This window comes from Aeromicrobium sp. CnD17-E, assembly GCF_024124745.1.
Classification (GTDB): domain Bacteria; phylum Actinomycetota; class Actinomycetes; order Propionibacteriales; family Nocardioidaceae; genus Aeromicrobium.
In genome coordinates, this window is sequence record NZ_JAMXRU010000012.1 from 1 (window position 1) to 54,257 (window position 54,257).

The 54,257-nt window shown below is 71.6% G+C and carries 48 protein-coding genes and 4 tRNA genes; 33 read left to right on the forward strand and 19 right to left on the reverse strand.

Annotation, left to right across the window (positions count from 1 at the left end; translation table 11 throughout):
* Positions 1 to 208 precede the first annotated feature (208 nt).
* From NH339_RS04465 to NH339_RS04475, 3 genes are all read left to right on the forward strand, one after another.
* Positions 209 to 1,084, forward strand: a complete 876-nt coding sequence (locus NH339_RS04465) for a YihY/virulence factor BrkB family protein (protein WP_067858014.1) — start codon at positions 209 to 211, stop codon at positions 1,082 to 1,084.
* A gap of 20 nt (positions 1,085 to 1,104) precedes the next feature.
* On the forward strand, positions 1,105 to 1,497 hold the full coding sequence (locus NH339_RS04470) for a DUF4333 domain-containing protein (RefSeq protein WP_253023027.1): 393 nt from the start codon (positions 1,105 to 1,107) through the stop codon (positions 1,495 to 1,497).
* A gap of 358 nt (positions 1,498 to 1,855) precedes the next feature.
* On the forward strand, positions 1,856 to 2,062 hold the full coding sequence (locus NH339_RS04475; protein ID WP_253022959.1) for a hypothetical protein: 207 nt from the start codon (positions 1,856 to 1,858) through the stop codon (positions 2,060 to 2,062).
* Between the two features lie 100 nt (positions 2,063 to 2,162).
* Here NH339_RS04475 and NH339_RS04480 read toward each other — a convergent pair whose 3' ends face one another.
* A complete protein-coding gene (locus tag NH339_RS04480) occupies positions 2,163 to 2,432 on the reverse strand; it encodes a hypothetical protein (RefSeq protein ID WP_253022961.1) in 270 nt (89 codons plus the stop codon).
* A 261-nt stretch (positions 2,433 to 2,693) separates the two neighbouring features.
* Between NH339_RS04480 and NH339_RS04485 the strand changes: the two genes are divergently transcribed.
* Positions 2,694 to 3,119 (forward strand): hypothetical protein, encoded by a 426-nt coding sequence (locus NH339_RS04485; protein ID WP_253022963.1) that lies wholly within the window; start codon positions 2,694 to 2,696, stop codon positions 3,117 to 3,119.
* A 598-nt stretch (positions 3,120 to 3,717) separates the two neighbouring features.
* Here the strand turns inward: NH339_RS04485 and NH339_RS04490 are convergent.
* From NH339_RS04490 to NH339_RS04505, 4 genes are all read right to left on the reverse strand, one after another.
* Positions 3,718 to 4,146 (reverse strand): GNAT family N-acetyltransferase, encoded by a 429-nt coding sequence (locus tag NH339_RS04490; protein ID WP_253022965.1) that lies wholly within the window; start codon positions 4,144 to 4,146, stop codon positions 3,718 to 3,720.
* 418 nt (positions 4,147 to 4,564) lie between these two features.
* Positions 4,565 to 4,639 (reverse strand) — tRNA-Val (locus NH339_RS04495).
* A 29-nt stretch (positions 4,640 to 4,668) separates the two neighbouring features.
* Positions 4,669 to 4,739, reverse strand: a tRNA-Cys gene (locus NH339_RS04500).
* A 27-nt stretch (positions 4,740 to 4,766) separates the two neighbouring features.
* A tRNA-Gly gene (locus NH339_RS04505) sits at positions 4,767 to 4,838 on the reverse strand.
* 93 nt (positions 4,839 to 4,931) lie between these two features.
* Here NH339_RS04505 and NH339_RS04510 point away from each other — a divergent pair.
* From NH339_RS04510 to NH339_RS04520, 3 genes are all read left to right on the forward strand, one after another.
* Positions 4,932 to 5,768: an aminotransferase class IV gene (locus tag NH339_RS04510; RefSeq protein ID WP_253022967.1), complete on the forward strand. Its 837-nt coding sequence runs from the start codon at positions 4,932 to 4,934 to the stop codon at positions 5,766 to 5,768.
* Positions 5,769 to 5,809: 41 nt separating this feature from the next.
* Positions 5,810 to 5,881, forward strand: a tRNA-Val gene (locus tag NH339_RS04515).
* 70 nt (positions 5,882 to 5,951) lie between these two features.
* Positions 5,952 to 6,437 carry a YbaK/EbsC family protein gene (locus tag NH339_RS04520; protein WP_253022969.1) on the forward strand — a complete coding sequence of 162 codons (486 nt, stop codon included), beginning with the start codon at positions 5,952 to 5,954 and terminating at the stop codon, positions 6,435 to 6,437.
* A 75-nt stretch (positions 6,438 to 6,512) separates the two neighbouring features.
* Here the strand turns inward: NH339_RS04520 and NH339_RS04525 are convergent, their stop codons facing one another.
* The 4 genes from NH339_RS04525 to NH339_RS04540 are packed head-to-tail and all read right to left on the reverse strand — an operon-like array spanning position 6,513 to position 9,339.
* Positions 6,513 to 6,716, reverse strand: coding sequence for a hypothetical protein (locus NH339_RS04525; protein WP_253022971.1), 204 nt, complete (start codon positions 6,714 to 6,716; stop codon positions 6,513 to 6,515).
* Between the two features lie 42 nt (positions 6,717 to 6,758).
* Positions 6,759 to 7,346, reverse strand: coding sequence for an acetoacetate decarboxylase family protein (locus NH339_RS04530; RefSeq protein ID WP_253022973.1), 588 nt, complete (start codon positions 7,344 to 7,346; stop codon positions 6,759 to 6,761).
* Positions 7,343 to 8,764, reverse strand: coding sequence for an NAD(P)/FAD-dependent oxidoreductase (locus NH339_RS04535; RefSeq protein ID WP_253022975.1), 1,422 nt, complete (start codon positions 8,762 to 8,764; stop codon positions 7,343 to 7,345). The genes NH339_RS04530 and NH339_RS04535 overlap by 4 nt, the downstream gene beginning before the upstream one ends.
* Positions 8,761 to 9,339, reverse strand: coding sequence for a TetR/AcrR family transcriptional regulator (locus NH339_RS04540; RefSeq protein ID WP_253022977.1), 579 nt, complete (start codon positions 9,337 to 9,339; stop codon positions 8,761 to 8,763). The genes NH339_RS04535 and NH339_RS04540 overlap by 4 nt, the downstream gene beginning before the upstream one ends.
* Positions 9,340 to 9,395: 56 nt before the next feature.
* On the opposite strand from NH339_RS04540, the gene NH339_RS04545 reads away from it, so the two are divergent.
* On the forward strand, positions 9,396 to 11,090 hold the full coding sequence (locus tag NH339_RS04545; protein ID WP_253022979.1) for an FAD-dependent oxidoreductase: 1,695 nt from the start codon (positions 9,396 to 9,398) through the stop codon (positions 11,088 to 11,090).
* An 18-nt stretch (positions 11,091 to 11,108) separates the two neighbouring features.
* Here the strand turns inward: NH339_RS04545 and NH339_RS04550 are convergent, their stop codons facing one another.
* Both NH339_RS04550 and NH339_RS04555 read right to left on the reverse strand, forming a co-directional pair.
* Positions 11,109 to 11,567, reverse strand: coding sequence for an Lrp/AsnC family transcriptional regulator (locus NH339_RS04550; RefSeq protein WP_253022981.1), 459 nt, complete (start codon positions 11,565 to 11,567; stop codon positions 11,109 to 11,111).
* Positions 11,568 to 11,604: 37 nt separating this feature from the next.
* Positions 11,605 to 12,930, reverse strand: coding sequence for an aspartate aminotransferase family protein (locus NH339_RS04555; RefSeq protein ID WP_374208204.1), 1,326 nt, complete (start codon positions 12,928 to 12,930; stop codon positions 11,605 to 11,607).
* A gap of 241 nt (positions 12,931 to 13,171) precedes the next feature.
* Between NH339_RS04555 and NH339_RS04560 the strand changes: the two genes are divergently transcribed.
* The 20 genes from NH339_RS04560 to NH339_RS04655 all read left to right on the forward strand — a co-directional run bounded on the left by NH339_RS04560 (position 13,172) and on the right by NH339_RS04655 (position 36,615).
* Positions 13,172 to 14,713, forward strand: coding sequence for an APC family permease (locus NH339_RS04560; protein ID WP_253022985.1), 1,542 nt, complete (start codon positions 13,172 to 13,174; stop codon positions 14,711 to 14,713).
* 75 nt (positions 14,714 to 14,788) lie between these two features.
* On the forward strand, positions 14,789 to 16,036 hold the full coding sequence (locus NH339_RS04565) for a saccharopine dehydrogenase family protein (protein WP_253022987.1): 1,248 nt from the start codon (positions 14,789 to 14,791) through the stop codon (positions 16,034 to 16,036).
* Positions 16,037 to 16,114: 78 nt separating this feature from the next.
* Entirely contained in the window at positions 16,115 to 18,100 is a 1,986-nt protein-coding gene (thrS, locus tag NH339_RS04570) for a threonine--tRNA ligase (RefSeq protein ID WP_253022989.1), read from the forward strand.
* An 85-nt stretch (positions 18,101 to 18,185) separates the two neighbouring features.
* Positions 18,186 to 19,607, forward strand: a complete 1,422-nt coding sequence (locus tag NH339_RS04575) for a hypothetical protein (protein ID WP_253022991.1) — start codon at positions 18,186 to 18,188, stop codon at positions 19,605 to 19,607.
* A gap of 104 nt (positions 19,608 to 19,711) precedes the next feature.
* On the forward strand, positions 19,712 to 20,206 hold the full coding sequence (locus NH339_RS04580; RefSeq protein WP_253023030.1) for an HIT domain-containing protein: 495 nt from the start codon (positions 19,712 to 19,714) through the stop codon (positions 20,204 to 20,206).
* Entirely contained in the window at positions 20,206 to 20,844 is a 639-nt protein-coding gene (pgsA, locus tag NH339_RS04585) for a phosphatidylinositol phosphate synthase (RefSeq protein ID WP_253022993.1), read from the forward strand. Before NH339_RS04580 ends, pgsA begins: the two co-directional genes overlap by 1 nt.
* 750 nt (positions 20,845 to 21,594) lie before the next feature.
* The gene (locus tag NH339_RS04590) at positions 21,595 to 22,629 is read left to right on the forward strand and encodes a diiron oxygenase (RefSeq protein WP_253022995.1); all 1,035 of its coding nucleotides are present in this window, start codon (positions 21,595 to 21,597) and stop codon (positions 22,627 to 22,629) included.
* A 1-nt stretch (position 22,630) separates the two neighbouring features.
* The gene (locus NH339_RS04595; RefSeq protein WP_253022996.1) at positions 22,631 to 24,295 is read left to right on the forward strand and encodes an FAD-dependent oxidoreductase; all 1,665 of its coding nucleotides are present in this window, start codon (positions 22,631 to 22,633) and stop codon (positions 24,293 to 24,295) included.
* 9 nt (positions 24,296 to 24,304) lie between these two features.
* Entirely contained in the window at positions 24,305 to 25,231 is a 927-nt protein-coding gene (pdxS, locus tag NH339_RS04600) for a pyridoxal 5'-phosphate synthase lyase subunit PdxS (RefSeq protein WP_067857939.1), read from the forward strand.
* Positions 25,232 to 25,554: 323 nt separating this feature from the next.
* Positions 25,555 to 26,178 carry a pyridoxal 5'-phosphate synthase glutaminase subunit PdxT gene (gene pdxT / locus NH339_RS04605; protein ID WP_253022997.1) on the forward strand — a complete coding sequence of 208 codons (624 nt, stop codon included), beginning with the start codon at positions 25,555 to 25,557 and terminating at the stop codon, positions 26,176 to 26,178.
* A 41-nt stretch (positions 26,179 to 26,219) separates the two neighbouring features.
* Entirely contained in the window at positions 26,220 to 26,975 is a 756-nt protein-coding gene (locus NH339_RS04610) for a YebC/PmpR family DNA-binding transcriptional regulator (RefSeq protein WP_253022998.1), read from the forward strand.
* Between the two features lie 703 nt (positions 26,976 to 27,678).
* Positions 27,679 to 28,221 carry a crossover junction endodeoxyribonuclease RuvC gene (locus tag NH339_RS04615; RefSeq protein WP_253022999.1) on the forward strand — a complete coding sequence of 181 codons (543 nt, stop codon included), beginning with the start codon at positions 27,679 to 27,681 and terminating at the stop codon, positions 28,219 to 28,221.
* Entirely contained in the window at positions 28,218 to 28,811 is a 594-nt protein-coding gene (gene ruvA, locus NH339_RS04620) for a Holliday junction branch migration protein RuvA (protein ID WP_253023000.1), read from the forward strand. The genes NH339_RS04615 and ruvA overlap by 4 nt, the downstream gene beginning before the upstream one ends.
* Positions 28,812 to 28,816: 5 nt before the next feature.
* Positions 28,817 to 29,872: a Holliday junction branch migration DNA helicase RuvB gene (gene ruvB / locus NH339_RS04625; protein ID WP_067861586.1), complete on the forward strand. Its 1,056-nt coding sequence runs from the start codon at positions 28,817 to 28,819 to the stop codon at positions 29,870 to 29,872.
* 156 nt (positions 29,873 to 30,028) lie between these two features.
* Positions 30,029 to 30,322 carry a preprotein translocase subunit YajC gene (yajC, locus tag NH339_RS04630; RefSeq protein ID WP_067857924.1) on the forward strand — a complete coding sequence of 98 codons (294 nt, stop codon included), beginning with the start codon at positions 30,029 to 30,031 and terminating at the stop codon, positions 30,320 to 30,322.
* Positions 30,322 to 31,953, forward strand: coding sequence for a protein translocase subunit SecD (gene secD, locus NH339_RS04635; protein WP_253023001.1), 1,632 nt, complete (start codon positions 30,322 to 30,324; stop codon positions 31,951 to 31,953). The genes yajC and secD overlap by 1 nt, the downstream gene beginning before the upstream one ends.
* Positions 31,953 to 33,086: a protein translocase subunit SecF gene (secF, locus tag NH339_RS04640; protein WP_253023002.1), complete on the forward strand. Its 1,134-nt coding sequence runs from the start codon at positions 31,953 to 31,955 to the stop codon at positions 33,084 to 33,086. Before secD ends, secF begins: the two co-directional genes overlap by 1 nt.
* 50 nt (positions 33,087 to 33,136) lie before the next feature.
* The gene (locus NH339_RS04645; protein ID WP_253023003.1) at positions 33,137 to 33,586 is read left to right on the forward strand and encodes a hypothetical protein; all 450 of its coding nucleotides are present in this window, start codon (positions 33,137 to 33,139) and stop codon (positions 33,584 to 33,586) included.
* A 5-nt stretch (positions 33,587 to 33,591) separates the two neighbouring features.
* Positions 33,592 to 34,116 carry an adenine phosphoribosyltransferase gene (locus NH339_RS04650; protein WP_253023005.1) on the forward strand — a complete coding sequence of 175 codons (525 nt, stop codon included), beginning with the start codon at positions 33,592 to 33,594 and terminating at the stop codon, positions 34,114 to 34,116.
* A gap of 165 nt (positions 34,117 to 34,281) precedes the next feature.
* Entirely contained in the window at positions 34,282 to 36,615 is a 2,334-nt protein-coding gene (locus NH339_RS04655) for a bifunctional (p)ppGpp synthetase/guanosine-3',5'-bis(diphosphate) 3'-pyrophosphohydrolase (RefSeq protein ID WP_083516382.1), read from the forward strand.
* Between the two features lie 45 nt (positions 36,616 to 36,660).
* On the opposite strand, the gene opgC is transcribed toward NH339_RS04655, so the two are convergent.
* The 5 genes from opgC to NH339_RS04680 are packed head-to-tail and all read right to left on the reverse strand — an operon-like array spanning position 36,661 to position 43,049.
* Entirely contained in the window at positions 36,661 to 39,102 is a 2,442-nt protein-coding gene (gene opgC / locus NH339_RS04660) for an OpgC domain-containing protein (protein ID WP_253023007.1), read from the reverse strand.
* Positions 39,099 to 39,524 carry an ATP-binding protein gene (locus NH339_RS04665; RefSeq protein ID WP_253023009.1) on the reverse strand — a complete coding sequence of 142 codons (426 nt, stop codon included), beginning with the start codon at positions 39,522 to 39,524 and terminating at the stop codon, positions 39,099 to 39,101. The genes opgC and NH339_RS04665 overlap by 4 nt, the downstream gene beginning before the upstream one ends.
* Entirely contained in the window at positions 39,524 to 39,853 is a 330-nt protein-coding gene (locus NH339_RS04670; RefSeq protein WP_067857905.1) for an STAS domain-containing protein, read from the reverse strand. Before NH339_RS04670 ends, NH339_RS04665 begins: the two co-directional genes overlap by 1 nt.
* Entirely contained in the window at positions 39,850 to 41,805 is a 1,956-nt protein-coding gene (locus NH339_RS04675) for a glycosyltransferase (RefSeq protein ID WP_253023011.1), read from the reverse strand. The genes NH339_RS04670 and NH339_RS04675 overlap by 4 nt, the downstream gene beginning before the upstream one ends.
* Positions 41,802 to 43,049 carry a PP2C family protein-serine/threonine phosphatase gene (locus tag NH339_RS04680; RefSeq protein ID WP_253023013.1) on the reverse strand — a complete coding sequence of 416 codons (1,248 nt, stop codon included), beginning with the start codon at positions 43,047 to 43,049 and terminating at the stop codon, positions 41,802 to 41,804. Before NH339_RS04680 ends, NH339_RS04675 begins: the two co-directional genes overlap by 4 nt.
* An 891-nt stretch (positions 43,050 to 43,940) precedes the next feature.
* On the opposite strand from NH339_RS04680, the gene NH339_RS04685 reads away from it, so the two are divergent.
* The gene (locus NH339_RS04685; RefSeq protein ID WP_253023015.1) at positions 43,941 to 45,515 is read left to right on the forward strand and encodes an alkaline phosphatase; all 1,575 of its coding nucleotides are present in this window, start codon (positions 43,941 to 43,943) and stop codon (positions 45,513 to 45,515) included.
* A 45-nt stretch (positions 45,516 to 45,560) separates the two neighbouring features.
* On the opposite strand, the gene NH339_RS04690 is transcribed toward NH339_RS04685, so the two are convergent.
* Positions 45,561 to 46,793: a DUF349 domain-containing protein gene (locus tag NH339_RS04690; protein ID WP_067857890.1), complete on the reverse strand. Its 1,233-nt coding sequence runs from the start codon at positions 46,791 to 46,793 to the stop codon at positions 45,561 to 45,563.
* A gap of 116 nt (positions 46,794 to 46,909) precedes the next feature.
* On the opposite strand from NH339_RS04690, the gene NH339_RS04695 reads away from it, so the two are divergent.
* From NH339_RS04695 to aspS, 3 genes are read left to right on the forward strand one after another with little or no spacing between them, the layout of a single operon-like run.
* Complete coding sequence (locus NH339_RS04695) at positions 46,910 to 47,620, forward strand: MBL fold metallo-hydrolase (protein WP_253023017.1); 711 nt, start codon at positions 46,910 to 46,912, stop codon at positions 47,618 to 47,620.
* A 1-nt stretch (position 47,621) separates the two neighbouring features.
* Positions 47,622 to 49,004, forward strand: coding sequence for a histidine--tRNA ligase (gene hisS / locus NH339_RS04700; protein ID WP_253023019.1), 1,383 nt, complete (start codon positions 47,622 to 47,624; stop codon positions 49,002 to 49,004).
* Positions 49,001 to 50,797, forward strand: a complete 1,797-nt coding sequence (gene aspS / locus NH339_RS04705; RefSeq protein WP_253023021.1) for an aspartate--tRNA ligase — start codon at positions 49,001 to 49,003, stop codon at positions 50,795 to 50,797. Before hisS ends, aspS begins: the two co-directional genes overlap by 4 nt.
* 25 nt (positions 50,798 to 50,822) lie before the next feature.
* Here aspS and NH339_RS04710 read toward each other — a convergent pair whose 3' ends face one another.
* Together NH339_RS04710 and NH339_RS04715 are read right to left on the reverse strand one after the other, a co-directional pair.
* Entirely contained in the window at positions 50,823 to 51,320 is a 498-nt protein-coding gene (locus tag NH339_RS04710; RefSeq protein WP_253023023.1) for a hypothetical protein, read from the reverse strand.
* A gap of 8 nt (positions 51,321 to 51,328) precedes the next feature.
* Positions 51,329 to 52,384 (reverse strand): DUF695 domain-containing protein, encoded by a 1,056-nt coding sequence (locus NH339_RS04715; protein ID WP_253023025.1) that lies wholly within the window; start codon positions 52,382 to 52,384, stop codon positions 51,329 to 51,331.
* 74 nt (positions 52,385 to 52,458) lie between these two features.
* Between NH339_RS04715 and NH339_RS04720 the strand changes: the two genes are divergently transcribed.
* The gene (locus NH339_RS04720; protein WP_374208203.1) at positions 52,459 to 53,829 is read left to right on the forward strand and encodes a replication-associated recombination protein A; all 1,371 of its coding nucleotides are present in this window, start codon (positions 52,459 to 52,461) and stop codon (positions 53,827 to 53,829) included.
* Positions 53,830 to 54,257 lie beyond the last annotated feature (428 nt).

Consider the following 54,257-nt stretch of genomic DNA (forward strand, 5'->3'; position numbering starts at 1 on the left):
GGTGGCCCGCAGCGCCCATGCCGCGACCGCCGTCGTCAGGGCCGAGGCCACCGCGGCGAGCGCGAGCGGCTTCACGCGGCCGCTCCCGTCGCGCGACGCACCGAGGTCGTGAGGCACCTCGTGCCTGCTCCCGCGTCGGGGGCGACGAGCAGGATCGCCCGGGTCGAGGGTGCGCGGCGGAAGGGATGCATGTCGATACCGTAGGGGCATGGCGGCTGAACGGGTAGGACGCCCGGCGGCCGTGGACCGGCTGGCGCGAGTCACGGCACGCACCGTCTCCCGCTGCATCCAGCACCGGGTCACCGGCCTCGCGGCCGAGGCGGCGTTCTTCGCGATCCTGTCGCTGCCGCCACTCGTGTTCGGGCTCGCCGGCACCATCGGCTTCGTCGCCGAGCGCTACGACGTGGCCCAGGTCGACGTGCTGAAGGACCGGGTGCTCGAGCTCTCGTCCCAGGCGCTCACGCAGGGCACGGTCGACCAGGTCATCGCGCCCACGCTCGACGAGGTGCTGAGGTCCGGACGCATCGACGTCGTCTCCATCGGGTTCGTCCTCGCGCTGTGGTCGGGCTCGCGGGCCCTGAACGTCTTCCTCGACACCATCTCCATCCTCTACGGCCTGGGCGGCGTGCGCGGCATCGTCAAGACGAGGGCGCTGTCGTTCTCGTTGTACGTCGTCGCCCTCGCGATCGCGATCGTCGTCGTGCCGCTCGTGCTCGCCGGCCCGGAGGTGGCGGCGTCGGTCGTGCCCTCGCAGCTGGCCGTGCTGCAGCCGTTGTACTGGCCGGCGGTGCTGCTCGTCTCGGTCGGCTTCCTCGCCTCGCTCTACCACCTGGCCGTCCCGGTCAAGGTGTCCTGGAGATCCGGTCTGCCCGGCGCGTTCTTCACCATGGGGCTGTGGATCGGCGGCAGCCTGCTCGTGCGGTGGGCGCTCGGCTTCTCCACGGGCGGCACCTCCATCTACGGTCCGCTCGCCGCGCCGATCGCCGTCCTGCTGTGGCTGTACGTCATCTCCATCGCCGTGCTGATCGGGGCTGCGATCAACGCCTCCTTCGACGAGGACCGCCACCCCCGTCCTGACCGCTAGAATCGTCGCCCGTGAAGAAGATGCGGAAGGTCGCGGCCCTCGTCGTGGTGCTGCTCGGGGTCGCAGCGCTGCTCTTCGCGCTGCGTTCGTGCAGCCCCGACGACGACGGCGGATCCGGCTCCAGTGCCGACCCGACGCCGTCGGCGTCGGCCAGCCCGTCGCTCGCGCCGACCAAGATGACGACCACGCGGATCGAGCAGTCGATCAAGACGCGCCTGGACCAGAACGCCGGTCAGCCGACGCGCGTCGAGTGCCCCGACCGGGTGCTGCAGAAGATCGGCACGGCCTTCGACTGCCAGGTGTTCTTCGCCAACCAGCCCAACACGGCGGCAGTCGCGGTCGCGGCGGTCAAGATCGACGGCCCCGACGGTCACTTCGCCTGGAACTCCAAGCCCGTCTCGCAGGGGGAGTGACGTGGGCGCGTCGAAGAAGGTCCTCGCCGCTCTCGTGCTGACCGTCCTCGTGCTCGCTGGCGGTGTGTTCGGGCTGCGCTCGTGGCTCGGGACCGACAGCACCGAGGGGGACGGCCAGCGAGCTGCGGGGGAGCGGGTCGTGCCCACGCGCTCGCCGGATGCCGAGCCCACCGCCTCCGCGTCGACGTCGGCGAGTCCCTCCCCGTCGGCGAGTCCCTCCCCGTCGGCGAGTCCCTCCCCGTCGGCGAGTCCGTCGCCGACGGCCTCACCGACCCCCACCGCCTCACCCACCCCGACGCGGTCGACGGCTCCCCGCCCGGCCCCTGCGGCGCCTCGGACGGTCCGATCGACGGCGGCGGTGTCGGCGCAGGTGAAGGCCTCGCTCGACGCCCAGGGGCGTCCCACGGTGGTCTCCTGCCCCCGTTCCGTCCCGGCAGCGGTCGGCACGCAGTTCAGCTGCGCCGTCGCCTACGCGGCGCAGCCGTCCGTCGTCGTGGCCGACGCGATCGTGCGGATCACGTCGGCCGACGGCACCTTCACCTGGCGCTCCGTCTCGCGCACCTGACGTCGCTGCGGTTGCGGTCCTGGCAGACGCACCTAGATTGGGAGTACGCCGGGTTCGGCCGTCGGCTTGCGCAGCTCGACGGCCGCCCGGCGGTATCACGTCAGGACGGACCTGGGCCCCGAGCGGGACGCAGCAGCGACGCAGGCACCCAGTTCGCGACCAGCGCGCCCGTCGGCAGCAGCATGACCACGTACGCCCACCAGCCGTCGTCGCGGCGCTGCCAGGTGACGAGCAGACCGGGGTACGGTCGCAGGTCCACCTGACGCGCGGACGGCGCCACCCACACGTGACGCGCGCGCTCGACCGACGAGGGCTCCGGCGACGGCCTGGCGGCCGTGGAGCGCGGTGCGTGGTGGGGGTGGGCGCTCACCCGGACGATGGTAGTCGAACACGTGGTCGAATGCGCAGCGGAACGGCTCGTCCTCGAGATGCGGATGCAGCAGACCTGCGTACCGTCGAGCGCACCGGTTCGGTGAGTTTCCCGGACCGGGCCAGCCTCACACCAGCCCCGCATCTCGCATGTCGGTGTGACGACGAGCGGCCCCGCCAGCGGCGGGGCCGCTGTCGCGCGGGGCGCGGCGCCGAGGTCTCGTGCGTGCTGCCGCGACCGGGGTCGACCTATGCTCCCCGCATGAGGCGTCGTCTGGTCGCGGTCGCGGTGGTCCCCCTGCTCCTCCTGGGCGCGTGCGGCGGGTCCGACAGCGGTTCGGCGCCGACCGCGACCGAGCCGGGACCGGCGGAGTCGGCGTCGGGCGCGCAGGGTGAGGCGCTCGAGCAGGCCGTCGTCCGCTACGTCGACGCCTTCCACGGTGGCCGCGCCGACGACGCGTACGCGTTCCTGTCGGCGCGGTGCCGCCAGGAGCTGCCGTTCACCGAGTTCCGGCGGATGACGAGCCAGGCCACCGCGCTCGACGGCGACGACCCCCTGCGCGACGTGGAGGCGACGGCTGACGGCGCCCGCGGCACGGTGTCGTACGAGCTCGACGTCGAGTCCCTGTCCGAACGGGACCAGCCGTGGGTCCGTGAGGACGGCGGCTGGCGCAACGACGACTGCTGAGGCCTCACGCGGGGTCGGGACGGCCCGGGGCGCGACGGCTCCCCGCGTCACGCCCCGAGTCGGTCAGCGTCGCCCCTGGTCGACGCGCTCCCAGTCGACGTCTGGTGCGTCATAGGCGCACCGATCCACGTCGACCTCGCCTACTGAAGCAGAGGTCCTGCGGGGCCGCATCTCCATCGTCGGGACCCGTCGCGTCGGCGTGGGCCTTCTCGCGACGCGACCTCCCGGATGAACATTGTGCGGTTTCGTCCCGCAACAACCCGGGGACCTCTAGATTGATCGCCGGCCCGGTCCGCAGCGCATGGCGGCCGGACCTGGCGGTGGGCCCGATTCCCGAGGTCGAGCCCCCGTCTGATGCGGCCCGCGCGGCGTCCGGTGGTCCTCGTCGCCGCGCGGGCCCATCTCCTGTCGCTCGGGCCGATCCCGACACGTGGCTGAGATCACATCGCAGGCTGAACCGTGCACCGTGTAGGTGCAGGTCGTGCGGGAAGGCAGTACACAGCACCGTCGGGTTCAACCCAGGAGCCCCGAGTGCGAGCGGCTGGGGCGGCTTCGGCCGAAGCGCCCCGGCTGCGCTCGGGGGCCGCGTGCGCAGCGATCAGCCCAGCTGTGGGTCGTGCGCCAGGACCATGCCGAGGGACCTCGGCGCCGTCTCGACGAACCCCATCGAGGCGTACAGCCGGCGCCCGGGTGCGTCGGCCATGAGTGTCACGTACGGGTCGGGCGGGGCGGCCTCGGCGATCTGCGCGAGCAGGTCGGTCAGGACCAGACGCCCCAGGCCGCGGCCCTGGTGCTCCGGCAGGGTCGCCATGTCGGCGACGTGGAAGTACCAGCCGCCGTCGCCGATGACGCGACCCATGGCCACGGCCCGTCCCTCGTGCTCGACGACGCTCCATGCCCAGCTGCCCGCCAGCGCGCCCTCGCCCTGGGTCGCGGACCTCGGGGTCAGCCCGGACGTGGTCCGCAGGCGCAGGTAGTCCTCGAGCGTTGGGGGCGTCCTGAGCACCTGGTCATCGGTCGTCGTCATCGCACCGACGGTAGACGAGCGTGCGACGCCGTCCCGCAGGGCCCGGACGGACGGGCCACCAACGACGAGACGCTGCCCACGCTCTCGGGGAGATGAGAGTCGTCGACAGCGTCTCGCGGGCCCAGCTCCTCGTGGAGCAGGCGCAATGTCGTGGATCGTTTCCTTGGGAGAGAGGATCAGCGACGACACGAGGCTAGCGGCCGGGTCGGCGTGTCGACCACGTCTTCGGCCATGCCGAATCTCACCCCGGCCGCCACCCATCCGTCGGGGCGTGGGCGTCGAACGTTTCCTTCATGCTCCTGGACCGGGGAGAGGTGCCGTGGAGTTTTGTGGGCGAGGAAGGTCGCTGCGCGGACGGACAGCGGGCTGATCGCATGCGAAAGGCCCCGGAACCGATGAGGATTCCGGGGCCTTCTGATGGTGGGCGATACTGGGTTTGAACCAGTGACCTCTTCCGTGTCAGGGAAGCGCGCTACCGCTGCGCCAATCGCCCGTGGGTGGTGCTGTTCTGTTGGGGGATCGAGGTGGGTACGGGATTTGAACCCGTGTACACGGATTTGCAGTCCGTTGCCTCGCCTCTCGGCCAACCCACCGCTGGATGGGTATGGGGACCCTCTCCGAGCGGACAACGAGATTCGAACTCGCGACCCTCACCTTGGCAAGGTGATGCTCTACCACTGAGCTATGTCCGCATTTGCACCGTTCCCGGCGCGAGATGAAACATTAGTACATGCCCCTGCGGCGGCCAAACAGGGGGGTCCGGGCGGGCGCGTTAGGGTGGGGCCATGCGTGCCTGGCTGAACGGAAAACTGCTGGAATCACCGGACGAACCGGCCCTCAGCGTGCTCGACCACGGGCTCGTCGTGGGCGACGGCGTGTTCGAGACCGTCGCCGTCGACGACGGGCAGCCGTTCGCCCTCACGCGCCACCTCGACCGGCTCGCACGCTCCGCCGAGGGGCTCGGCATCGGCCGGCCCGACCTCGGACTCCTGCGCGAGGGGATCGACGCGACCCTGGACGGCCAGGACCTCCCCTTCGGACGGGTGCGGATCACCGTCACGTCGGGTCGGGGTCCGCTCGGCTCTCCCCGTGGCGATCACGGGCTCACCCACGTCGTCGTCACCGAGCCGGCCCAGAAGCCGCCGTCGGTCGCCACGATCATCACGGTGCCGTGGCCGCGCAACGAGCGAGGTGCGCTGTCGGGCCTCAAGACCACGTCGTACGCCGAGAACGCCAGGATGATCGAGGCGGCGCGCGCCGCGGGCGCGTCGGAGGCGGTCATGCCGAACACGCAGGGCCACCTGTGCGAGGGCACGGGCTCGAACATCATGTACGTCCTCGACGGCACCCTCGTCACCCCCACGCTCGCGTCGGGCTGCCTGGCTGGCATCACCCGGGCGCTGGCGCTCGAGTGGCTCGCCGACGAGCTCGACGTCGTGGAGCGCGACGCGCCGATCGAGGTGCTCGCCGACGCCGAGGAGGTCGTCCTCGTCGGCACCACGCGTGACATCCAGGCCATCTCGCACGTCGACGGACGGCCCGTCGCCGCGGCTCCCGGGCCCGTCACGCAGCGCGCGCAGGCCGTCTGGGCGCGAGAGGCGGCGAAGACGTCGGACCCGTAGCTCGACCTCGGGACGGGGTGGAGTAAGGTTCTGACGTCCCCGGGCGATTGGCGCAGTGGTAGCGCGCTTCGTTCACACCGAAGAGGTCACTGGTTCGAACCCAGTATCGCCCACCGACACGCAGGCCCCCGGCTCACCAGCCGGGGGCCTCGTCGTTCCCCCCACGCTCCTACGATGGCCGGCATGTCGATCGAGAGCGCCCGCGCCCACCTCGCCCGCTTCGGACGCGACGGCGACGTCGTCGAGACGTCCGGGTCGAGCGCGACCGTCGAGCTGGCAGCCGCCGAGCTCGGGGTCGAGCCGGCGCGCATCGCGAAGACCCTCGGCTTCTACGGCCGGGAGCCGGGCACCAGCATCCTCGTCGTCGCCGCGGGCGACGCGCGGGTCGACAACGCGGCCTTCAAGGCGACCTTCGGCCTCAAGGCGCGCATGCTCAAGCCCGACGACGTCGAGGCGCTCACGGGCCATCCTGCGGGCGGTGTGTGCCCGTTCGCCAACCCCGACGCGGCGGCCGTGCACCTCGACGAGTCGCTGCGACGGTTCCCGTCGGTCTACCCGGCCGTCGGCAACGCGGCGTCGGCCATCGAGCTCACGCCCGACGAGCTCCAGGTCGTCGCGGAGCCGGTCGGCTGGGTGAGCGTGACGAAGCGAGCCACCTCTTCGTCTTGACGGGATCGCGACGGTTCTCGGCCCGAGAACCGTCGTCACGTCCCCACAACGCGGGAAGGGGGGTGGGGGAGGAGATCAGGTGGTCTCGGCGGTACCGAGCGGGTCGAGGCGCACCCACCCGCGGTCGGTGCGACGCTCGAGGCGCAGCCCGCGGCCCTCGCCGGGGGTCGGGGCCTCGAACGGCCGGCTCGAGCGCCAGGCGACGGCCGCCTGGTCGTGCTCGAGCGTCTCCTCGGCGACGACGTCGCCGTCCTCCGTGGTCAGTCGGTACTCAGCCATGGGACCACCGTGCCGTGGAACGCGGCGTCGTGCGACCCGAGGTCAGGCCCGACCGAACAGCAGCCGGAACCTCGACGCCCGCACCGACACGACCGGACGCCGTCCTGCGAGCAGCGACAACGGGCCGCAGAACGTCCACGACGTGCGCACCAGCTGCGCGCCGAGCCGTCCGCGCACGGGTGTGACGACCGCACGCCCGGCTCGACGCTGCACCACGCGGAACGCGAGCGGCCAACGACCCGGCAGGGGCGCCGTGCGCTCGACCTCGACGCTCGCCAGGCCGTCGCCGCGGTGCCGACGCCCCGGCTCGACGTCGAAGCGGGCGAGGTCCTTCGGGATGGCCCACAGGGCGCGACCACCGTCGCGCGACGCCTCGCTGTCGACCCAGATCCACGGGATCCACACGCGCGGTCGCACGCCGCGACGCACGAGCACGGTCGCCATGACCTCGTCGTAGACGAGCGGGCTTGGCTCCTCGTACCGGAAGAACGCAGCGGTCACGACCGCCCGCCCCGCCACGGAGACGACGCGGGTGCCCGGCGGCGGCGCCGGGAGCGACCGGACGGGCACGAGGAACACCGACGCGACCGCCTGCCCGTGCAGGTCCCACGGCTCCGGGGGGTAGGTCACGCCCACGCGAAGTCCTCGACGTCGAGCGAGCGCACCCGACGGTGGTACGGGTACGTCGACCCGGGCCAGTTCGACGTGATGCGACCCGACGGGTGGCGGTACCAGCTGTCGCAGCTGCCCCAGACGGACCTCTCCAGCCGCTCCTGCACCTGGCGGTCGTACGCGGCCTCGACCTCGGGTCGCACGTCGACCGTGGCGTGGGCTCCCTCGCGCATCCGGTCGAGCACCAGGCGCATGTGCCGGGCCTGCGCCTCGAGCATGTAGATGATCGACCCGCCGCCGAGGTTCGTGTTCGGGCCGTAGGAGACGAACAGGTTCGGGAAGCCCGGTACGTACATGCCGAGGTGGGCGTGCGCGCCGTCGACCCAGCGCTTGGCGAGGGCCTCGCCGTCCACGCCGCGCACGTCGATCGTGTCGAGGAAGTCCTGGGCGGCGAAGCCCGTCCCGTAGACGACGACGTCGGCAGGGTGCACGGTGCCGTCGGCGGTCTCCAGCCCCTCGGGGACCACCCGCACGATGCGCTCGGCGACGACGTCGACGTGGTCGCGCTCCAGCGTCGGGTAGAACGTGTTGGAGAACAGGATCCGCTTGCAGCCGATCGGGTAGTCGGGCGTGAGGACCTCGCGCAGGCGCGGGTCGCGCACCTGGCGGTGCAGGTGCGCGAGGGCCACGCGCTTCTCGATGGCGCCGACGACCGTCCCCTCGTCGAGACCTCGCGAGAACTGCTCGCCGAGCGTCCACCACAGCGGGCGCTCGAGCCGGATCCCCGGCCGCCACCAGCGGGGGAGCGGACCGTCGGGCTTGGGCAGGATGTAGTTCGGGGAGCGCTGGAACAAGGTGAGCTCGCCGGCGACGTCGGCCAGGTGCGGGATGTACTGGATGGCGCTCGCGCCGACGCCGACCGCGGCGACCCGCTTCCCGCGCAGGTCGAGGTCGTGGTCCCAGCGCGCCGAGTGGAACGCGTCGCCCTCGAAGTCGTCGATGCCGGGGATGGAGGGCAGGCGTGGCTCCGACAGCTGTCCCACGGCGCTCACCAGCACCTGCACCCGCTCGACCGACCCGTCGGCGAACCCGACCTCCCACTGCCGGTCGGTCTCGTGCCAGTGCGCCGAGACGACCTCGCGGCCCAGGTGCACGAGCGGCGTGATGCCGAGGTCGTCGGCGGTGCGCCGCAGGTAGGCGTGGATCTCCGGCTGCAGCGCGTACCGGCGCGACCAGTCGGTGTTCACGGCGAAGGAGAACGAGTACAGCGGCGAGGGGACGTCGCAGCCGGCGCCGGGGTAGGTGTTGTCGCGCCACACGCCCCCGACGTCGTCGCCACGCTCCCACAGCCGTACGTCGGTGTGCCCGTGCTGCAGGAGCTCGGCTGCCACGGCGATGCCGCCGAAGCCCGAGCCGATGATGCCGACGGACGTCATGAGCCCTCCAGGACGTGGACGAGGTGGGTGGTGAGCAGGTCGAGGACGTCGTCGCGCGTGAGCGTGCCCCGCTGGAGCCACTCCCGGCACAGCGCCTTCACGTACGCGGCCGAGGCCCGTAGCCGGGCCCGCAGCACAGGGGAGTCGGGCAGCCCGACGGCGTCGAGCACGAGGCGTGCGGCGCGGTCGTCGGCCTCGTCGACCACGACCTGCAGGTCGGACTCCCCGTGCAGCTCGGCGGCGCCCGACGCGGCGACCCAGGCCTGCCCGTACGTCTGCGCGGCGTCGAGGATCCAGTCCATCGTCACCCGCACCCGCTCCTCCATCGGCAGGTGCAGCAGGTCGGGCAGCTCGGTCTCCGGCATGAACGTCGAGTCGCGCATGACGGCGAGGAAGATCTCGCGCTTGGAGCCGAAGTAGTGGTGCAGCAGCCCCCGCGTGACGCCGGCCGCGCTCGCCAGCTCGGCCAGCGAGACGTCGTCGTAGGCGCGCTCGGCGTACAGCGTGCGGGCGGCCTCGAGGATCTGGCGACGGCGCGCGTCGGGCTCGAGGCGGTGGCGGGGCAGAGCGGTCACGCGACGAGTGAACAACGCTATTGGCAAAGTGTCAACAAGCGGGTACGGTGCGCGACATGAAGCACTACGACGTCCTGGTGGTCGGCTCCGGGTTCGGCGGCAGCGTGACCGCGCTCAGGCTCACCGAGAAGGGCTACGCGGTCGGTGTCATGGAGGCGGGCCGACGCTTCGCCGACGACGAGCTGCCCGAGACGTCGTGGCGTCTGCGCCGCTACCTGTGGGCCCCGTGGGCGCGCTGCTTCGGCATCATGCGCATCACGCCGCTCAAGGACGTCCTCATCGCGAGCGGCACCGGCGTCGGTGGCGGCTCCCTGGTGTACGCGAACACGCTCTACCAGCCGCTCGACGGCTTCTACGACGACCCGCAGTGGGCCCATGTCACCGACTGGCGCGACGAGCTCGCCCCGCACTACGACCAGGCCCGCCGCATGCTCGGGGTCGCGACCTACCCGCGCACGACCCTGCCCGACCGGTTGATGGCGGAGGTCGCCGAGGGGCTCGGCGTCGGCGACACGGTCCACGCCGCCGACGTCGGCGTGCTGTTCGGCGACCGTCCCGGCGAGGAGGTCGACGACCCCTACTTCGGCGGCGCCGGGCCTGCACGCCGCACGTGCACCGACTGCGGTGCCTGCATGACCGGCTGCCGGCACAACGCGAAGAACACGCTCGTGAAGAACTACCTGCACCTGGCCGAGCGGGGCGGCGCCCAGGTGCACCCGCTGACCACGGTGACCGACGTGCGCCCGCGGCGCGGCGGTGGCTACGTGGTGCACACGCGACGCACCGGCAACCGGCTGCGGCGTCGTCGCTTCAGTGCCGACCAGGTGGTCTTCGCGGGCAACGCGCTCAACACGCAGGACCTGCTGCACCGGCTCCGCCGTCGCTCGCTGCCGGAGATCTCCGAGCGGCTGGGGGAGCTGAGCCGCACGAACTCCGAGGCGGTGCTCTCGGCCCGCGCGAGCGCGAAGGACGCCGACGTCACGCCCGGCGTCGCGATCACGTCGTCGTTCCACCCCGACCCGCAGACGCACGTCGAGCCCGTCCGCTACGGCCGGGGCTCGGGCGCGCTGAGCCTGATGAACATGGCGCTGGCCGACCACCGCGGCGGGGGCTCGCAGCTGCGCAAGGTGCTGCGCGGCTACCGCGGCCTCGGGCTGCGCGGCACGCTGCGCCTGCACGACCCGCGCCGCTGGGCCGAGCAGTCGGTCGTGGTGCTCGTCATGCAGTCGCTCGACAACTCCGTCACGACGTTCCTGAAGCGCGGTCCGTTCGGCCTCAGGATGAGCAGCCGGCAGGGCACGGGCGCGCCGAACCCGTCGCACATCCCCGTGGCCGACCACGTCGCCCGCGAGATCGCCGACAAGCTCGACGGCGTGCCGGGCGGCTCCGTCGGCGAGCTCGTCGGCATCCCGCTCACGGCCCACTTCATCGGGGGCTGCCCGATCGGCACCACGCCGCAGGAGGGCGTCATCGACCCCTACCAGCGGCTGTTCGGGCACGACGGCCTGCACGTCGCGGACGGCTCGGCCATCAGCGCGAACCTCGGGGTCAATCCGTCGCTGACGATCACGGCCCAGGCGGAGCGGGCGATGTCGTTCTGGCCCAACCGCGGCGAGCCCGACCCGCGTCCGCCGCTCGGGTCGGCGTACCGCCGGGTCGACGCCGTCGCCCCCCACCGGCCGGTCGTGCCCGAGGGCGCGCCGGGCGCGCTGCTCCTGCCCACGCCGCGCCTGCGCGTCGGGGCCTCGTGACGCCTCGCCGACGTCAGGTCAGTCGGGGACGCCCCAGGTGTACGTCTGCTTGACCAGCTTCAGGTAGGTGAACGTCTCGGTGCTGACGACGTCGTCCCGGGCGCGGATGTTCTCCGACAGCACCTGCAGCAGGTGCTCGTCGGTCTCGCACACGAGCTCGAGGATGATGTCGAACGAGCCCGCCGTGATGACCACGTAGTCGACCTCGGGGATCTCGGCGAGGCTCTCGGCGAGCGGCTCCAGCGGACCCCTGCCGCGGATGCCGATGAGCGCCTCCCGGGCGAAGCCGAGCTGCATCGGGTCGGTGACCGCGACGATGTTGATGACGCCGGAGTCCGTCAGCTTCTGCACGCGCTGGCGCACCGCGGCCTCCGAGAGCCCGACCTCCTTGCCGATGGCCGCGTACGACATGCGGCCGTCGACCTGCAGCAGCGCGATGATGCGCTTGGCGACCTCGTCGAGCACCGGCGCGCTCATGGCGTCGCCTCGGCGACGAAGGGGGACTGGCGAACGTTCATGCGGAGATCTTGGCCCACGCCTCCGTCAGCACGCCACGCAGCACCTGCTCGATCTCGTCGAACTGGGCCTGCTCGGCCACCAGGGGCGGCGCCAGCTGGACGACCGGGTCGCCCCGGTCGTCGGCGCGGCAGTAGAGGCCGGCGTCGAGCAGTGCGTGCGACATGAACCCGCGCAGGAGCCGGTCGCACTCCTCGGACGTGAAGGTCTCCTTCGTGTCCTTGTCCTTCACCAGCTCGATGCCGTAGAAGAAGCCGTCGCCGCGGACGTCGCCGACGATCGGCAGGTCGCCGAGCCGCTCCAGCGTGCTGCGGAACGCGCCCTCCGTCGACCGCACGTGCTGCAGCAGGCCCTCGCGCTCGAAGAGGTCGAGGTTGGCCAGGGCCACGGCGCAGGAGACCGGGTGCCCGCCGAACGTGTACCCGTGGGCGAACATCTCGCCGGTGCGCTGGAAGGGCTCGGCGACGCGGTCGCTGACGATCGTCGCGCCGAGGGGGGAGTAGCCCGACGTCAGGCCCTTCGCGCAGGTGATCATGTCGGGCACGTAGCCGTAGCGCTCGGCCCCGAACGTGGTGCCGAGACGTCCGAAGGCGCAGATCACCTCGTCGGAGACCAGCAGCACGTCGTGACGGTCGCAGATCTCGCGCACCCGCTGGAAGTAGCCGGGCGGCGGCGGGAAGCACCCGCCCGCGTTCTGCACCGGCTCCAGGAACACGGCGGCGACCGTCTCGGGACCCTCGGCCTCGATGGCCACCTCGATCTGGTCGGCCGCCCAGCGCCCGAACGCCTCGAGGTCGTCGGCGTGCTGCGGGGCGCGGTAGTGGTTGGTGTTGGGCACCCGGAACGTCGAGGGCACGAGCGGCTCGAACTGCTGCTTCAGCGTCGGGAGACCCGTGATCGAGAGCGCCCCGTGCGTGGTGCCGTGGTAGGCCACCGAACGGCTGATCACCTTGTGCTTCATCGGCTTGCCGACGAGCTTGAAGTAGTTCTTCGCCAGCTTCCACGCCGTCTCCACGGCCTCGCCGCCGCCGCTGGAGAAGAACACGCGGTTCAGGTCGCCGGGCGCGAGCGACGCGATCCGCTCCGCGAGGTCGATCGCCGTGGGGTGCGCGTACGACCAGAGTGGGAAGAACGCGAGGTCCTGCGCCTGACGGGCCGCCGCCTCGGCGAGCTCACGCCGACCATGGCCGGCCTGCACGACGAAGAGACCGGCGAGGCCGTCGAGGTAGCGCCGCCCCCGGTCGTCCCAGACGTAGCAGCCCTCGCCCCGGACGATCACGGGCACGTCGGCGGCGTCGGCGTCCTTCAGGGGCGCGAAGTGCATCCACAGGTGGTCGCGCGCGGCCTTCTGACGTCGCGCGAGCTGCTCGTCGATGCCGGGGGCGCGGTGTGGGTCGAGCGTTGGGTGGGTCATGGTTCCTCCGATCACTGCGAGTATTCGCGACGGAATGCGTCGAATGCAAGGGTCAAGGCGACTGAACACGTAACGATCATGTGACGACTCTTGTGGATTCCGTCGAGCGGGTGCAGAGTTCCTGCAACGAGTCGACGGGAGAGGAGCACCCATGGCGCAGGACGTGGGACCGGGAGCCGCCGACGTGGCTCCCACGGGCGGCAAGGGTCTGAAGGCCAACGCGATCGGCTTCTGGGAAGGCCTGTCGATCGGGCTCGACGCGACCGCGCCGGCCTACTCGATCGCCGCCGTGCTCGGCTCGATGGTGGTGGTGGCGGGCATCCACGCCCCGGCGGTGCTGTGGCTGTCGTTCGTGCCGATGTTCCTCATCGCCGGTGCGTTCCTCTACATGAACCGGGCCGACACCGACTGCGGCACCACGTTCTCGTGGGTCACCCGCGCGATGGGCCCCTGGATCGGCTGGATGGGCGGCTGGGCCGTCTTCACCACCGGCGTGCTCGTCATCGGCTCCCTCGCCGACGTCGCCGCGCGCTACCTCTTCGTCATGGTCGGCGCCGACTCGCTGGCCGCCAACCGCCCGGTCGTCGTGACGATCGCCGTGGCCATCGTCGTCGTCATGACGTGGCTGTGCGTCCGCGGCACCGAGGCGTCGGCGAGGTTCCAGGTCTGGCTGGTCTTCGCGCAGGTCGGCGCGCTGCTCCTCTTCGTCGGCGTCGCCGCCGTGCGGCTCGCGACCGGGTCGCTGCCCGCCGGCGCGACGACCCCGAGCTGGAGCTGGCTCAGCCCGGCCGGGCTCGACTCCCACGAGCTGGTCAGCGGCCTGCTCATCGGCGTCTTCATCTACTGGGGCTGGGAGAGCGCGGTGAACCTGTCCGAGGAGTCGACCGACGGCGACACCACGCCCGGTCGCGCCGGCATCTGGAGCACGGTCATCCTCGTCGCGACCTACCTCGGCGTCGGGATCGTGACCATCGCCGCCGGAGGCGTCGACTTCGTCACCGGCTACGAGGACGACGACGCGCTGTTCGGTGCCGTCGGCGACCTCGTCATGGGGCCGTTCGCCTTCGTGCTGCTGCTCTCGATCATCACCTCGGGCATCGCCTCGACGCAGACGACCATCCTGCCCGCGTCCCGCGTGTCGCTCTCGATGGCGAGCGCCGGGGCGTTCCCGAAGATGTTCGCCCGCATCCACGAGCGGTACGGGACGCCGTCGTTCAGCACCTGGTTCATCGGCGCCGTGGCCATCGCCTGGTACGTCGGCGCGAGCGCGATCAGCGACAACTTCCTGTTCGACTCGATCTCGGCGTTGTCCCTGATGATCGCCTTCTACTACGGCCTGACCGGCCTGGCGTGCGCCATCTACTGGCGTCGACGGCTCTTCACGTCGGCCAAGGCGTTCCTGTTCATCGGGGTGGGTCCGCTCGTCGGCGCAGGCACCCTCTTCTACCTCCTGTACGAGTCCGTGCTCGACCTCTCCGACCCCGGCGCCTCGTACAGCGGCTCGTCGGTGCTCGGCGTCGGGCTGCCGCTCGCGATCGCCGTCGTCTTCCTGGTGCTCGGCCTGGTGCTCATGCTCGTCTGGCGGTTCACCGTCGGCGCCACGTTCTTCACGCGCAAGGGCTTCGAGACCGTCTCCGACGAGGTGGCGCTCGCGGCGCTCGGCCCGACGCGTCCCGGCGCGGCCCTGGACTGAGTCGTCGTCGCGCCCCGCCACCTGCTCACCACCCCGCCCCACCGTCCCGAGCCCGGGACACCTCCGAGGAGAGACATGAAGATCCTGCTGGTCGGCTCCGGCGGCGTCGGCGCCGCCTTCACGGCCATCGCCGCACGTCGCGACTTCTTCGAGCTCGTGGTCGTCGCCGACTACGACGAGGCGCGCGCCCGCGCCGCCGTCGACGCCCTCGACGACGAGCGCTTCGTGGCAGCCCGCGTCGACGCGTCGTCGGCCGACGACGTCGCGGCCCTGTGCCGCGAGCACGACGTCACCCACGTCATGAACGCCGTCGACCCGCGGTTCGTCATGTCGATCTTCGACGGTGCGTTCGCCGCGGGCGCCGACTACCTCGACATGGCGATGTCGCTGTCGACACGGCACCCCGAGGAGCCGTACGCCAAGGTCGGCAAGAAGCTCGGCGACGACCAGTTCGCCGTCGCCGACCAGTGGGAGTCGGCTGGTCGTCTCGCCCTCGTCGGCATGGGCGTGGAGCCGGGCCTCTCCGACGTGTTCGCCCGGTACGCGGCCGACCACCTGTTCAGCGAGATCCGTGACCTGGGCACCCGCGACGGCGCCAACCTGGCGGTGCACGACGAGCACGGCAACGAGGTGTTCGCGCCGTCGTTCTCGATCTGGACGACCATCGAGGAGTGCCTCAACCCGCCGGTGGTCTGGGAGAGGGCGCGCGCCGACGAGCCCGACGGCGGCTGGTTCGTGACACCCCCGTTCTCCGAACCCGAGGTGTTCGACTTCCCCGAGGGCATCGGGCCCGTCGAGTGCGTCAACGTCGAGCACGAGGAGGTGCTCCTCATGCCCCGCTGGGTCGACGCCGAGCGGGTCACGTTCAAGTACGGGCTGGGGGAGGACTTCATCACCGTGCTCAAGGCCCTGCACGACGTCGGGCTCGACAGCACGACCCCCGTCCGCGTGCCGTCGGCCGGCGGAGCGGTCGAGGTGTCCCCGCGCGACGTCGTCGCCGCCTGCCTGCCCGACCCCTCGACCATCGGCCCGCGCATGACCGGCAAGACCTGCGCCGGGCTCTGGATCACCGGCACCGGCAAGGACGGGCAGGAGCGCGAGACCTACCTGTACCACGTCGTCGACAACGAGTGGGCCATGCAGGAGTACGGGCACCAGTGCGTCGTGTGGCAGACCGCCGTGAACCCGGTGGTCGCGCTCGAGCTGCTCGCCGACGGCACCTGGAGCGGGGCGGGGGTGCTCGGCCCCGAGGCCTTCGACGCGGTGCCGTTCCTGGAGCTGCTCACCGCCTACGGCTCCCCGTGGGGCCAGCGGGACTCCTGATCCTGCGCAGGCCCTAGGGTGAGGGCAAGCAGAACGGCCCAGCCGTAGGGGTCGTCGGGACCAGAATGGAGCACCGCCATGTCCGTCACCGTGCACGTCGCCGCCGAGGCGGGGGCCGAGGCAGCACCCCAGACCGTCGACGAGGGGACGAAGGCGTGGCAGCTCTTCGCCGAGCAGCCCGACGTCGTCGCCGCGCGCATCGACGGCGACCTGCGTGACCTGTCGACGCTGCTCGCCGAGGGCCAGACCGTGGTCCCGGTGACGCTCGACAGCCCCGACGGCCTCGACATCCTGCGCCACTCCACCGCGCACGTCATGGCCCAGGCCGTGCAGGAGCTGTTCCCGGAGGCCAAGCTCGGCATCGGCCCGCCGATCACCGACGGCTTCTACTACGACTTCGACGTCGCCGAGCCGTTCAAGCCTGAGGACCTGCAGGCCATCGAGTCGCGCATGAAGAAGATCGTCAAGGAGGGCCAGCGCTTCGACCGTCGCGAGATCAGCGACGACGCCGCGCGCGAGGAGCTCGCCGACGAGCCGTACAAGCTCGAGCTCATCGGCCTGAAGTCGAGCGCCGGCTCCACCGAGGGCGCGAGCGTCGAGGTCGGCGAGGGCGGCCTCAGCATCTACGACAACGTCAAGCGCGACGGATCGTTGGCCTGGAAGGACCTCTGCCGCGGGCCGCACCTGCCCACGACGAAGCGCATCCCCGCCTTCCGGCTCATGCGCTCGGCCGCCGCGTACTGGCGCGGCGACGAGAAGAACAAGCAGCTGCAGCGCATCTACGGCACCGCCTGGCCCACCAAGGAGGCGCAGGAGGAGTACCTGCACCGCCTCGAGGAGGCGCAGCGTCGCGACCACCGCCGCCTCGGCACCGAGCTCGACCTGTTCTCCTTCCCCGACGAGATCGGCTCCGGCCTGCCCGTCTTCCACCCGCGCGGTGGCGTGATCAAGCGCGAGATGGAGGACTACGTCCGTCGTCGGCACATCGAGGAGGGCTTCGAGTACGTCGGCACCCCGCACATCGCCAAGGAGGGCCTGTTCCACACGTCGGGCCACCTGCCGTACTACGGCGAGGGGATGTTCCCGGCGCTCGACGTCGACGGCCAGGACTACCGCCTCAAGGCGATGAACTGCCCGATGCACAACATCATCTACCGCTCCCGGCAGCGCTCCTACCGCGAGCTGCCGCTGCGGTTCTTCGAGTTCGGGCACGTGTACCGCAACGAGAAGTCCGGCGTCATCCACGGCCTCACGCGCGTGCGCGGCTTCGCGCAGGACGACTCGCACTCCTACGTCACCCCCGAGCAGGCGCCCGACGAGGTGCGTCACCTGCTGAACTTCATGCTCAGCCTGCTGCGCGACTTCGGCCTCGACGACTTCTACCTCGAGCTGTCGACCCGCGACGCGTCGAAGGACAAGTTCATCGGGTCCGACGAGGACTGGGAGCTCGCCACCCAGGTGCTCGCCGACGTGGCCGCCGAGACCGGGATCGAGCTCGTGCCCGACCCGGGCGGCGCGGCCTACTACGGCCCGAAGATCTCGGTGCAGGCGCGCGACGCGATCGGTCGCACCTGGCAGATGGGCACGGTGCAGTACGACTTCAACCAGCCAGCGCCGGAGCGGTTCAACCTGGAGTACGTGGCCGCCGACGGCACGCGCAAGCAGCCGGTGATGATCCACTCCGCGAAGTTCGGCTCGATCGAGCGGTTCCTCGGCGTGCTCGTGGAGCACTACGCCGGCGCCTTCCCTCCGTGGCTCGCGCCCGTCCAGGCGGTCGGGATCCCCGTCGCCGAGCGGCACTCGGACTACCTGCACACGCTCGGCCAGCGGCTCCGCGGTGCGGGCATCCGCTTCGAGGTCGACGACTCCGACGAGCGCATGCAGAAGAAGATCCGCACCGCCCAGACGCAGAAGGTGCCCTTCATGCTGCTCGTCGGCGACCGCGACATCGAGGCCGACGCCGTCTCGTTCCGCTACCGCAACGGCGAGCAGGAGAACGGGGTGCCCGTCGACGACGCGGTCCGGCGCATCCTCGAGGCCGTGGCGTCGCGCGAGCAGGTCTGAGCGGCGCCGGCCTGTCCGTACGGCTCTCGCCCTCGTTCCCGGTGATCCGGGGACGGGGGCGACGTCGTTGCCCTAGGGTCGCGCCGTGAGCAGACGCATCCTCGCAGCAGTCAACGGTCGCCCGCTCGTTCTTGGCCTCGCCCTCCTGCTCGCCGTCGGCCTTCTCGGGCCCGCGGCTGCACCTGCCGCCGCTGGGGATGCCTACATCGGCCCGGTCGGGCCACGGACCCGATGCGTGGAGTGGGCCGACCCGTTGCAGCTTCCCGTCGTGCGCTCCGTCGGGGCTGACGGGCCTCGCACCGGCCAGCTGATTAGGTGGGAGTACCGCACCAGCTCGAACGGTCCGTACGTCTCCACGGACGCCGTTGCCGTGCGGGAGGACGGCCTGGCCGTCCCGCCGCCCGTGGAGGCATCGCTGGGTGAGACGGGGCATGGCGACGTCCGATTCCTCGTCCTGGTCGGCGACACGTGGCACTACCTGAACGCGACCGTCTTCTACCACCCGTCCCGCTCCGTTCTTCTGCGTGAAGCCTCGGTGCAGGTCAGCGCACCAGCGACCAAGAAGTGGTCTCACGGCGTCGACGTGCTGGGGCTCTCGCCGCTCTACGAGGTGGCCGACGAGTCCGGAGCCTGCGCCGAGGCGCCAGCGCGCGACGTGCAGCTGGAGGTCTGGGCAACTCACGGGATCACGGGTCAGCGCACGCTGCTCGGCCGGGTCGACGTGAATCGTCGCGTCTGGAGCCTCATGACCTATCCGCCGACCACCGGCCCCTTCTCCCTCACCGTCGAGCAGGTCCGAGCCGGGCAACGGCGCCAGGTCGCCGACACCGCGAACGTCACCCTCGTTCCCGACGACACGCGACTGGGCGTCACGGTGCCGGAAGCACGAGCCCACTCGCTGGGTCGTCGCCGCCAGGACGTGTGGTGGATGCCCCGCGGGACGCGCTTCACGCTCGTGGTGACGCAGCATCAGCAGTACTGGCGCCCGGTCGAGCTCGACGGTCCCTCGAGGATCGTCACCGCGCGGTTCACGGGGTGGGGTGCGCGGGCGGCCACGACCCTGTCCGACATCGTGCTGACTCGTGGCACCGACTTCCGCATCGGGCGACAGGATCACGTCATGCGCGGAGGTGGCCACGTCGAGCTCGCCTCCGCCGTTACCGCGACCGAGTCGGCGGGTCGGGTCGGTGCGGACGTCCGACTGCTGCCCCGCCCGTCGTTTCCCTCACGCACCACGCGAGCGCGGGCCTACCATCCCGTCACCCGCACCGTGACAGTGAAGGACGGAGCGGGACTGAAGGCGTGGCTCGAGCTGAGGACCCGGGACGGCTGGTCGTCCGCCGGTCCGGAGCGCACGATCGGCAAGGACGGTCGGGTCCGCCTCCGCCTCGACAACGACACTCGACGCACGCGACAGTACCGACTCACCATCTGGGCTCCGTCCTATGACGGCGGACTGGAGCAGATCATGGTGGCGCGCGGTCGTTGGACCATCCAGAACCGGTGACATCGCACCACCGCGTCGGTCCCGGCAGGCGCAGCGAACCCCTCGTCTAGGGTGGTCGGGTGAGCCTCGACGACCGCCTGGAGCGTCTCTGGGTGCCGTACCGCATGTCCTACGTGCGCGGCGAGGAGCCCGAGCCCGACGACACCTGCCCCTTCTGCCGCATCGCGGCCGGGGGAGCGCAGTCCGAGCTCGTCGTGCACCGCGGTGCCACCTGCTTCGTCGTGCTCAACCTCTACCCGTACAACCCCGGGCACCTCATGGTCGTGCCGAACCGGCACGTCGCCGACTACACCGAGCTCACGGCCGACGAGACCGCCGAGGTCGCGGCCCTGACGCAGACGGCGCTGCGCACCATCCGCGCCGTGTCGGCGCCGCAGGGGTTCAACGTCGGCCTGAACCTGGGCGGCGTGGCCGGCGGGTCGCTGTCGCAGCACCTGCACCAGCACGTCGTGCCGCGCTGGTCCGGCGACGCCAACTTCATGACCGTGCTCGGCCGCACCAAGACGCTGCCGCAGCTGCTCGAGGACACCCGCGACCTGCTGGCCGAGGCCTGGCCCGCAGCCCCCACCACCACTTCGACCACCCTTGGGGACGTCTGATGCTCGAACGCTTCCGCCAGTTCTGGACCAACGTGTGGTCCCCGCTGGCCGACCTCCTGCTGCGCCTCGGCGTGAAGCCCGACCACGTGACCATCGTCGGCACGCTCGGCGTCAGCGCCGGCGCCCTGTGGTTCTTCCCGCGCGGGCAGTTCTTCGTCGGCGTCATGGTGGTCACGGCGTTCGTGTTCAGCGACCTCATGGACGGCTACATGGCCCGCAAGTCCGGGCAGTCGTCGAAGTGGGGGGCGTTCCTGGACTCCACGCTCGACCGGGTCGGCGACGCGGCCGTCTTCGGCGGCCTGCTGCTCTACTACACGCGCCCCGACGCGGAGTCGACGCTCGGCCCGGCCGAGCTGTACCTCGGCCTCAGCCTCGCCTGCCTCGTGCTCGGCAGCCTCACGTCGTACGCCCGCGCCCGCGCCGAGAGCCTCGGCATGCAGGCCAAGGGCGGCATCGCCGAGCGCGCCGACCGGCTCGTCGCCATCCTCGTCATGACCGGCTTCTCCGGCCTCCTCGACCTCCCCGTGCTGCGCGAGGTGACCCTGTGGGCTCTCGCCCTCGCCAGCCTCGTCACCGTCTTCCAGCGCATGGCGATCGTCCACCGCCAGGCCGTGCAGCAGCCGGGTCTGGACGTCTGACGTCGTCGGCGCGGCTTTCTGCTTGACCTGCGGCTGCGTCGGTGTGGGTCGGACTCCAGGTGGGGCTGCGTTGGCGCGGCCTCGACTCGACCTGCGTTCCGGAAGGGCCTCGACCGGGCGGCTGGGAGCGGCGGCGGCTCGGGTTCTCGGGCTGCGGCTCGCGTGGGACGCAAGAGTCTGCGCTTGCGCTGGCCATCGGTGGATCTGCAACCTTCTGAGCGCTCTACAGGTGGCAGATCCACCGCCGACAGGGCTAGACGTGGTAATGATGCTTCCTTCTCGTGGACCGTGCCACGAGAAGGGAGAAGCGCTGCCCGCCCCACCCCAAAGTGCACCCAACCTTCTTCCTTCGTGCGCTTGAGGCTGGACGCTTCTGCGTTGGTGACGGGATCCCGTAGCAGACGCAGCATCCTCGGTGTTCAGCACACGAACGCAGCATCGTGCGTCCACCCCGAGCGCGACCCGCGGCCCGAGAGCCCGACCCAGCGCTGTTTCAAGCCGTCCGGTCGAGGCCCTTTCGGAGACCACCCCCAGCGCCAGCCGAGGCAGCGCACCGGCAAGACGACGCCCCTGCGGCAGCGCACCAGCACGACGAGACCCCCTGCGGCAGCGCAGCAGCACGACGAGACCTCCACGTCAGCGGGACAGCAAGACATCCGATCACCATCACGAAGGTGCGCCGAGAAACCATGACACCATCAATGTGACATTGGTCTTGACACATAGCGACGGCCGTCACATACTCGCGGTATGACCCTCATGGACGAGCAGGATCTCGACCGCACCCAGGAGAGCCTGGCGTCGCTCGCGACGCCCGAGTACGAGGCGACGCTCCGGGCCCTGTCGCAGGCGTCCGTCGACCGGAACTTCGACGCGTTCGTCGACGTCCCGTGGGACGACCCCGACTTCCGCATCGACCCCAGCGACCGGCACTGGGTGCTCACCGAGGCCGACCCGCTCGGACGCCACCCCTGGTACCAGAACCTGCCGGTCGAGCGGCAGATCGAGATCGGGATGTGGCGCTACGCCAACATCTTCAAGGTGGGTCTGCAGTTCGAGAACCTGCTGATCCGCGGCATCATGCAGTACGTCTTCACCCGCCCGAACGGGTCGGCCGAGTTCCGCTACCTCACCCACGAGGCGACGGAGGAGTGCCACCACACGCAGATGTTCCAGGAGTGCGTCAACCGCATCGGCGCCGACGTCCCGGGCATGCCGCGCTGGATGCGGGCGCTGCACGGTGTCATCCCGCTGTTCGCGTCCCGCTACCCGCTCGGCTTCTTCATCGCGGTGCTGGCCGGCGAGGAGCCGATCGACCACACGCAGAAGCGGATGCTGCGCGAGGGCACGAACCTGCCGCCGGTCATGCGTCGCATCATGCAGATCCACGTCGCGGAGGAGGCACGCCACATCTCCTTCGCCCACGCCTACGTCATGCGCAGCGGCCCCCACCTCGGGAAGGTCGACCGCTGGATCATGTCGATGCTCTTCCCGATCATCATGCGCGTCGCCGGCGACCTCATCCTCGTCCCGCCGAAGGAGCTGCGCACCCAGATGGGCGTGCCGCAGGAGGTCATCGACGAGCTCTACTGGGACGCGCCCGAGTCCCGCGAGTTCCTCGCCGAGCTGTTCAGCGACGTGCGCATGCTGGCCGAGGAGTCGACGCTCATGACGCGCTCGTCGCGCTGGATGTGGCGGTGGCTGAAGATCGACGGTCGCCCGTCGCGCTACCGCAGCGAGCCGCCGGCGCGGCTGACCGACCCGTCCCCGGTCGGTCCGTCCTGACGTGCCGCACGTCGTCACCCAGGCGTGCTGTGGCGACGCCGCCTGTGCCTTCGCCTGTCCGGTCAACTGCATCCACCCGACGCCCGACGAGCCCGACTTCGCCACGTCGGACATGGTCTACATCGACCCGCAGGCCTGCGTCGACTGCGGCGCGTGCGTCCGGGCGTGCCCCGTGGGCGCGATCAAGCCGGCGTCGCGGCTCACCCCCGACGAGCAGGTCTTCGTCGAGCTGAACGCGCTGTTCCACGCCGGGTCCGACGTCGGCAACGGCCTGGAGTCGCCCACCCGTCCGGCGCAGGCGCCCGTGCCGCCCGTCGTCCGGCTGCCGCCGGAGCGCCGGCTCGACGTCGCTGTAGTCGGCGCGGGCCCGGCCGCGCTGTACGCCGCCGACGAGCTCTTGAAGCAGCGTGGTGTGCGGGTGACGGTCGTCGACCGGCTCCCCACGCCGCACGGCCTCGTGCGCGCCGGCGTCGCGCCCGACCACCAGCACACGAAGGCCATCACCGACCTCTTCGCGCGCATCGAGGCGCAGCCCGGCTTCTCCTACGCCCTCGGCCTCGAGGTGGGCGTCGACGTCACCCACGAGCAGCTCCTGCAGCGCCACGACGCGGTCGTCTACGCCACGGGGGCCTCCGCCGACCGCCGCCTCGGGATCCCGGGGGAGGACCTGCCGGGCAACACCACCGCCACGGCGGTGGTCGCCTGGTACAACGGCCATCCCGACCACGTGGCCACCCCGATCGACCTCGACGCCGAGCGCACCGTGGTCGTCGGCAACGGCAACGTCGCCCTCGACGTCGCGCGCGTGCTGCTCAGCGACCCCGCGGAGCTGGCCCGCACCGACATCGCCGACCACGCCCTCGAGGCCCTGCGGACCAGCCGGCTGCGCTGCGTCGAGCTGGTCGCGCGACGCGGGCCCGCCCAGGCGGCCTTCACCGTGCCCGAGCTCGTCGGGCTGCTGCACCACCCCGACGTCGACGTCGTCGTGCCGCAGCGCGACCTGCTCGACGGCGACGACGTGAAGATCCGCCTGCTGCGTGAGGGCACCACCGCCGAACCGGTCGAGGGACGTCGCCACGTGCTCCTGCGCTTCCTCGCCGCGCCGGTCGAGGTGCTGGGGGAGCGTGCGGTCACGGGGGTGCGCCTCACCCGCACCCGGCTGGAGACCGACGTCGACGGCACCGTCCGGGCCGTGCCCACGGGCGAGCTCGACGACGTCGCCACCACGTCGGTCCTGCGCTCGGTCGGCTACCGCTCGACGCCCGTGCCCGGGGTGCCGTTCGACCCGGTGGCGCACCGCATCCCGAACGTCGGCGGGCGCGTGCTCGAGGCCCCCGGCGGCGCGCTCCTGCCGCGCACGTACGTCGTCGGGTGGGCCAAGCGCGGCCCCACCGGCTTCATCGGCACCAACAAGTCGTGCTCGCTGGAGACCGTCAACCACCTCCTCGCCGACGTCGCGCTCGGCCGGCTCGACCCCGAGCCGAACTCCGGGGCTCCCGGGCGGTCCGGCCGCGTGCAGGACCTCGCGGGGCTCGACCTGGACGCCTGGCGACGCCTCGACGCGCACGAGCGCGCCGCCGGACGCGAGCAGGGCCGTCCGCGTCGCAAGGTCGTCGACCGGGCACGGATGCTGGACGTCGTGAACGGTGTCGCCAGCGCTCGATAGACTGGAGCCGTGAGCACCCCGCAGACCTCCCCGACCCCCGACGGCACCAGCACCCCCAGCGTCGGCACGGCCCGCGTCAAGCGCGGCATGGCCGAGATGCTGAAGGGCGGCGTCATCATGGACGTCGTCGACGCCGACCAGGCGCGCATCGCCGAGGACGCCGGCGCCGTGGCCGTCATGGCGCTCGAGCGCGTCCCGGCCGACATCCGTGCCCAGGGCGGCGTCGCGCGCATGAGCGACCCCGACCTCATCGACGGCATCATCGAGGCCGTCTCGATCCCGGTCATGGCGAAGGCGCGCATCGGCCACTTCGCCGAGGCGCAGGTGCTCCAGAGCCTCGGCGTCGACTACATCGACGAGTCCGAGGTCCTCACGCCGTCGGACTACGCCAACCACATCGACAAGTGGGCCTTCAACGTCCCGTTCGTCTGTGGTGCGACCAACCTCGGCGAGGCGCTGCGCCGGCTCACCGAGGGCGCGGCGTTCATCCGCTCCAAGGGCGAGGCCGGCACCGGTGACGTGTCCAACGCCGTCACGCACATCCGCAAGATCACCGGCGAGATCCGCCGCCTGCAGTCGCTGCGCGAGGACGAGCTGTACGTCGCGGCGAAGGAGCTGCAGGCGCCCTTCGAGCTGGTCAAGGAGGTCGCCGAGCTCGGCAAGCTGCCCGTCACCCTGTTCACCGCCGGCGGCATCGCCACGCCCGCCGACGCCGCGCTCGTCATGCAGCTCGGCTCCGAGGGCGTGTTCGTCGGCTCCGGCATCTTCAAGTCCGGCAACCCGCAGCAGCGCGCCGAGGCCATCGTCAAGGCCACGACGTTCTACGACGACCCCGACGTGGTCGCGAAGGTCTCCCGCGGTCTCGGCGAGGCGATGGTCGGCATCAACGTCGACGACATCCCCGAGCCGCACCGCCTCGCCGAGCGCGGCTGGTGACGACTCCCGCACGACCCTGACCGAGGACCCGGCGCTGGCGCCGGGTCCTCGCTCGTTCCCGGCCCCGGCGCTCGCGTGGCCCGGTCCGCACCGCCCCGGCGGGCGATGACCCGGGGCGCGCTAGGCTGACGTCGTCGCCCCGGGATGGAGTGCTCGGAGCGGCTTCAGGGACTGCGTCACCAGGCCGGTGCGTGCGGTCCCGACCCCAGACCCGATCGGGAGGGATGCCGTGAGGGAGCGGCGGGGGTGTGAGGCGCTCAGCGCCCGCCCCCGCCTGCTGGGTCCTCTCGGACGGCCCGCGACCGCGTCACTAGGCTGTCCCGGTGACCTCCCCGACCATCGGCGTCTTCGCCCTCCAGGGCGACGTCCGCGAGCACGTGCAGGCCCTCCAGGCGTTGGGGGCGGACGTCGTCGCCGTGCGTCGCGAGGAGGAGCTCGACCGGGTCGACGGCCTCGTGATCCCGGGCGGTGAGTCGACCACGATGATCAAGCTGGCCGACGTGTTCGGCGTGGCCGACGCGTTCCGCCGCCGGATCGCCGAGGGGCTGCCGACGTTCGGCACGTGCGCGGGCATGATCATGCTCGCCGACCGCATCGTCGACGGCGCCGACGGCCAGACCACGTTCGGCGGGCTCGACGTCACCGTGCGCCGCAACGCGTTCGGCCGCCAGGTCGACTCCTTCGAGGCGCAGGTGCCGTTCACGACCTTCCCGGACCCCGTCCACGCCGTGTTCATCCGGGCACCGTGGGTGGAGCAGGTCGGCCCCGACGTCGAGGTGCTCGCCCGTGTCCCGGTCGTGCTGGACGCGGCGACGGGCGACGACGACGAGCGAGCCGATAGGATCGTCGCGGTCCGGCAGGGTGCCCTGCTCGCGACGTCGTTCCACCCGGAGGTGGGGGACGACCTCCGCCTGCACCGCCTGTTCCTGGACCTCGTGGACATGTAGGGATCCGCCACCTGCCGAGGTGGCGCGGAAAGGGGCACGGGATGTCAGGCCACTCCAAGTGGGCGACGACCAAGCACAAGAAGGCCGCCATCGACGCCAAGCGCGGCAAGATGTTCGCCAAGCTGATCAAGACCATCGAGGTGGCGGCGCGGACCGGCGGGCCCGACCCCGACGGCAACCCGACCCTGTACGACGCCATCCAGAAGGCGAAGAAGTCGTCGGTCCCGAACGACAACATCGACCGTGCGGTCAAGCGCGGCGGCGGCATCGGCGGCGACGCGGTCGACTACACCACGATCATGTACGAGGTGTACGGGCCGAGCGGCGTCGCGCTCCTGGTGGAGTGCCTCACCGACAACAAGAACCGGGCCGCGATGGAGGTGCGCACCGCCGTGTCGCGCAACGGCGGGACGCTCGCCGACCCCGGCTCCGTCGCCTACCTGTTCCACCGCAAGGGTGTCGTGCAGGTGCCCGCCCAGGACACCACCGAGGACGACATCCTGCTGGCCGTGCTCGACGCCGGCGCCGAGGAGGTCAAGGACCACGGCGAGAGCTTCGAGGTGATCAGCGAGGCGTCCGACCTCGTCGCCGTCCGCAGCGCCCTCCAGGAGGCCGGGCTCGACTACGACTCCGCCGAGGCCTCCTTCGTCCCCTCGGTCGAGGTGCCCGTCGACGTCGACGGCGCCAAGAAGGTCGTCAAGCTCGTCGACGCCCTCGAGGACCTCGACGACGTGCAGAACGTCTTCTCCAACGTCGACATCAGCGACGACGTGCTCGCGGAGCTCGACGAGGACTGATCTCGGGAGCCTTCTTGCGGGGGGCGTGGCTCGTTGCTGCGCTGCGTGCGCGGGGGTGTGACCTCGCTGGTGCGGTGCCTGCGGGGGTCCTGACCTGCTGCTGCGCTGCCTGCGCGGGCCTCGACCGGCTGGAGCGCTGCCTGCGGTCGTCGTGACCTTGCTGGTGCGCTGCCTCGGCCTTCGCTGGGGGTGGTCTCCGAAAGGGCCTCGACCGGCAGCGGGCCTGGGGGTGGTTTCGGGTCTCGGGGTCTGGCTCAGCCCGTCCTTGACGCACGATTCTTCGTTTCTGCGTCCTCGGCCCACGGTTCTGCGTTTGCGCGTCCTATCGGTGGATCTGCACCCGCAGGAGCGCTTCTGCGGTTGCAGATCCACCGATAGAGGGGGCCGCGTCGGAAAGATTCTGCTTTCGCGTGGACCGTTCCACGCGAAAGCAGAATCTTGCGTCCACCCCAGCACCGGCCCACAGCCCGAGACCCCAGACCAGCGCGGTCGCCGGCCACCCGGTCGAGGCCCTTTCGGAGACCAGACACAGCGAAGGCCCAGGCAGCGCAGCAGCACGCTTAGACCTCCTGCGGCAGCGCCGCAGCAGGTCGGGACCCCCGCCGGCAGCGCACCAGCAGGTCGAGCCCCCCTGCGGCAGCACCCCACCCGACCCCGGCGTGGCGTCCGGCGCGGCGTCGCGGCTGCGGGTTATCGTTCGAACATGCGTTCCCCCACGCGCGTGCTCGCGGTCGATCCCGGGCTGACGCGGCTCGGTCTCGGTGTCGTGCAGGGCTCCGTCGGTCGGCCGTTGGAGATGGTGCACGTCGACGTGCTGCGCACGCCGGCCGACCTCGACACCGCCCGGCGTCTGCACCGGCTGGAGCAGGGGCTCGAGGAGGCGGTGCGGCTGCACCGGCCGCACGTCGTGGCCGTCGAGCGGGTGTTCAGCCAGAGCAACGTCAGCACCGTCATGGGCACCGCGCAGGCGAGCGCGGTCGCGATGCTCGTGGCCGCCCGGCACGGGGTCGACGTCAAGCTGCACACGCCCAGCGAGGTCAAGGCGGCCGTCACGGGCAGCGGGCGCGCCGACAAGGCGCAGGTGGCGGCCATGGTGGTGCGGCTGCTGCGTCTCGCGGAGGCGCCCAAGCCGGTCGACGCCACCGACGCGCTCGCCCTGGCCATCTGCCAGATCTGGCGTGGCGGCGCGCAGAACCGTCTGCAGCAGGCCCACGCCGCTGCCCAGCGCAAGGAGTCCCTCCGGTGATCGCCCACGTCCGCGGCCAGGTGGCCGCCCTCTCGCTCGACTCCGCCGTCATCGACGTGGCCGGCCTCGGCCACCTCGTGCACTGCACGCCCGGCACCATCGCCCGGCTGCGGCTGGGGGAGCAGGCCCAGCTCGCCACCACGCTGGTCGTCCGCGAGGACTCCCTGACCCTCTACGGGTTCGCCGACGCCGACGAGCGCGACATGTTCCTGCTGGTGCAGACCGCCAGCGGCATCGGGCCCAAGGTCGCGCTCGCGATGCTCGCCGTCCTCGCCCCCGACCGGCTGCGTCGCGCCATCGCCGAGTCCGACCACGCGGTGCTCACGTCGGTGCCCGGCATCGGCCGCAAGGGCGCCGAGCGGATCGTCGTCGAGCTGAAGGACCGCGTCGGCCCGGCACCCGTCGCGACGTCCGGCGGCACCGGTGGAGGCGAACCGTGGCGGGCGCAGGTGCTCGAGGCGCTGCAGAGCCTCGGCTGGTCCTCGCGCGACGCCGAGCGCGCCATCGACGCCGTGGCCGACTCCGCGGGCGACGAGCCCGACGTCGGCCAGCTGCTGCGCCTCGCCCTGCGATCCCTGTCGAAGGCGTGAGCGGCGTGCACGACGAGTACCGCGACTCCTTCACCGACCTCGACGCCGTCCTCGCCGAGGCCACGCCCGACGACCGCGCCTTCGACGCCGCCCTGCGCCCGCGCACCCTCGAGGAGCTGGTCGGCCAGGAGCGGGTCCGCGAGCAGCTCTCGCTCGTGCTCGAGGCCGCGCAGCAGCGAGGCCGCACACCCGACCACGTCCTGCTCTCCGGTCCTCCCGGCCTGGGCAAGACCACGATCGCGATGATCATCGCCCACCAGCTCGGCGCGCACCTGCGCCTCACCAGCGGTCCCGCCATCCAGCACGCGGGCGACCTCGCCGCGATCCTGTCCGGTGTCGACGAGGGCGACGTCCTCTTCATCGACGAGATCCACCGCATGTCGCGGCCCGCCGAGGAGCTGCTGTACATGGCGATGGAGGACTTCCGGGTCGACGTCGTCGTCGGCAAGGGCCCGGGCGCGACGGCGATCCCGCTCGAGATCCCGCCGTTCACCGTCGTCGGCGCCACCACCCGCGCAGGGCTCCTGCCCGGGCCGCTGCGCGACCGGTTCGGCTTCACCGCCCAGCTCGACTACTACGAGGCCGCCGAGCTGCAACGCATCGTCGAACGCTCCGCCCGGCTGCTCGACCTCACCATCTCCGACGACGGCGCCCGCGAGATCGCCTCCCGCTCCCGCGGGACCCCGCGCATCGCCAACCGGCTGCTGCGTCGCGTCCGCGACTACGCGCAGGTGCGCGGCGACGGCACCGTCGGCCACCCCGAGGCGCGCAAGGCCCTCGCCCTGTACGAGGTCGACGACCTCGGGCTCGACCGGCTCGACCGTGCCGTGCTGCAGGCGCTCTGCGGCAGCTTCGGCGGGGGACCGGTCGGCATCAGCACGCTCGCCGTCGCCGTCGGTGAGGAGCGCGAGACCGTCGAGGAGCTCGCCGAGCCCTTCCTCGTCCGGCTCGGCTTCCTCGCGCGCACGCCGCGCGGTCGGATCGCGACCCCCGCCGCCTGGCGTCACCTCGGGCTCGCCGCACCGGCCGACCCGGCGCAGCTCCCGCTCGACGACGCCTAACCACGGCGCGTCCACGACGGGGCAGACGTCCGTCCCGACACGCCCTCGTGGAAGCATGAGAAGGGCCACGGTGCTTGGTTGCGTGTCTAAACTTCCTCCTGGCCCTGAGCCAGGTCCGCCCTGCGGACGACATCCCACCCTGACGGAGCATCTCCCGTGACCGACCTCTACAGCCTCCTGCCGATCGTCCTGCTGCTCGTGATCTTCTACCTGCTGGTCATGCGACCGGCGCGGGCGCGGCAGAAGGACTACCAGAACACCCAGGCCGCCCTCGAGCCCGGTCGTCGTGTCATGCTCGCCAGCGGCATCTACGGCGAGCTCGTCTCCCTCGGCGACGTCGAGGCCGAGCTGCGCATCGCCCCGGACACCGTGATCACCGTCAACCGCCAGGCCGTCGCGAAGGTCGCCGACCCGAGCCCGACCCCCGAACCCGAGAGCCCGAACGACTGATGGCCAGACCTGCGCCCCGACCCGGGACCCCGCGTCCTCGTCGCACCCTCCTGCTGTTCCTCGCGCTGGTCGTGGCGCTCTACGGCCTGCTCGTCGGCGTCGACCTGAAGCACGACGACGGTGCCGTCTGGAAGCCGCGCCTCGGCCTCGACCTCCAGGGCGGCACCCGCATCACCCTCCAGGCCGAGGCCTCGTCGGGCGACGTGACGCCGGAGAAGCTGCGCGAGGCGCGCGACATCATCGACCAGCGCGTCAACGCCACGGGCGTGTCGGAGGCCGAGGTCACCACCCAGGGCGGCAACCAGGTCATCATCGAGATCCCCGGCGAGCGCCGCGGCAACATCGTCGACCAGGTCGGCAAGACGGCCCAGCTGCGCTTCCGGCTCGTCTGGGCCCAGGCGCAGGGCGCCACGGGCCAGCCGCTCGACGACGCGGCGCGCGCGAAGGCCGAGAAGGCGGTGTCAGCGGTCGACTGGACCAAGCTGTCGCTCGACCAGATGATCGCCGCCGAGACCGACTCGCCGGCCACCCTGCCGAAGCAGTACTCCGACGGCGTCGCCGCGCTGCAGCAGCTGGCCGCCGGGTTCCAGTGCTCCCCGGACGGCAACCAGGTCGAGGACGTGCCCAGTCGGCCGCTCGTCACCTGCGACCCGACCAACGGGCAGGTCTTCGTCCTCAGCCCCTCCGTGATCGAGGGCTCGCAGGTCAAGAAGGCCGAGCAGGTCTACGACAGCCAGCGGTCGCAGTGGGTCGTCTCCATCGCGATGCGCGACGCCGGCTCCAAGGTGTTCGACGCCGTCACCACCGCGCTCACCCCGCAGCAGAAGAGCTTCGCGATCGTCCTCGACGGCGAGGTGCTCAGCGCGCCGACGTCGCAGGCGGTCATCCGCAACGGGCAGTCCCAGATCCAGGGCAGCTTCACGTCGACGTCGTCCAAGGCGCTCGCCAACCAGCTCACCTACGGTGCGCTGCCCCTGACCTTCAAGGTCAACGGCGTCTCCGTGGAGGGTCCGTCGCTCGCGGGCAGCCAGCTGCAGGCCGGTCTGCTTGCCGGCGGCGTGGGTCTCGTGCTCGTCATGGGCTACCTGCTGCTCTACTACCGGGGCCTCGGCCTCGTGGCCATCGGCTCGCTGCTCATGGCCGCCGCCGTCAGCTACGCCATGGTCCTGCTGCTCGGGCAGTCGCTCGGCTTCACGCTGACGCTGCCCGGCATCGCGGGCCTGATCGTCGCGATCGGCATCACCGCCGACTCCTTCATCGTCCTCTTCGAACGCATCCGCGACGAGGTGCGCGACGGCAAGTCGCTGCGCCTGGCGGTCGAGTCGGGGTGGGACCGCGCCCGGCGCACCATCCTGGCGGCCGACGGCGTCTCGCTGCTCGCCGCGGTGATCCTGTTCATCTTCGCGATCGGCGTGGTGCGCGGGTTCGCGTTCGCGCTCGGCCTGACGACGATCATCGACGTCATCGTCGTGTTCCTGTTCACCAAGCCGCTGATGTCGCTGCTCGCCAGCACGAGATTCTTCGGCAAGGGGCACAAGCTCTCCGGCTTCGACGCCGCCCACCTCGGCATCGGTGAGCGTGCCGTCGACCAGTCCGGGCCCGCCCGGACCCGCACGGGAGGACGCGCCTGATGGGACGTCTCAGCAGCTTCGGCCAGCACCTCTACACCGGCCGTGTCTCGGTCGACTTCGTCGGCCGCCGCCGGCTCTGGTACACGATCTCCGTCGTGATCCTGCTGGCCTCCACGCTCGGCTTCGTCGTGCAGGGGTTCAACCTCGGCATCGAGTTCAAGGGCGGTGTCGAGCTCACCGCCAAGGTGCAGCAGGCCGACACCGCGACCGCCGACCGGCTCACGCGCGCCATCGACGAGGCCGGCGTCCCGGAGGCGGGCGACCCCATCGTCACCACCTCGGGGCAGGACACGATCCGCATCGACGTCCGCGCCCTGACGCAGGACCAGACGGCCACGCTCGAGAAGGCGCTCACCGACGCCGGCGCGACCGAGGTCAGCCAGAACCTCATCGGCCCGTCGTGGGGCAAGCAGGTGGCCAGCAAGGCGCTCACCGGCCTGCTCGTGTTCCTCGTGGTGGTCGTCGTGTTCATCGCCGCCTACTTCCGCGACTGGCGGATGTCGCTCGCGGCCGTCGTCGCGCTCGCGCACGACGTGCTCATCACCGCCGGCGTGTACGCGTGGTCGGGCTTCGAGGTGACGCCCGCGACCGTCACGGGCTTCCTGACCATCCTCGGCTACTCGCTCTACGACACCGTCGTCGTCTACGACAAGGTGCGCGAGAACACCCACGGGGTGCTGGCCTCGAACCGTCGCACGTACGCCGAGCAGGCGAACCTGGCGGTCAACCAGACCCTCGTGCGGTCCATCAACACCTCGGTGACGGCACTGCTGCCGGTGCTCGCGCTGCTCGTCGTCGGTGTGGGCGTCCTCGGGTCGGGCCCGCTCAAGGACCTCGCGCTGGCCCTCTTCATCGGCATGGCGGCCGGCACCTACTCCTCGATCTGCATCGCGACGCCGCTCGCGGTCCAGCTGCGCGAGCGCGACCCCGCCGTCAAGGCGCACACGAAGCGGGTGCTTGCCCGGCGGGCGAAGGACGCCCAGGTCGCGGCCGAGCAGGCCGGTGCCGACGAGGCCCAGCCGGTGGCTGCGGGGGAGCAGGGCTCCGCCGTCCGCGGTCCCGGCGAGCGGCGCCAGCCGTCCCGTCCGCCGCGTTCGGCGCGCAAGGGCGGCAGCGGGTCGGGCGGACGGTGACGGCGTGGGGCCGTGGGCCGTCCGAGGGTCGGCATGACATGCTTGCGGGCATGAAGAAGCTTGCCCTCGCCGGCGCCCTGCTCGCCGCCACCACCACCCTGACCGCCTGCGGATCCGGCAGCAGCGCCTACTGCTCCGACCTGAAGTCCGCCACGAAGCAGTTCGACTCGCTCGAGAGCAACGACCTCGGCAAGATCGACGAGGCGTTCAAGACGTTCCACCAGCTCGCCGACGAGGCCCCCTCCGACATCAAGAGCGACTGGAAGGTGCTCGACGACGGCATCACCTCCGTCGAGAAGGCGCTCGACGACGCCGGCCTCAAGATGTCCGACCTCGCGAAGGTCCAGTCGGGCAACCTGCCCGAGGGCGTCGACATGACGAAGCTGCAGGGTCTGGCCTCGGAGTTCCAGAAGCTGGGCGACGAGAAGTTCACCAAGGCGTCCGACGCGATCGAGAAGCACGCCAAGGACGAGTGCGACGTCGACCTGAAGACGTCCTGACCTCCGTGGACGCCGCCACGGCGATCGACGCCTGCGTCCGGCCGGTCGAGGACTGGCCGGCGCCGGGCGTCACCTTCCGCGACGTCACGCCGCTGCTCGCCGACCCGGACGCGTTCGGCGCGGTGACGGCCGCGCTGGCCGACGCCGTCCGTGGGCTGCGCCCCGACGCCGTCGTCGGTGTCGAGGCGCGCGGGTTCATCTTCGGCGCGCCCCTGGCCCTGGAGCTGGGCGTCGGTTTCGTGCCCGTGCGCAAGGAGGGCAAGCTGCCTGCCGACACGCACCGCGCCACCTACGCGCTCGAGTACGGCGAGGCGACGGTGGAGATCCACACCGATGCACTGGCGCCCGGCGCCCGCGTCGTCGTGGTTGACGACGTCCTCGCCACCGGCGGCACGCTGCGCGCGGCCGCCGAGCTGGTGCAGACCTGCGGCGCCGAGGTCGTGGGCAACGCCGTGGTCCTGGAGATCGGGGCGCTCGGAGGCCGCGAGCGGCTCGCGGACGTCCCGCTCGTGAGCCTGCGCCGCTACTGAGGACCGGAGACCGTGAACCCTCGACACACCCGCACCATCGCCCTCGTGCTCGTCGCCATCCTGGTGCTGACGGCGGCCGCCACCCTGCTGGACGTGCTCCTCTGACACGCCGCTTCGGTGGTGGCCGCCCCTGGCCTACGATGGAAGGCACGACAGGAGCAGTGAGTGGCTGATCGCATCGAGACACCGCAGGCCGGAGCCCCCGAGGTGGCGCCGGCGACCGAGCCTGCCCGCGTCGACCCCGCCCCGGCGGGCGCTCGGGTGCGCAGCCGGCTGGCCCGCATCGGCGGCCGCTCGACGCCGCAGAACCCGGTGCTCGACCCGCTGCTCGCGGTGTACCGCGAGAACCACCCGAAGGCCGACGTCGACGTCATCCGCAAGGCGTACGAGATCGCCGAGCGCATGCACGAGGGCCAGAAGCGCAAGAGCGGCGACCCCTACATCACCCACCCGCTCGCGGTCGCGACGATCCTCGCCGAGCTGGGCATGACCGGTCCGACGCTGTGCGCCGCGCTCCTGCACGACACCGTCGAGGACACGCCGTACACGCTCGACGCGGTCAGCACCGACTTCGGCGAGGAGGTGGCGCTGCTCGTCGACGGCGTCACCAAGCTCGACAAGGTCAAGTACGGCGACTCCGCGCAGTCGGAGACGATCCGCAAGATGGTCGTCGCGATGAGCCGCGACATCCGCGTGCTCGTCATCAAGCTCGCCGACCGGCTGCACAACATGCGCACGCTGCGCTACCTGCGCCAGGACAAGCAGGAACGCATCGCCCGCGAGACGGTCGAGATCTTCGCGCCGCTGGCGCACCGGCTCGGCATGAACACGATCAAGTGGGAGCTCGAGGACCTTGCGTTCTCCACGCTGCACCCGAAGGTCTACGACGAGATCGTCCGCCTCGTGGCCGACCGTGCGCCGTCGCGCGGCCAGTTCCTGGAGCGGGTCATCGGCGAGGTCGAGTCCGACCTGCGGCACGCGAAGATCAAGGCGACGGTCAGCGGCCGGCCCAAGCACTACTACTCGATCTACCAGAAGATGCTGGTCCGCGAGCGCGAGTTCACGGACATCTTCGACCTCGTCGGCGTGCGGATCCTGGTCGACTCCGTGGCCGACTGCTACGGCGTGCTGGGCGTGCTCCACGCGCGGTGGAACCCGATCCCCGGTCGGTTCAAGGACTACATCTCGGTCCCGAAGTTCAACATGTACCAGTCGCTGCACACGACCGTGATCGGCCCGCAGGGCAAGCCGGTCGAGCTGCAGATCCGTACGCACGCCATGCACCGTCGCGCCGAGTACGGTGTCGCGGCGCACTGGAAGTACAAGGAGAACGGCAGCGCGCGTCCGGCCACCGGCAAGAACGCCTCGCCGGGCAGCGACGACATGGCCTGGCTGCGCGAGCTGGTCCAGTGGCAGTCCGAGACCGAGGACTCCGTCGACTTCCTCGACAACCTGCGCTTCGAGATGAACAGCGCGGGCGTCTACGCCTACACCCCGCGCGGCGACGTCATCCAGCTGCCCGCCCAGGCCACCCCGGTCGACTTCGCCTACGCCGTGCACACCGAGGTGGGCCACGCCTGCATCGGCGCCCGGGTGAACGGACGGCTCGTCTCGCTGGAGTCGGAGCTGAAGACGGGCGACGTCGTCGAGGTCTTCACGTCCAAGTCGCCCGACGCCGGGCCCAGCCGCGACTGGCTGGAGTTCGTCAAGAGCCCGCGCGCCCGCAACAAGATCCGCCAGTGGTTCACCAAGGAGCGGCGCGAGGAGGCGATCGAGCACGGCCGCGACCTCATCGCGAAGCAGATGCGCAAGGAGAACCTGCCGCTGCACCGCATCTTCAAGCACGACACGCTCGACGCGATCGCCAAGGACCTCAACCTCCCCGACGTCTCGGCGCTGTACGCCGCCGTGGGTGAGAACAACGTCGGTGCGCAGAACGTCGTCGAGCGGGTCATCGCCCTGTCCGGCGGCCGCGACGGAGCCGAGGAGGACCTCGCCGAGGCGACCGTCATCCCGGGCAGCGGCTCGCGCCGTCCGCGCGGCGACGGCCAGGCGGGCGTGCTCGTCGTCGGGGTCTCCGGCGACCTCATGGTCAAGCTCGCCCGCTGCTGCACGCCGGTGCCGGGCGACGACATCGAGGGGTTCGTCACCCGAGGCTCGGGCGTCTCGGTGCACCGCAAGGACTGCGTGAACCTGCAGTCGCTGCGCTCGCAGCCCGAGCGCCTGGTGCCGGTGCAGTGGGCCCCCACGGCGCACAGCACCTTCCTCGTCGCCATCCAGGTCGAGGCGCTCGACCGGCCCCGCCTGCTCAGCGACATCACCCGGATCATCTCCGACCAGCACGTGAACATCCTGTCGGCGGCACTGACCACGGGGCGCGACCGCGTCGCGAAGAGCAAGTTCAGCTTCGAGATGGGCGACCCGAAGCACCTCGACCACGTGCTCGCCGCCGTGCGGCACATCGAGGGCGTGTTCGACGTCTACCGCGTCACCCAGTGACGGTGTCCTGACGCCTGGCGCAGCCGTCAGGACACCGTCGTCCCGTCAGGTCGGGATGACCTTGAACAGGAAGCGCTGGCGCACCATCAGCCAGATCAGCCCCAGCTCGACGGTGTGCACGACGGCGCCCTGCCACGGGCTGCTGCGGTCGAGGCCGGGGATGTTGGCGACGGCCACGACGAAGAAGACGTGCACGATGAACACGTAGAGGCTGGCCGCGCCGATCGGCACGTAGAACCAGCCGAACAGGCGGTTCATCGGCTTCCACGCGGCCGTCAGCAGCGCGTAGGCGACGACCAGCACGAGCAGCAGGTCGAGGAGGCGTCCCGGCTGCAGGTAGATGCGCTGGTAGAGGTTCTCGTACAGCCAGTCGTAGCGCACGATGCCGAGGAACGGAGCCCCCTGCGTCGCCCACAGCGTCGCGAGCACGACCGCGTAGCCCACCACGAGCGTCGTGACCACCGCGACGCCGCGTCGGCTCGTCAGCGCCCGGGTGATCGGGCGGCGGTAGTAGCCGATCACGAGTCCGTGCAGGAAGGGCAGCTGCCAGCTGAGCAGCGGGAACACGGCGTCGAACTGCGAGGGCAGGACGGACGCCTTCGTCACGGCCTCGATGCCGTACAGGGTCCAGGAGATGACCAGGACGAGCCACCACAGCCGTCGACGCAGCAACCACATGAGGGCGGGCACCAGGGCCGAGAGCACGACGAACAGGCCCATGATGTTGAAGACCCAGGGGCCCATCTCCAGGAGCAGCAGCCCTCGCACGGCGTACCACGGGGGCGGGTAGGCGAGCAGCTGCGGGAAGTTCGCGTAGAGGTCGTACACCTGGCCCGCCGCCGCGCCACCGCCCGTGCCCGTGCCGCGGTCGGTGAACGTGGTGACGACCGTCGCGCTGATGCCCGGCACCAGCCCGATGAGGTAGACGAGCACGACGACCCCGAGGGCCGTCAGGTACTGCTTGCGCACGCGGGCCCACGCCGCCGCCGACGCAGCCCGCTCGCCGAGCCGCTCGACGGTCCGTGGGTAGACCATGCCCAGCACGAGCCCGGACAGCAGCACGAACATCTCGGCCCCGGTGATGGCGCCGATCGCGTTGCGGCTGAGGAACGAGTAGGGACCTGCGAGCTCGGTGTGGATGACGACCACCGTGACCATCACCCAGCCGCGGAGGAAGTCGACCCGTCCGTCGCGCAGCCCGCCGTCGTCGGGGTAGCGCCACGACGGTGCGACGCGACGCACCAGGCCCGAGCCGACGAAGAGCACGGCGGCGAGCACGACGCACCCCACGATCCAGGCCATCGGGTCGCCGTCGGCCGGGTCGGCCTGGCGGTACTCGGCGGTCGACTCGTTCGCGACCTCCTGGTCGACCACCCGGGTGACGGCGCCGGTCGTCGCACCCGTGCGCAGGACCGCCTCGAACGGGCGGGCGAGCTCGGGACGCGACGTGACCCGCCAGTCGGTCTCGCGACCGTCGGCCTCGTCCTCACGGCGCCGTTGCTCGAGCCAGGTGACGAGGTCGAGGCGAGGGTAGGCGGACCGGACGGTGGGGGAGAAGACCTGGTCCCACCAGGCCGACTTCACGGCGAGCTCGTCGACGTCGCCGCGGTCGTACCAGGCTGCCGCGGTCTCCAGCGACATCGAGCGTCCGTCGCGGGCGAAGCGGTCGTAGAACGGACGACGTCGGGTGTCGTCGTCGTAGCCGTAGCGCTCCTGCAGACGAGCCACGAGCTCGTCGGAGGCCGGGACGGAGTCGGTGCCGAACGGCTGCGCCCGACCGAACCGGAACATCACCAGGCCGACCCGGTCGACGACGTCGGCACCGGGCCAGTACGGACCGTACGGGTCGTCAGCCTCGGTGACCCGACCGTCGTCGTCGGTGTCGAGCTGGCCGAGGGGCCGGGGCGCGGAGCCCGGGATCGAGCCGTAGGCCCGACCGAAGGGGTAGCCGGCGCCGTACGCCGGGACCCAGGCCATCTCGACGGCGTCGGTCCGCGACGCGATCCCTCGGGCCGCCTCGCGGAATGCCGCCGTGTACGCCTCGGGCTGCTGCCCCCACGCCGTCCAGGTGCCGTTCATCTCCGGGGCGAACCGGACCACGAACTCGGTGTCGAGCTGCTCGTGGAGGGTCTCCAGCTGCTCACCGACGGCGCGGGCGTCGGCCGCCGTCAGGTCGTCCAGCGGGATCCGCGGCTCGAGGGTGAGCTGCGCGATCGCCCCGTGCGCGGCGGTCTGCTGCACGAACTGGCGCAGGAACACCCGGTCGTCGCGGTCGAGCGGGTAGCGCACCTTCTGGGCGTACACCGACGGGGAGACGCCGAGCCGGTCGGCGTAGTCGTCGGCGGAGTCGCGGGTCCAGTCGAGCATGGGCCCCACGTAGGGGCCGTCCGTCGGCGTCGGCACGACGTCGGCGGCCTGGGCGGTCGTTCCGCCCAGGAGGGGGAGGAGCCCGACGAGCGCCGTGAGGAGCAGACGCCGCAGGATCACCCGTTCCTCCGGCAGGTCACCGTCCAGCGGTTGATGTCGCCCTCGCGCTCGTAGGCGAGGGCGTCGACGGCGGCGATGGTCAGGGCGAGCCCGCGACCGTCCTCGGCATCCGGCGGGGGCATCGTCACGTCGCTGAGGTCGAGCCCCACCGGACGGCCGTCGTCGGCGAACCGCGCCTCGACCAGTCCGGGGGACACGTCGAGCTGGATCGCGACCTGGCGCAACGGCGGGCCGGGGTGGTGGCGCACGCTGTGCTCCACGATGTTGGCGAAGATCTCGACGAGCGCCATCTCGAACCGCACCCGGTCCGTCGTCGAGACCGACGGGACGCTCTCCCAGAGCTGGGCGATCTCGTCCTGGAGCGTGTCGACCTGCTCGGGGACGGCCTCCAGCACCAGGTGGACGCTGTGCACGTCGCCCATCAGAACGCCTCCGCGACCGAGGCGCGGGGTCGGAGCACGCGGTCGAGGTTGGTCAGGGACAGGACGGTCGTCACCTGCTCGGTCGGTCGGGCGAGCCGCAGGTCGCCGCCGGCCTGGCGGCACCGCTTCAGACCGGCGATGAGCGCGCCCAGGCCCGAGGAGTCGAGGAACGTGGTCTCGCCCAGGTCGACGACGACCTTCGACGTCCCGCCGTCGACGAGGCCGGTGATGGCCTCGGTCAGCTGTCGGGTGACGACCATGGTGAGCCGGCCGACCGGGGTGACGACCCCGATCCCGCGCTCGGTGTGGGCGACGTGGATGTCGGTCATGCGGGGGTCCTCTCCTCGACCGATGCGCTGCCGCGGTACCGCGCGGCCCGGATGATGATGCTCAGGATGACGAGGTCGAACACGACCCACACCACGTTCAGTGCCGTACCCAGCGGCTGGGCCTGTCCCACGCCGAGGCGGATGCCGCCGATCACGAGGGCCGCGACGAGCAGGCCCATGGCGACGAGCTGCGGCTTGATCAGGTCCCAGCGGGGCCGCCCCTCCGTGGCCGTCACGGTCTTCGGCGTCACGGCGAAGTCGAGGGCTCGGCCGCGGTACACGTTCCCGAAGGCCGACGTGAACGCCTTGATCCAGACCGGGAACAGCGCGAGCGAGTACTGCTGGCCGCGCCAGGTCTTCACCCCGCGCCCCACCACGAAGAACAACAGCTGGTTCACGACGAGGAACGGCACGAGCCGGATGAAGAAGTCGCTGCTGAGCGCCTGCACCGGGAGCACGCCGAGGATCAGGTAGACCACCGGCGCGCCGATGTAGACGATGGCGGCGAAGCCGGACAGGTAGCTCCACATCGTCGCGAAGTACATGAGGCGCTGCGGCCACGACAGCCCAGGCTGCACGAGCGGGTTCTCGCGGAACATCACCTGGACCGTGCCCTGGGCCCAGCGCAGGCGCTGTGTGAGCATCGAGGCCATGTCCTCCGGGGCGAGTCCGTGCGCGAGGACCTCGTGGTGGTAGGCCGTGCGCCAGCCCATGCCGTGCAGGCGCATCGCGGTGGCCATGTCCTCGGTGACCGAGATGGTCGCGAGGGGCATGACGGGCTGGGCCTCGTCGAGCCGCGACACGTCGACCGCGTCGACCAGTCGTCGCACGCTGCTGAGTGCCCCGGCTGCCGACCAGTCACGCTCCAACGTCGCGGCGAGCACCTCGACGTCGACCGCGTCGAGGCCGTCCGTCGACAACCCGTCCTCGAGGGCGGCGATGGCGGCGACGTCGTCGGCGAGCAGCCGGGCGTCGGAGCGGGCCACCTCGCGCTCGGCGTCGCGCAGGCGCAGGCCGAACCGGAACGTCACGTCGGCGACGGCCTCGCCACGGTCGAGCGCGCCCAGGGCGCGTCGGGCGTCGTAGTCGATGCTGTCGAGCAGGGTCCTGAGGGAGGCGTCGGACTCCTCGACGCCAGATCGCGCACGGTCGACGATCTTGCGGGCCGTCCGCAGGGCGGTGCGGACGCTGCGCTCGAGCTCGTCGGCGTAGCGCGAGACGCCGAGCTGCATGAGCGCCTCGCGGCGGATGACGGCGTTGGATCCGCAGAAGAAGGCGGCGTTCCAACCGTCCTTGCCCTGCTGGATGGGGCCGTAGAACAGGGGGGCCTGGCTGCCGAGCACATCGGCGTCGTCGACGTTGACGAAGTACTGCGGCGTCTGCACGAGCGCCATGCGGGGGTCGTCGAAGTAGCCGAGGACGCGGTCGAGGATGTCGGGGGTCGGTACCTGGTCGGCGTCGAGGATGAGGATGAACTCGCCCTCCGTGGCCATGAGCGCGTTGTTGATGTTCCCGGCCTTCGCGTGCCGGGGACGGTCGACCCAGTCGGCGGTGCGGTGCAGGCAGCCGATGCCGTGCTGCTCCGCCCAGGCCGCGAGCTCCGGACGGTTGCCGTCGTCCAGGATCCACGTCTGGTGCGGGTGGCGGATCTCGGCAGCCGCCAGGGCGGTGCGCTGCACGAGGTCGAGCGGCTCGTTGTAGGTGGTGATGAAGACGTCGACCGTGGCCTCGGGCGGCGCGTCAGGTGGGGCGGGACGTCGCTTCGAGCGCCACATGGTCATGCCGAACAGCAGCGAGTCGATGACGCTGTAGGTCTCGGCGATCACGAGCGGCACGGCGATCCACCAGGCCGGCCAGTTCACGGAGAAGAGCCAGCGCCAGAGGACGTAGTTGACCCCGAGGACGGCGGTGAGGACCACCAGGAGCCGGACCTGCCAGAGCGGTGAGCTCACTCCGCCGCGTCCTTGCGCACCGCCAGCACGGTCACGTCGTCGCGGACGGGCACGGCGAGGGCGAGGCGCTCGACCTCGCGCACGAGCCGGTGCGGCGACCCCGTGGCGGCGACGAGACGGCTGACGGCGGCGGACGGCACCTCGATGTCGGGGACGACGTCGAGCAGACCGTCGCTGAAGCACACGAACGTGTCACCCGCGGCGAGCGCGACGCGCTGCTCGTGCCAGTCGGACGTGGCGTCGACGCCGAGCGGCAGGTCGTCGGAGCCGAGTGTCGTGGTGCTCCCGTCGTGGTGGACGACCACGGAGAGTCCGTGGCCGGCGTCGACGAACGACAGGACGCCGGTGTGCGGGTCGGCCCAGCCGAGGAAGATGGTGACGAACGCCTCGGCGGCCTCCAGGTCGTCCTGGACGACGTCGCGCGCGCGTTCGAGCACACCACCCAGGTGGCCGCGGGTGGCCGGGTCGGTCGCGGCGAAGCGGCGCATCTCCGCCCGGATGACGGTGCGGACCGCGGACATGAGGATGGCGGCGGCGGTGCCCTTGCCCATGACGTCGGCGACGAGCACGTAGTGCCCGCCCTCGAGCTCGCGGTGGTCGAAGGCGTCGCCTGCGACGAGGCCGGTGGCGACGCACGTGGCGGCGAACGTGTAGCCCGGGACGGGCGCGACACCGCGGGGGAGGAGGGCCTGCTGCACCGACGTGGCGTGCTCGCGGTCGGAGCTGAGGTGCACCTCGTCCTGCACGCAGGTGGCGAGCTGCTCGAGCATCGTGAGGTCGTGGTCGTCGAACTCGCGCGGGCTCGTGTCGTAGAGGCACAGCGTCCCGATGGTCGTGCCGTGCTGGTCGCGGATCGGGTGGCCGGCGTAGAAGCGGACCCCGAAGGCGGTGACGGTGGGCAGGGAGGCGAAGGCCGGGTCCTGCACCGCGTCGTTGATCACGAGGGGCGCGTCGTGCTCGCGCGTGGTCTCGCAGAACGTGTCGCTCGTCCTGATCTCGGTGACCCCGTCGATGCCGGCGGTCGACTTCAGGAAGGACCGCTCGTGGTCGAAGAGGTTGATGCTCGACATCGGCACGCCCCAGATGGTGCGAGCCAGCTGCGTGAACCGGTCGAACCTCTCCTCGCGGGGGGTGTCGAGCAGTCCGGTCGCCTCGACCGCGCGGTCGGGGTCGGTCGTCGTGGCGGGCGGCTCGCGGTACGCGGTCAACGTCCGCGCCCCGCCCTCCCCGGGGGCTTCGTCCATACGTTTTATCTAACCGGACGATCGGGGACAGTGCCACCGAATCGGCCGCATGGCGGCAGGGCAAAAAAGCGACACCGTGTCCGGAGGGGGACGGACGAGCGGATTGTCGCTCGACCTGCGGGAGCGCCGGTGCGGCCTCTCGTTCGGGTGGGGCTGCGTCGGTGCGGCTTCGAGTCGTCCTGCGGCTGCGCCGGCGCGTCTTCGACTCGTCCTGCGGCTGCGTCGGCTCCGCTCCGACTCGTCCTGCGCTCCGCAAGGGCCTCGACCGGGCGGTTGGGCGGTCGCTGGTCTGGGGTCTCGGGCTGCGGGTTGCGCGTCCCATCGGTGGATCTGCAACCTTCTGAGCGCTCTACAGGTGGCAGATCCACCGCCGAGCGGGCCAGACGTGGCAGCGCTTCTCCCTTCTCGTGGACCGTGCCACGGGAAGGGAGAAGCGCTGCCCACCCCACCCCCAAGTCCGCCCACGATGCTTCCTTCGCGCGCTGAAGCCCGAACGCTTCTGCGTTCATGACGGGATCCCGTGGGAAACGCAGAAGTCTCGAACCTCCGACGCACAAAGGAAGAATCGTGTGTCCAACCAGGGCCACAGCCCGAGAACCCAGACCACGTGCCCGCCCAGCTGCCCGGTCGAGGCCCTTTCGGAGACCACACCCAGCGAAAGCCGAGGCAGCGCACCAGCAAGCCCAGACCCCCTGCGGCAGCGCACCAGCAAGCCGAGACCCCCTGCAGCAGCGCACCAGCAGGAGGAGACCCCTGCGGCAGCGCAGCACCGAACCCTGCCGAGACCCCCAGGCCAGCGCACCACCAAGCCGCGCCACGACCCCCTCCGGCGCCACGTGCAGGTCACCGGGGCGACACCCGGTGGTCAGACGGGTGGGGGAGGGTCGTGTCATGAGCTCGGGGGAGATCGATCGTCGAACCGTCGTCCGCGCGGCTGCGCTGGCTGCCGTCACCTCTGGCGGCGTGCTGCTGGGGAGTGGGCCGGCGGCTGCCCGCGGCGTGCCGTCCCTGGTGCGCCGGGGGAGGCCGGAGCTGACGCACGGGGTGCAGGCCGGTGACGTGCACGCTGGACAGGCGACGCTGTGGGGGCGGGCCGACCGGCCGGCGCGTCTCGTCGCGGAGATCTCGCGCGACCCGTCCTTCCGGCGCGCCGTGACCGTCCCCGGTCCGCGCGTCACGCCCGACACCGACCTCACCGGGCAGTGGGCGGTGCGCGGGCTCCCGCCCGGCACCGACGTGCACTACCGGCTGCGCGCCGTCGACCTGCACGACCCGCGACGCTCGGGTCGTCCGGTCGCCGGCCGGCTCCGGACGCTCGGCGTACGGCGGCGCGACGTCCGCTTCCTGTGGTCCGGCGACGTCGCTGGGCAGGGCTGGGGCGTCAACCCCGACCTGGGCGGCTTCCGCATCGCCGACGCGATGGCCCGCCGCGACGCCGACTTCTTCCTCTGCAGCGGCGACACCGTGTACGCCGACGGTCCCGTCCAGGCGTCGGTGCCGCTCTCGGACGGCCGGACGTGGACGAACCTCGTCACGGAGGAGAAGTCGAAGGTCGCCGAGACACTCGCCGAGTACCGGGGCCAGTACCGCTACAACCTGGAGGCGGAGAACTGGCGTGCGTTCCTGGCGAGCACCGCGCAGGTGACGCAGTGGGACGACCACGAGGTCACGAACAACTGGTACCCGGGCGAGGTGCTGGACGACGCGCGGTACACCGAGCGCCGTGTCGACGTGCTCGCGGCGCGGGCGCGGCGCGCGTTCCACGACTACGTGCCCGTCGCCGAGATCTCGCCCGACCGGGTCGGACGGGTCTACCGCGTCCTGCACCAGGGACCGCTGCTCGACGTCTTCGTCCTCGACATGCGCACCCACAAGGACCCGAACACGGCCGGCGACGAGACCTCGGGCGACGGCGGGGTGCTCGGCGCGGAGCAGACCAGGTGGCTGCTGCGCGAGCTGCGCGCCTCCCGCGCCACGTGGAAGGTCATCGCGGCGGACCTGCCGATCGGGCTCGTCGTGCCCGACGGCAGCAGCGCGCAGGAGGGTCTGGCCCAGGGCGACGCCGGGGCTCCGCGCGGTCGGGAGATCGACATCGCGCAGGTGCTCACGGCGCTGCAGGACGCCGGCATCCGCAACCACGTGTGGCTCACGGCCGACGTGCACTACACGGCCGCGCACCACTACTCGCCCGACCGGGCCGCCTACCAGCGGTTCGACCCGTTCTGGGAGTTCGTGTCCGGCCCGTTGAACGCCGGTGCGTTCGGACCCAACCGGCTCGACTCGACGTTCGGTCCGCGCGCGGAGTTCGTCGCCGCCCCGCCCACGCCCAACACCGGCCCGGCGGACGGGTTCCAGTTCTTCGGCGAGGTCGAGATCGACGCCGCCACCGAGGCGCTGACCGTCACCCTGCGCGACGTCGACGGGCGGGCGCTCCACACCCGCACGCTCGAGCCGCAGGCGCGCTAGTCGTCGACACCCCGGGCGCCGGGGCGTCTCGACGACCGTCGGGACTCAGCCGAAGTCGGCGGCGGCCTTCTGGGCCATCGCCAGGAACGACTCGTTCGACTCCAGCTTCGCGCTCAGGTCCTTGACCTTGCGTGCGTCGCCGGCCGCCTCGGCCTTCGCGAGGGCCTCACGGGTCTCGTCGATCGCGCGCTGCAGCTTGCCGATCATGTCGTCGGCGCGGGCGGACTTCTCGGGGTCCGAACGCTTCCACTCCTGCTCACCGGCAGCCCGGACGGCCTGCTCGACCGTGCGCAGACGTCCCTCGAGCTCCTTGACCCGGCCGCGCGGCACCTTGCCCGCGGCCTCCCAGCGGTCGGCGATGTCGTTGAGGGCGCGGCGTGCCTTGTCGAGGTCGGTGACGGGCAGGAGCGCCTCGGCCTCGACCAGGAGCTGCTCCTTCACGACGGCGTTGGCGGCGAACTCCTCGTCGAGCGCGGCGTTCGCGGCGTCACGGGCCTGGAAGAAGACGTCCTGGGCGGCGCGGAAGCGCTTCCAGAGCTTGTCCTCGACGTTGCGGGGCGCGGAGCCGGCAGCCTTCCAGCGGGTCATGAGGTCGCGGTAGGCGCCCGACGTGGGACCCCACTCGGTGGAGGAGGAGAGCGCCTCGGCCTCGGCGATCAGCTTCTCCTTGACCTTCTGCGCGGCCTCGCGCTGCGTGTTCTGCTCGGCGAAGTGGGCCTTGCGCTTGCGCGTGTACGCGGTGCGCGCGGCGCTGAAGCGGTGCCAGAGCTGGTCGTCGGCCGACTTGCTGAGCCGGGGGAGTGCCTTCCACTCCTCGAGCAGCTCGCGCAGCCGGTCGGCGCCGGCGCGCCAGTCCTGGCCGGCCGCGATCTTCTCGGCCTCCTCGACGATGCGCGTCTTCGCGACGGTCGCCTCCGCGACCTTGGCCTCACGCTCGGCGCGACGCTCCTCGCGCTGCTTCTCGATGGCCGGGGCCAGCGCGTCCAGACGCGCCTCCAGGGAGGCGAGATCGCCGATCGCGGCGGCGTCCGTCACCTCCCCGCGCACCTTCGCGACGGCCTTGGCGGCCTCGTCGGGCGACAGCGCACCCGAGGCGAGACGCTTCTCGAGCAGGTCGACCTCGGTCTCGAGGCCCTCGAAGCGTCGGACGTAGAAGGCGAGCCCCTCGGCGGGGTCCCCGACCTTCCACTCGCCGATCTCTCGTTCGGAGTCACCGGTCTTGACGAAGACCGTCCCCTCGGCGTCGACGCGGCCCCACGGGTGCTCGGCGGTGGTCATGGCGACAGTCTAGGAGGACGCCACCCCGACTCCGCCACCCCGCCGCCCGTCGGGACGCCTCGGCGGGGCGCCCGCCGTGGTCCGGGGGCCGCCATGCCCCGCGTACCCTGTGGGGCGTGCTGCTCACGTCCTTCCCCGCCGGCCCCCTGCAGGCCAACTGCTACGTGCTCGCCCGCGAGGCGGGTGCCGGGTGCGTCGTCGTCGACCCCGGCATGGACGCCCTCGACGGGGTCCGCCAGGTCGTCGCCGAGCACGACCTGCGCGTCGAGGCCGTCCTCGTCACCCACGGCCACTTCGACCACCTCTGGAACGCACAGGACGTCGCACGGGAGTTCGACGCACCGGTGTGGATCCACCCCGCCGACCGACACCTGCTGAGCGACCCGATGGCGGCGATCTCCGGACCGTCCGCCGCGATGCTGCGCGCGCAGTTCGGCCTGCACGACCTGCCCGAGTTCGTCGAGCCCTCCGACGTGCGCGACGCCGTCGACGGTGCCGTGATCGAGGTCGACGGCCTGAGCCTCAGCGTCGACCACGTCCCGGGCCACACGCCGGGCACCGTCTACTACCGGGTCGACTGGGACGGCAGCGGCGTCACCGAGGGCACGGTGTCGCAGGTGATGTTCTCCGGCGACTTCCTGTTCGCCGGCTCGATCGGTCGCACCGACCTGACCGGCGGCGACCACGACCAGATGCTGCAGAGCCTGCGCGAGAAGGTCCTGCCGCTGCGCGACGACGTCGTGGTCCTGCCCGGTCACGGCCCGCAGACGTCGATCGGGCGCGAGCGCGCCACCAACCCGTTCCTCGCCGAGCTGCAGGAGGGCTGACATGGCGAAGCTGAGTGGATTCCCCGAGCTGCTGCCGGCCGACCGTGCGGTGGAGGTGGCGGTCGTCGACGCCCTGCGCCGCGTGTTCGAGCTGCACGGCTTCGCCAACGTCGAGACCCGCGCCGTCGAGCCGGTCGAGACGCTGCTGCGCAAGGGCGAGATCGACAAGGAGGTCTACGTCGTGCGCCGCATCCACGACGACGCCTCCGGCGACTCCGGCTCCCGCTCCGACGCGCTCGCGCTGCACTTCGACCTCACCGTCCCCTTCGCGCGCTACGTGGTGGAGAACGCCGGCAAGCTCGCCTTCCCGTTCCGTCGCTACCAGGTCCAGAAGGTGTGGCGCGGGGAGCGTCCGCAGCAGGGACGCTTCCGCGAGTTCACGCAGGCCGACATCGACATCGTCGGCGACGGCACGCTGCCGTTCCACGCCGACGTCGAGGTCGCGCGGGTGATGGCCGAGGCGCTGGCCGCGGTGTCCGCCGTCCTTGGCGCCGGACCGGACGACCCGTCCTGGTTCACGTTGCAGGTGAGCAACCGCAAGGTGCTCGAGGGCTTCTACCGTGGCCTCGGCGTCGCGGAGCCCACTGCCGTCATGCAGGTCGTCGACAAGCTCGACAAGCTGCCGGGCGAGCGCATCCTCGAGCTGCTCGCCGAGACCGGTCTCGACGAGACGTCGGCCCGTGCCTGCCTGGCGCTCGCGGAGATCAGCACCGACGACACCTCCTTCGTCGAGCGGGTCCGCGAGCTGGGTGTCGAGCACCCGCTGCTCGACGAGGGCCTCGACGAGCTCGCGACCGTGGTCGCCGCCTGTGCCGACGTCGAGGGGGTCCGCGTCACCGCCGACCTGCGCATCGCGCGCGGCCTCGACTACTACACCGGGACCGTGTTCGAGACGCGCATGACCGGGCAGGAGCAGCTCGGCTCCGTCTGCTCCGGCGGGCGCTACGACGAGCTCGCGTCCGACGGCCGACGCACCTACCCGGGCGTGGGCATCTCGCTCGGCCTCTCGCGGCTGCTCGTCCCGCTCGTCGCGAACGGGCTGACCAGCAGCCGACCCGTGCCGTCGGCCGTGCTCGTCGCCGTGACCGACGAGGAGTCACGTCCGGCGAGCGACGCCCTCGCGCAGCGGCTGAGGCGGCGCGGCATCCCCACCGAGGTGTCGTCGGCGGCGCAGAAGTTCGGCAAGCAGATCCGCACCGCGGAGCGCCGTGGGATCCCGTACGTCCTCTTCCCGGGCGAACCGCCTAGGGTCGCCCCTAGTGTCAAGGACATCCGTACCGGCGACCAGGTCGACGTCGACCCCGACACCTGGACGCCCCCCGCCGCCGACCTGACGCCCACCGTCGTCGGGCTCGGCCCCCACTCGAAGGAGACCACGCCGTGATCCGCACCCACGCCGCCGGAAGCCTGACCGCCGCCCAGGTGGGCGAGCAGGTCACCCTCGCCGGATGGGTGGCGCGCCGGCGCGACCACGGCGGGGTCGCGTTCATCGACCTGCGCGAGGCCAGCGGCGTCGTGCAGGTGGTCGTCCGCGAGGAGGTCGCGCACCAGCTGCGCGCCGAGTACTGCCTGAAGGTCGTCGGCACGGTCGAGAAGCGTCCCGAGGGCAACGAGAACCCGGCCATCCCGACCGGAGAGATCGAGGTCATCGCGAGCGACGTCGAGATCCTCAGCGCCTCGGCGCCCTTGCCCTTCCCCATCGACGACGCCGCGTCGTCGAGCGCGGGCACGGTCGGCGAGGAGGTGCGGCTGCGTCACCGCTACCTCGACCTGCGTCGCTCGGGCCCCGCGCACAACCTCCGTCTGCGCAGCAAGGTCAACGCCGTCGCGCGCGAGGTGCTCGGCCGCCACGAGTTCGTCGAGGTCGAGACGCCCACCCTCACCCGCTCGACCCCCGAGGGCGCCCGCGACTTCCTCGTGCCCGCGCGCCTGCGTCCCGGCAGCTGGTACGCGCTGCCGCAGAGCCCCCAGCTGTTCAAGCAGCTGCTCATGGTCGGCGGCCTGGAGCGGTACTACCAGATCGCACGTTGCTACCGCGACGAGGACTTCCGCGCCGACCGGCAGCCCGAGTTCACCCAGCTCGACGTCGAGATGAGCTTCGTCGACCAGGACGACGTGATCGCGCTCGCCGAGGAGATCTACGCCGAGCTGTGGCGGCTCATCGACGTCGAGCTGCCCCGGCCGTTCCCGCGGATCACGTACGCCGACGCGATGCGTCGCTACGGCTCGGACAAGCCCGACCTGCGCTTCGACCTCGAGCTCGTCGAGCTGACCGACTACTTCACGGACACCCCCTTCCGCGTGTTCCAGGCGCCGTACGTCGGCGCGGTGGTGCACCCGGGCGGCGGCTCGCAGGCGCGTCGCACGCTCGACGGCTGGCAGGAGTGGGCCAAGCAGCGTGGCGCGCGGGGCCTGGCCTACGTGCTCGTCGGCGAGGACGGCACCCTGGGCGGTCCGGTCGCGAAGAACCTGTCCGAGGCCGAGCGCGAGGGACTCGCGGAGGCTGCCGGTGCGAAGCCGGGCGACGCGATCTACTTCGCCGCCGGCCCCACGAAGTCGATGCGTCAGCTCCTCGGTGCCGCGCGCATCGAGATCGCCCGTCGCGAGAACCTCATCGACGAGTCGGCGTGGGCGTTCTGCTTCGTCGTCGACTGGCCGATGTTCGAGGCCGTGAGCGAGCTCGACTCCGGCGACGTCGCGGTGGGTGGCGGCGAGTGGACCGCGGTGCACCACGCGTTCACGGCGCCGCAGGACCCGGCGACGCTCGCCGACCCGGGCAGCTCGATCGCCCAGGCCTACGACATCGTCTGCAACGGCAACGAGGTCGGCGGCGGCTCGATCCGTATCCACCGCCCTGACGTCCAGAAGCGCGTCTTCGAGATCATGGGCATCGGCGAGGAGGAGGCGCAGGAGAAGTTCGGCTTCCTGCTCGACGCGTTCGCGTACGGCGCCCCGCCGCACGGCGGCATCGCCTTCGGCTGGGACCGCACGGTCGGCCTGCTGGCGGGCACCGACTCGATCCGCGACGTCATCGCGTTCCCGAAGTCCGGCGGCGGGTACGACCCGCTGACCGCGGCCCCGGCCCCGATCACGCCGGAGCAGCGCGCCGAGGCCGGTGTCGACGCGGAGCCCGATGAGGAGGGGCCCGAGGACGCGGACGGCGCACCCGCGTCCTGACCTCGCGCGAGCAGGTCAGCCCCGCTCAGCGCGCGGTCGTCGGAGAGGGCCACCCGAGCTGCCGGGCCGCGTGGCAGAGGACGAACCAAGGGCCGACCAGCTCCACGACCTCGTCCGAGGGGAGCGTCAGCCGTGCCCGCCAAGGCGTGTGCGCCAGCCGGGAGCGGCGGACACCGTAGCGCGGGCGCACCACGACCGCGACGGGGTCTGGCAGCACGACCGGCGTGCGGGAACCGGTCGTGACCGTCTCGAGGACCAGGCCGTTGACCGTGACCTCCAGGACCCACATGAATCCTCGCAGCCCCGGGGCCACGACCCGCTCGCCCTCGGTGACGTCGAGCGTCCCGACGTAGCCGTCGTGGCGGGCACCCGGGAACAGGCTCCAGACGTGGAGGGTGCCCCCCGCGAAGGCGTCGAACAGGTTCGTGACGGTGTTGCTCAGCAGCCAGTACGTGACGGCGAACGGTCCCGGTCGCCGGACGTGCCAGGAGCCACGGTCGTCACGAGCAGGACGCAGCTGCACCGTGGCCCTCAGCCGAGGAGGTGGCGGACGCGGGTCCAGCCCGGGTCGCGCTCATGGGTGGCGGACAGTCCGTGCGTCGACGCCCACCGCGCCACGTCGGCGCCGGCGTTCTGGTCCTCGCCGTCGGTGTAGACGTGCAGGGTCCGGGTGCCGTTGGTCGTCACCCGGGCGACGACCAGCCCGCGTGGCTCGATGGTCGCGGTGAGGGAGTCGTCGAGGGCCTGCAGCCGACCGAGCACCTCCGGTGACGGCATGCCCCGATCGTCGGGGTCGAACGTGGCGACGAGCGCGTGGTGCAGGTCGAGGGTCGGCGCGTCGACCCATCGCAGACCGGTGCGGGCGAGCGCGAACACCGGGCGACCCTCGGCGGTCTGTCCGGAGAGCGCCGACCACACGTCGGTGTCGCGCTCCTCGGCGCACACGGCCACCGCAGCCTGCAGGTCCGCCACGGTGCGTGCCGATGACGGGGCGTCGACCAGCGGCTCGACCCCGCCCAGCCAGCGCGCGACGTCGTCCTCGCCCAGCGCCCAGTCGAGCACCATGAAGGTCAACGGGCCGTGCACCCGCTCGGGCAGCTCGGCGAAGGCGGGATGGTGCACGCCGACGTGCACGCGCAGCGCCTCCGGGTCGGTCTCGACGGCGAGCACGACCCGCGCGAGGTCGACGGCGGCCCCGTCGACCTCGAGCACGGCGTCGAACGCGGTGGGGTCGGCCTCGACGGCCGGTGCGTACTCCCACGTCGCGTCCGCCGGCGGAGCGGCGCGGAACCACCGCTCGGCGGCAGGACGGGCGTCGGCGAGGCCGCCGGCCGAGACCGTGAGCCGGTGCTGTGCGGTGCGCCCGGGCCCGAGGTGCCAGGTCAGGTCGGGGTCGATCGACGCCAGCAGACCGTCGAGCACGGCGTGGGTCGGTCCCGCCTGCGACGGGTCGAGGTGCCGGCCCTCCTCGGTCCACCAGTCCCAGAAGGCACCGACCGGCGTGGGGGCGGGCCGTGCGGTCCCGGCGTCGCCGGCGTCGGCGTGCGGGTCGGACTCGGAGGAGGTACGGCGGGAGAACAGGCCCATGGGCCCAGCCTGGCCCATGCGCCGACCGCGGTACAGCGTCCGGGCGTGTCGGGGGCGGTGACTACGCTCGCAGGGTGAGCGACGACGGACTGTTCGACCTGCCGGGGGACGACGTGCGCCCCGTGGCGCGTCCGGACTCCTCGGGCTCGCTCGCCGGCAACGCCCACTCCTCGGCGCCGCTCGCGGTGCGCATGCGTCCGCGCACCCTCGACGAGCTCGTCGGCCAGGAGCACCTGCTCGTGCCGGGGTCGCCGCTGCGGCAGGTGATCGACGGCGACCAGCCCCTCACGATCCTGCTCTGGGGCCCTCCGGGCACGGGCAAGACGACCATCGCCTCGCTGATCAGCAACCACACCCACCGTCGCTTCGTCGAGGTCTCGGCGGTCTCCGCGGGCGTCAAGGAGGTCCGCGACGTCATCGCCGGAGCGCGGCGCGCGCTGCAGAACGGCGTCGAGACGGTGCTGTTCGTCGACGAGGTGCACCGCTTCTCCAAGGCCCAGCAGGACGCGCTGCTGCCGGGCGTGGAGAACCGCTGGGTCTCGCTCATCGCCGCCACCACCGAGAACCCCCACTTCAGCGTCATCTCGCCGCTGCTCAGCCGGTCGCTGCTCCTCACCCTGCAGTCCCTCGACGACGGTGACGTCGCCGTCATGATCGACCGGGCGGTCGAGGACGACCGTGGGCTCGGCGGGCGGGTCAACCTCACCGACGACGCCCGCGACCACCTGGTGCGGCTGGCCGGTGGCGACGGACGTCGTGTGCTCACCTACCTCGAGGCCGCCGCCGGCGCGACGCTCAGCCAGGGTCGCACCGAGGTCACCGTCGACGACGCGGCGCTGGCCGTCGACAAGGCGGCCGTGCGCTACGACCGGCAGGGCGACCAGCACTACGACGTCACGAGCGCCTTCATCAAGAGCATCCGCGGCTCCGACGTCGACGCCGCCCTGCACTACCTCGCGCGCATGGTCGAGGCGGGGGAGGACCCCCGGTTCATCGCGCGGCGCCTGATGATCCACGCGAGCGAGGACATCGGCATGGCCGACCCGACGGCGCTGCCCGTCGCCACCGCCACCGCGCAGGCCGTCGCGCTGATCGGGTTCCCCGAGGCGCGCATCCCGCTCGCCCAGGCCGTGATCCACCTCGCCACCGCGCCCAAGTCGAACGCGGTCGTGCGGGCGATCGACGCCGCGCAGGCCGACGTCCGCGCCGGCCGGGTCGGTGCCGTGCCCCCGGCGCTGCGCGACGCGCACTACTCCGGCGCCAAGAAGCTCGGCCACGGGCACGACTACCGCTACGCCCACGACGACCCCCGCGGGGTGGTCACCCAGCAGTACGCGCCCGACGACGTCGACGGCCGCGACTACTACGAGCCCGGCCGCCACGGTCACGAGGCCGCCGTGGCCGACCGGGTCGCGCGGATCCGCGCCATCCTGCGCGACCGCTGACTCCACGACCCGCTGCTGCGATGCCGCAGGTCGTCGCGACCGCCCACGATGAGCCGTTCCTGCGCGCCGGCGGTGGATCTGCCACCTTCTCAGCCCGTACGAGGTGGAGGATCCACCGCCGCCCACCCACGCGCGGGAAGCGCTTCTCCCTTCGCGTGGCACGGTCCACGAGAAGGAAGAATCCCTGCGCCTCCCTGCCCGTCCGGCGCCTCCCGACTCCGGCCGTGACCTGTGCCCATCTCCCACGCGGGAGCAGGGCCGCCGTTCCTAGTAACCTCGACACCATGCCCTCCGACGTCGACCCGCCGAGCGCGCTGGCAGGCACGAGCACCCGGTGGCCGGGACCGACGACCATCCGGACCAGGTGGGGCACGACCAGGCCGACGAAGGCGATGATGCCGGCGAAGGAGACGGCGGCCGCCGTGAGC

What these genes read in the sequence shown, in the direction of transcription:
- NH339_RS04670 (WP_067857905.1), bottom strand. Translation starts at nt 39,853, where the DNA reads ATGACCGACATCCACGTCGCCCACACCGAGCGCGGGATCGGGGTCGTC.
- NH339_RS04715 (WP_253023025.1), bottom strand. Translation starts at nt 52,384, where the DNA reads ATGGGCCTGTTCTCCCGCCGTACCTCCTCCGAGTCCGACCCGCACGCC.
- NH339_RS04645 (WP_253023003.1), top strand. Translation starts at nt 33,137, where the DNA reads ATGAAGAAGCTTGCCCTCGCCGGCGCCCTGCTCGCCGCCACCACCACC.
- thrS (WP_253022989.1), top strand. Translation starts at nt 16,115, where the DNA reads ATGTCCGTCACCGTGCACGTCGCCGCCGAGGCGGGGGCCGAGGCAGCA.
- NH339_RS04520 (WP_253022969.1), top strand. Translation starts at nt 5,952, where the DNA reads ATGTCGATCGAGAGCGCCCGCGCCCACCTCGCCCGCTTCGGACGCGAC.
- NH339_RS04510 (WP_253022967.1), top strand. Translation starts at nt 4,932, where the DNA reads ATGCGTGCCTGGCTGAACGGAAAACTGCTGGAATCACCGGACGAACCG.
- secF (WP_253023002.1), top strand. Translation starts at nt 31,953, where the DNA reads ATGGGACGTCTCAGCAGCTTCGGCCAGCACCTCTACACCGGCCGTGTC.
- NH339_RS04615 (WP_253022999.1), top strand. Translation starts at nt 27,679, where the DNA reads ATGCGTTCCCCCACGCGCGTGCTCGCGGTCGATCCCGGGCTGACGCGG.
- NH339_RS04465 (WP_067858014.1), top strand. Translation starts at nt 209, where the DNA reads ATGGCGGCTGAACGGGTAGGACGCCCGGCGGCCGTGGACCGGCTGGCG.
- NH339_RS04545 (WP_253022979.1), top strand. Translation starts at nt 9,396, where the DNA reads ATGAAGCACTACGACGTCCTGGTGGTCGGCTCCGGGTTCGGCGGCAGC.
- NH339_RS04485 (WP_253022963.1), top strand. Translation starts at nt 2,694, where the DNA reads ATGAGGCGTCGTCTGGTCGCGGTCGCGGTGGTCCCCCTGCTCCTCCTG.
- NH339_RS04490 (WP_253022965.1), bottom strand. Translation starts at nt 4,146, where the DNA reads ATGACGACGACCGATGACCAGGTGCTCAGGACGCCCCCAACGCTCGAG.
- NH339_RS04690 (WP_067857890.1), bottom strand. Translation starts at nt 46,793, where the DNA reads ATGACCACCGCCGAGCACCCGTGGGGCCGCGTCGACGCCGAGGGGACG.
- NH339_RS04550 (WP_253022981.1), bottom strand. Translation starts at nt 11,567, where the DNA reads ATGAGCGCGCCGGTGCTCGACGAGGTCGCCAAGCGCATCATCGCGCTG.
- NH339_RS04555 (WP_374208204.1), bottom strand. Translation starts at nt 12,930, where the DNA reads ATGCACTTCGCGCCCCTGAAGGACGCCGACGCCGCCGACGTGCCCGTG.
- hisS (WP_253023019.1), top strand. Translation starts at nt 47,622, where the DNA reads ATGGCGAAGCTGAGTGGATTCCCCGAGCTGCTGCCGGCCGACCGTGCG.
- NH339_RS04610 (WP_253022998.1), top strand. Translation starts at nt 26,220, where the DNA reads ATGTCAGGCCACTCCAAGTGGGCGACGACCAAGCACAAGAAGGCCGCC.
- NH339_RS04685 (WP_253023015.1), top strand. Translation starts at nt 43,941, where the DNA reads ATGAGCTCGGGGGAGATCGATCGTCGAACCGTCGTCCGCGCGGCTGCG.
- NH339_RS04560 (WP_253022985.1), top strand. Translation starts at nt 13,172, where the DNA reads ATGGCGCAGGACGTGGGACCGGGAGCCGCCGACGTGGCTCCCACGGGC.
- NH339_RS04535 (WP_253022975.1), bottom strand. Translation starts at nt 8,764, where the DNA reads ATGACGTCCGTCGGCATCATCGGCTCGGGCTTCGGCGGCATCGCCGTG.
- NH339_RS04470 (WP_253023027.1), top strand. Translation starts at nt 1,105, where the DNA reads ATGCGGAAGGTCGCGGCCCTCGTCGTGGTGCTGCTCGGGGTCGCAGCG.
- NH339_RS04590 (WP_253022995.1), top strand. Translation starts at nt 21,595, where the DNA reads ATGACCCTCATGGACGAGCAGGATCTCGACCGCACCCAGGAGAGCCTG.
- NH339_RS04565 (WP_253022987.1), top strand. Translation starts at nt 14,789, where the DNA reads ATGAAGATCCTGCTGGTCGGCTCCGGCGGCGTCGGCGCCGCCTTCACG.
- NH339_RS04680 (WP_253023013.1), bottom strand. Translation starts at nt 43,049, where the DNA reads ATGGACGAAGCCCCCGGGGAGGGCGGGGCGCGGACGTTGACCGCGTAC.
- NH339_RS04665 (WP_253023009.1), bottom strand. Translation starts at nt 39,524, where the DNA reads ATGGGCGACGTGCACAGCGTCCACCTGGTGCTGGAGGCCGTCCCCGAG.
- NH339_RS04580 (WP_253023030.1), top strand. Translation starts at nt 19,712, where the DNA reads ATGTCCTACGTGCGCGGCGAGGAGCCCGAGCCCGACGACACCTGCCCC.
- pgsA (WP_253022993.1), top strand. Translation starts at nt 20,206, where the DNA reads ATGCTCGAACGCTTCCGCCAGTTCTGGACCAACGTGTGGTCCCCGCTG.
- secD (WP_253023001.1), top strand. Translation starts at nt 30,322, where the DNA reads ATGGCCAGACCTGCGCCCCGACCCGGGACCCCGCGTCCTCGTCGCACC.
- NH339_RS04525 (WP_253022971.1), bottom strand. Translation starts at nt 6,716, where the DNA reads ATGGCTGAGTACCGACTGACCACGGAGGACGGCGACGTCGTCGCCGAG.